At 68.2% G+C, this 56,415-nt stretch carries 51 protein-coding genes (2 of these 51 cut by a window edge); 25 read left to right on the plus strand and 26 right to left on the minus strand.

The features are described 5' to 3' along the window. The 3 genes in view from hisS to hisG are tightly spaced (each overlapping or abutting the next) and all read left to right on the plus strand, a layout consistent with a single transcriptional unit that may run on beyond the window. Nucleotides 1-333, plus strand: partial view of a histidine--tRNA ligase gene (gene hisS, locus JSE7799_RS04945; RefSeq protein ID WP_055662627.1) — the end only. Its footprint begins 1,152 nt before the window's first position; 333 of the gene's 1,485 nt are visible here — the last part of the coding sequence; the start codon falls outside the window, past its left edge; its stop codon occupies nucleotides 331-333. Further along, the gene (locus JSE7799_RS04950) at nucleotides 330-1,421 is read left to right on the plus strand and encodes an ATP phosphoribosyltransferase regulatory subunit (RefSeq protein WP_055662628.1); all 1,092 of its coding nucleotides are present in this window, start codon (nucleotides 330-332) and stop codon (nucleotides 1,419-1,421) included. The genes hisS and JSE7799_RS04950 overlap by 4 nt, the downstream gene beginning before the upstream one ends. Then, nucleotides 1,418-2,110, plus strand: coding sequence for an ATP phosphoribosyltransferase (hisG, locus tag JSE7799_RS04955; protein WP_055662629.1), 693 nt, complete (start codon nucleotides 1,418-1,420; stop codon nucleotides 2,108-2,110). Before JSE7799_RS04950 ends, hisG begins: the two co-directional genes overlap by 4 nt. Before the next feature lie 3 nt (nucleotides 2,111-2,113). Here the strand turns inward: hisG and JSE7799_RS04960 are convergent, their stop codons facing one another. From JSE7799_RS04960 to xdhA, 10 genes are all read right to left on the minus strand, one after another. Continuing rightward, nucleotides 2,114-2,767: a DUF938 domain-containing protein gene (locus JSE7799_RS04960; protein ID WP_055662630.1), complete on the minus strand. Its 654-nt coding sequence runs from the start codon at nucleotides 2,765-2,767 to the stop codon at nucleotides 2,114-2,116. Then, entirely contained in the window at nucleotides 2,764-3,828 is a 1,065-nt protein-coding gene (locus tag JSE7799_RS04965; protein ID WP_055662631.1) for an NAD(P)/FAD-dependent oxidoreductase, read from the minus strand. The genes JSE7799_RS04960 and JSE7799_RS04965 overlap by 4 nt, the downstream gene beginning before the upstream one ends. An 82-nt stretch (nucleotides 3,829-3,910) precedes the next feature. Further along, nucleotides 3,911-4,846 carry an aldo/keto reductase gene (locus JSE7799_RS04970; protein ID WP_055662632.1) on the minus strand — a complete coding sequence of 312 codons (936 nt, stop codon included), beginning with the start codon at nucleotides 4,844-4,846 and terminating at the stop codon, nucleotides 3,911-3,913. A gap of 391 nt (nucleotides 4,847-5,237) precedes the next feature. Continuing rightward, on the minus strand, nucleotides 5,238-6,326 hold the full coding sequence (locus tag JSE7799_RS04975) for a BMP family ABC transporter substrate-binding protein (protein WP_055662633.1): 1,089 nt from the start codon (nucleotides 6,324-6,326) through the stop codon (nucleotides 5,238-5,240). 28 nt (nucleotides 6,327-6,354) lie between these two features. Then, nucleotides 6,355-7,284, minus strand: coding sequence for an ABC transporter permease (locus JSE7799_RS04980; protein WP_055662634.1), 930 nt, complete (start codon nucleotides 7,282-7,284; stop codon nucleotides 6,355-6,357). 171 nt (nucleotides 7,285-7,455) lie between these two features. Beyond that, nucleotides 7,456-8,538 (minus strand): ABC transporter permease, encoded by a 1,083-nt coding sequence (locus JSE7799_RS04985; RefSeq protein ID WP_055662635.1) that lies wholly within the window; start codon nucleotides 8,536-8,538, stop codon nucleotides 7,456-7,458. A 138-nt stretch (nucleotides 8,539-8,676) separates the two neighbouring features. Next, the gene (locus JSE7799_RS04990; protein WP_055662636.1) at nucleotides 8,677-10,191 is read right to left on the minus strand and encodes an ABC transporter ATP-binding protein; all 1,515 of its coding nucleotides are present in this window, start codon (nucleotides 10,189-10,191) and stop codon (nucleotides 8,677-8,679) included. Further along, nucleotides 10,188-11,072 carry a xanthine dehydrogenase accessory protein XdhC gene (gene xdhC / locus JSE7799_RS04995; protein WP_055662637.1) on the minus strand — a complete coding sequence of 295 codons (885 nt, stop codon included), beginning with the start codon at nucleotides 11,070-11,072 and terminating at the stop codon, nucleotides 10,188-10,190. The genes JSE7799_RS04990 and xdhC overlap by 4 nt, the downstream gene beginning before the upstream one ends. Continuing rightward, entirely contained in the window at nucleotides 11,069-13,396 is a 2,328-nt protein-coding gene (xdhB, locus tag JSE7799_RS05000; protein WP_055662638.1) for a xanthine dehydrogenase molybdopterin binding subunit, read from the minus strand. The genes xdhC and xdhB overlap by 4 nt, the downstream gene beginning before the upstream one ends. Then, nucleotides 13,393-14,748 carry a xanthine dehydrogenase small subunit gene (xdhA, locus tag JSE7799_RS05005; protein WP_055662639.1) on the minus strand — a complete coding sequence of 452 codons (1,356 nt, stop codon included), beginning with the start codon at nucleotides 14,746-14,748 and terminating at the stop codon, nucleotides 13,393-13,395. Before xdhA ends, xdhB begins: the two co-directional genes overlap by 4 nt. Before the next feature lie 166 nt (nucleotides 14,749-14,914). On the opposite strand from xdhA, the gene JSE7799_RS05010 reads away from it, so the two are divergent. Then, nucleotides 14,915-15,325: a PRC-barrel domain-containing protein gene (locus JSE7799_RS05010; protein WP_055662640.1), complete on the plus strand. Its 411-nt coding sequence runs from the start codon at nucleotides 14,915-14,917 to the stop codon at nucleotides 15,323-15,325. A gap of 49 nt (nucleotides 15,326-15,374) precedes the next feature. Here the strand turns inward: JSE7799_RS05010 and JSE7799_RS05015 are convergent, their stop codons facing one another. After that, nucleotides 15,375-15,851 carry a hypothetical protein gene (locus tag JSE7799_RS05015; protein ID WP_055662641.1) on the minus strand — a complete coding sequence of 159 codons (477 nt, stop codon included), beginning with the start codon at nucleotides 15,849-15,851 and terminating at the stop codon, nucleotides 15,375-15,377. Nucleotides 15,852-15,967: 116 nt separating this feature from the next. Here JSE7799_RS05015 and dnaE point away from each other — a divergent pair, with 116 nt between their 5' ends. After that, complete coding sequence (dnaE, locus tag JSE7799_RS05020; RefSeq protein ID WP_055662642.1) at nucleotides 15,968-19,486, plus strand: DNA polymerase III subunit alpha; 3,519 nt, start codon at nucleotides 15,968-15,970, stop codon at nucleotides 19,484-19,486. A gap of 9 nt (nucleotides 19,487-19,495) precedes the next feature. Here dnaE and JSE7799_RS05025 read toward each other — a convergent pair whose 3' ends face one another. Both JSE7799_RS05025 and JSE7799_RS05030 read right to left on the minus strand, forming a co-directional pair. Then, entirely contained in the window at nucleotides 19,496-20,200 is a 705-nt protein-coding gene (locus tag JSE7799_RS05025; protein WP_055662643.1) for a response regulator transcription factor, read from the minus strand. Further along, nucleotides 20,197-22,104, minus strand: coding sequence for a PAS-domain containing protein (locus tag JSE7799_RS05030; protein WP_055662644.1), 1,908 nt, complete (start codon nucleotides 22,102-22,104; stop codon nucleotides 20,197-20,199). The genes JSE7799_RS05025 and JSE7799_RS05030 overlap by 4 nt, the downstream gene beginning before the upstream one ends. A gap of 163 nt (nucleotides 22,105-22,267) precedes the next feature. Between JSE7799_RS05030 and JSE7799_RS05035 the strand changes: the two genes are divergently transcribed. The 12 genes from JSE7799_RS05035 to JSE7799_RS05090 all read left to right on the plus strand — a co-directional run bounded on the left by JSE7799_RS05035 (nucleotide 22,268) and on the right by JSE7799_RS05090 (nucleotide 35,150). Continuing rightward, entirely contained in the window at nucleotides 22,268-24,220 is a 1,953-nt protein-coding gene (locus JSE7799_RS05035; protein WP_055662645.1) for an AMP-binding protein, read from the plus strand. 106 nt (nucleotides 24,221-24,326) lie between these two features. Beyond that, entirely contained in the window at nucleotides 24,327-25,145 is an 819-nt protein-coding gene (locus JSE7799_RS05040; protein WP_055662646.1) for an ABC transporter ATP-binding protein, read from the plus strand. 101 nt (nucleotides 25,146-25,246) lie between these two features. After that, nucleotides 25,247-25,708, plus strand: coding sequence for a hypothetical protein (locus JSE7799_RS05045; protein WP_055662647.1), 462 nt, complete (start codon nucleotides 25,247-25,249; stop codon nucleotides 25,706-25,708). A gap of 187 nt (nucleotides 25,709-25,895) precedes the next feature. Continuing rightward, nucleotides 25,896-26,906: a branched-chain amino acid ABC transporter permease gene (locus JSE7799_RS05050; protein ID WP_055662648.1), complete on the plus strand. Its 1,011-nt coding sequence runs from the start codon at nucleotides 25,896-25,898 to the stop codon at nucleotides 26,904-26,906. Nucleotides 26,907-27,047: 141 nt separating this feature from the next. Further along, nucleotides 27,048-28,124: a branched-chain amino acid ABC transporter permease gene (locus JSE7799_RS05055; protein WP_055662649.1), complete on the plus strand. Its 1,077-nt coding sequence runs from the start codon at nucleotides 27,048-27,050 to the stop codon at nucleotides 28,122-28,124. Between the two features lie 67 nt (nucleotides 28,125-28,191). Then, nucleotides 28,192-29,472, plus strand: coding sequence for an ABC transporter substrate-binding protein (locus tag JSE7799_RS05060; RefSeq protein ID WP_055662650.1), 1,281 nt, complete (start codon nucleotides 28,192-28,194; stop codon nucleotides 29,470-29,472). A gap of 45 nt (nucleotides 29,473-29,517) precedes the next feature. Then, entirely contained in the window at nucleotides 29,518-30,741 is a 1,224-nt protein-coding gene (locus JSE7799_RS05065) for a patatin-like phospholipase family protein (protein ID WP_055662651.1), read from the plus strand. Between the two features lie 10 nt (nucleotides 30,742-30,751). Continuing rightward, nucleotides 30,752-31,615 (plus strand): ABC transporter ATP-binding protein, encoded by an 864-nt coding sequence (locus JSE7799_RS05070; RefSeq protein ID WP_055662652.1) that lies wholly within the window; start codon nucleotides 30,752-30,754, stop codon nucleotides 31,613-31,615. A 19-nt stretch (nucleotides 31,616-31,634) separates the two neighbouring features. Next, nucleotides 31,635-32,186: an RNA 2',3'-cyclic phosphodiesterase gene (gene thpR / locus JSE7799_RS05075; RefSeq protein WP_055662653.1), complete on the plus strand. Its 552-nt coding sequence runs from the start codon at nucleotides 31,635-31,637 to the stop codon at nucleotides 32,184-32,186. A 108-nt stretch (nucleotides 32,187-32,294) separates the two neighbouring features. After that, nucleotides 32,295-32,936 carry an HhH-GDP family DNA glycosylase gene (locus tag JSE7799_RS05080; protein WP_055662654.1) on the plus strand — a complete coding sequence of 214 codons (642 nt, stop codon included), beginning with the start codon at nucleotides 32,295-32,297 and terminating at the stop codon, nucleotides 32,934-32,936. A 7-nt stretch (nucleotides 32,937-32,943) separates the two neighbouring features. Beyond that, entirely contained in the window at nucleotides 32,944-33,957 is a 1,014-nt protein-coding gene (locus JSE7799_RS05085; protein ID WP_055662655.1) for a phosphatase domain-containing protein, read from the plus strand. After that, nucleotides 33,954-35,150 (plus strand): phenylacetate--CoA ligase family protein, encoded by a 1,197-nt coding sequence (locus JSE7799_RS05090; RefSeq protein WP_055662656.1) that lies wholly within the window; start codon nucleotides 33,954-33,956, stop codon nucleotides 35,148-35,150. The genes JSE7799_RS05085 and JSE7799_RS05090 overlap by 4 nt, the downstream gene beginning before the upstream one ends. A 274-nt stretch (nucleotides 35,151-35,424) precedes the next feature. Here JSE7799_RS05090 and pheT read toward each other — a convergent pair whose 3' ends face one another. The 5 genes from pheT to JSE7799_RS05115 form a co-directional block, all read right to left on the minus strand. Continuing rightward, entirely contained in the window at nucleotides 35,425-37,818 is a 2,394-nt protein-coding gene (gene pheT, locus JSE7799_RS05095; protein ID WP_055662657.1) for a phenylalanine--tRNA ligase subunit beta, read from the minus strand. 118 nt (nucleotides 37,819-37,936) lie between these two features. Beyond that, complete coding sequence (locus tag JSE7799_RS05100) at nucleotides 37,937-38,419, minus strand: GNAT family N-acetyltransferase (RefSeq protein WP_055662658.1); 483 nt, start codon at nucleotides 38,417-38,419, stop codon at nucleotides 37,937-37,939. Next, nucleotides 38,416-38,886, minus strand: coding sequence for an MOSC domain-containing protein (locus JSE7799_RS05105; RefSeq protein WP_370736643.1), 471 nt, complete (start codon nucleotides 38,884-38,886; stop codon nucleotides 38,416-38,418). The genes JSE7799_RS05100 and JSE7799_RS05105 overlap by 4 nt, the downstream gene beginning before the upstream one ends. Next, nucleotides 38,883-39,368, minus strand: a complete 486-nt coding sequence (msrC, locus tag JSE7799_RS05110; protein WP_055662660.1) for a free L-methionine (R)-S-oxide reductase MsrC — start codon at nucleotides 39,366-39,368, stop codon at nucleotides 38,883-38,885. The genes JSE7799_RS05105 and msrC overlap by 4 nt, the downstream gene beginning before the upstream one ends. Next, nucleotides 39,368-40,546: a thiolase family protein gene (locus JSE7799_RS05115; protein ID WP_055662661.1), complete on the minus strand. Its 1,179-nt coding sequence runs from the start codon at nucleotides 40,544-40,546 to the stop codon at nucleotides 39,368-39,370. The genes msrC and JSE7799_RS05115 overlap by 1 nt, the downstream gene beginning before the upstream one ends. Nucleotides 40,547-40,639: 93 nt before the next feature. On the opposite strand from JSE7799_RS05115, the gene JSE7799_RS05120 reads away from it, so the two are divergent. From JSE7799_RS05120 to JSE7799_RS05130, 3 genes are all read left to right on the plus strand, one after another. After that, nucleotides 40,640-40,975 carry an STAS domain-containing protein gene (locus JSE7799_RS05120; RefSeq protein WP_055662662.1) on the plus strand — a complete coding sequence of 112 codons (336 nt, stop codon included), beginning with the start codon at nucleotides 40,640-40,642 and terminating at the stop codon, nucleotides 40,973-40,975. After that, nucleotides 40,972-41,430, plus strand: a complete 459-nt coding sequence (locus tag JSE7799_RS05125; RefSeq protein ID WP_055662663.1) for an ATP-binding protein — start codon at nucleotides 40,972-40,974, stop codon at nucleotides 41,428-41,430. The genes JSE7799_RS05120 and JSE7799_RS05125 overlap by 4 nt, the downstream gene beginning before the upstream one ends. A gap of 169 nt (nucleotides 41,431-41,599) precedes the next feature. Then, nucleotides 41,600-43,177, plus strand: coding sequence for a gamma-glutamyltransferase family protein (locus JSE7799_RS05130; RefSeq protein WP_055662664.1), 1,578 nt, complete (start codon nucleotides 41,600-41,602; stop codon nucleotides 43,175-43,177). A gap of 36 nt (nucleotides 43,178-43,213) precedes the next feature. Here JSE7799_RS05130 and JSE7799_RS05135 read toward each other — a convergent pair whose 3' ends face one another. The 3 genes from JSE7799_RS05135 to JSE7799_RS05145 all read right to left on the minus strand — a co-directional run bounded on the left by JSE7799_RS05135 (nucleotide 43,214) and on the right by JSE7799_RS05145 (nucleotide 47,310). Next, the gene (locus JSE7799_RS05135; RefSeq protein ID WP_055662665.1) at nucleotides 43,214-44,389 is read right to left on the minus strand and encodes an acetyl-CoA C-acyltransferase family protein; all 1,176 of its coding nucleotides are present in this window, start codon (nucleotides 44,387-44,389) and stop codon (nucleotides 43,214-43,216) included. Nucleotides 44,390-44,507: 118 nt separating this feature from the next. Further along, nucleotides 44,508-46,100, minus strand: a complete 1,593-nt coding sequence (serA, locus tag JSE7799_RS05140; RefSeq protein ID WP_055662666.1) for a phosphoglycerate dehydrogenase — start codon at nucleotides 46,098-46,100, stop codon at nucleotides 44,508-44,510. A gap of 73 nt (nucleotides 46,101-46,173) precedes the next feature. After that, entirely contained in the window at nucleotides 46,174-47,310 is a 1,137-nt protein-coding gene (locus tag JSE7799_RS05145; RefSeq protein ID WP_055662667.1) for a phosphoserine transaminase, read from the minus strand. 150 nt (nucleotides 47,311-47,460) lie between these two features. Here JSE7799_RS05145 and serB point away from each other — a divergent pair, with 150 nt between their 5' ends. Beyond that, complete coding sequence (gene serB / locus JSE7799_RS05150; protein WP_055662668.1) at nucleotides 47,461-48,339, plus strand: phosphoserine phosphatase SerB; 879 nt, start codon at nucleotides 47,461-47,463, stop codon at nucleotides 48,337-48,339. A 187-nt stretch (nucleotides 48,340-48,526) separates the two neighbouring features. Here serB and rlmN read toward each other — a convergent pair whose 3' ends face one another. Beyond that, complete coding sequence (gene rlmN / locus JSE7799_RS05155; RefSeq protein WP_055662669.1) at nucleotides 48,527-49,708, minus strand: dual-specificity RNA methyltransferase RlmN; 1,182 nt, start codon at nucleotides 49,706-49,708, stop codon at nucleotides 48,527-48,529. Nucleotides 49,709-49,773: 65 nt separating this feature from the next. Continuing rightward, nucleotides 49,774-50,307, minus strand: coding sequence for an invasion associated locus B family protein (locus tag JSE7799_RS05160; protein ID WP_055662670.1), 534 nt, complete (start codon nucleotides 50,305-50,307; stop codon nucleotides 49,774-49,776). Nucleotides 50,308-50,468: 161 nt separating this feature from the next. Here JSE7799_RS05160 and JSE7799_RS05165 point away from each other — a divergent pair, with 161 nt between their 5' ends. Continuing rightward, nucleotides 50,469-51,476, plus strand: coding sequence for an asparaginase (locus tag JSE7799_RS05165; RefSeq protein ID WP_055662671.1), 1,008 nt, complete (start codon nucleotides 50,469-50,471; stop codon nucleotides 51,474-51,476). A gap of 17 nt (nucleotides 51,477-51,493) precedes the next feature. On the opposite strand, the gene hspQ is transcribed toward JSE7799_RS05165, so the two are convergent. Continuing rightward, entirely contained in the window at nucleotides 51,494-51,820 is a 327-nt protein-coding gene (gene hspQ / locus JSE7799_RS05170; RefSeq protein ID WP_055662672.1) for a heat shock protein HspQ, read from the minus strand. Nucleotides 51,821-52,083: 263 nt separating this feature from the next. Here hspQ and JSE7799_RS05175 point away from each other — a divergent pair, with 263 nt between their 5' ends. Further along, entirely contained in the window at nucleotides 52,084-52,665 is a 582-nt protein-coding gene (locus tag JSE7799_RS05175) for a transglycosylase SLT domain-containing protein (RefSeq protein WP_055662690.1), read from the plus strand. Here JSE7799_RS05175 and JSE7799_RS05180 read toward each other — a convergent pair. Continuing rightward, the gene (locus JSE7799_RS05180) at nucleotides 52,650-52,922 is read right to left on the minus strand and encodes a hypothetical protein (protein ID WP_055662673.1); all 273 of its coding nucleotides are present in this window, start codon (nucleotides 52,920-52,922) and stop codon (nucleotides 52,650-52,652) included. The genes JSE7799_RS05175 and JSE7799_RS05180 overlap by 16 nt on opposite strands. A 108-nt stretch (nucleotides 52,923-53,030) precedes the next feature. Here JSE7799_RS05180 and fliK point away from each other — a divergent pair, with 108 nt between their 5' ends. Beyond that, nucleotides 53,031-54,530, plus strand: a complete 1,500-nt coding sequence (fliK, locus tag JSE7799_RS20905; RefSeq protein WP_186201843.1) for a flagellar hook-length control protein FliK — start codon at nucleotides 53,031-53,033, stop codon at nucleotides 54,528-54,530. Nucleotides 54,531-54,540: 10 nt separating this feature from the next. Beyond that, entirely contained in the window at nucleotides 54,541-55,206 is a 666-nt protein-coding gene (locus tag JSE7799_RS05190) for a flagellar hook capping FlgD N-terminal domain-containing protein (RefSeq protein ID WP_055662675.1), read from the plus strand. A gap of 301 nt (nucleotides 55,207-55,507) precedes the next feature. On the opposite strand, the gene ubiB is transcribed toward JSE7799_RS05190, so the two are convergent. After that, nucleotides 55,508-56,415 carry the 3' portion of a 2-polyprenylphenol 6-hydroxylase gene (gene ubiB / locus JSE7799_RS05195; RefSeq protein ID WP_055662676.1) on the minus strand. The gene runs 622 nt beyond the window's last position, so the window shows 908 of its 1,530 coding nt (coding positions 623-1,530); its start codon lies beyond the right edge, outside the window; it ends in the stop codon at nucleotides 55,508-55,510.

Raw genomic sequence — 56,415 nt, forward strand, 5'->3', positions numbered from 1 at the left:
CCCGTCATCGTCACCGTGATGGACCGCGACCGGATGGCCGATTACCAATCCATCTGCGCCACGCTTCGCCAGGCAGGAATCCGGGCGGAGGTCTATTTGGGCAACCCCAAGAACTTCGGCAATCAACTCAAATACGCCGACAAGCGCGGCAGCCCCGCCGCGATCATCCAGGGCACCGACGAGGCGGCGCGCGGCGTGGTACAGGTCAAGGACCTGATCCTCGGCGCGAAGATCGCCCAGGAGGCCAGCCTGGAGGAATGGAAAGAGAACCCGTCGCAGACGGAAGTGCCGCGAGACGAACTCGTTCCCTTCCTTCAGAACCTTCTGAAATGATCGAAACCGCCGACCGACGCCGCGCCGCCGAACTGCTCGGGCGGTTCGAGGCGGCCGGCGCGCAGCCGGTCGAGACGGCGATCCTGCAACCGGCGGGCACGCTGCTCGACCTCTATGGCGAGGATATCCGCGCCCGCGCCTTCGTCACCACCGACCCGCTTGCGGGCGAGGCGATGCTGCGCCCGGACTTCACCGTCCCCGTCGTGCAGGCCCATATGGCGAACGGCGCCGCCCCCGCGCGCTACTGCTATGCCGGCGAGGTCTTCCGGCGGCAGGAAACCGACGAGGGCCGCCCGCGCGAATATCTTCAGGTCGGGTTCGAGATCTTCGACGGCGGCGATCCGGCGGCGGCGGATGCGGAGGTGTTCGATCTGCTGCGCGCGGCGTTGGCCGAATGGTCGCCCGTCGCGGCGACCGGCGATCTCGGCCTGCTCATCGCGGCTGTCGAGGGGCTGACCACGTCGGAGCGCCGCCGCACCGCGCTGCGCCGTCATATCTGGCGCCCCGTCCGGTTCCGGCGCCTGATGGAGCGCTTCGCGGGCCGTGCGGAGGTCCGTGCGGAGCGCGCCGCCCTGATCGCGCAACTCGACGATGCGGCGGCGGAGACCCTGATCGCCGGGGCCGGTCCGTTGGTCGGTCTGCGCGGCGAGGGCGAGATCGCGGCGCGCCTGACCGCCCTGCGGGAGGATCGCGAGGTGCCGCCCATCTCCGCGGCCGAGGCGGAGGTGATCGATACGCTCCTGTCTCTCGACACCATGTTGGCCGATGCGCTCGCCCCGATCCGCGACCTCGCTGCCGACCTGCCCGCTCTCGGTCCCGCGGCCGACCGGCTGGAGGCGCGAGCCGAGGCGCTGTCGCGGCGCGGGCATGATCCCGCCACCCTGCCCTTCGCACCCGCCCATGGACGCACCGCGATGGAATATTACGACGGCTTCGTCTTTACGCTGTCCGCGCCCGGACGCCCGGACTTGCCTGCCCTGGCAACCGGCGGGCGCTACGATGCGCTGACGGCGGCGCTTGGCGGGGGCCGCGCCGTGCCGGCCGTGGGTGGCGTCATCCGGCCCGGACTGCTGGGAGAACCCGGATGATCCGCCTCGGCGTTCCCTCCAAGGGCCGGTTGATGGAGCGGACCTTCGACTGGTTCGGCGTCCGTGGCCTGACCCTGTCGCGCACGGGGTCGGACCGCGAATATGCGGGCCGGGTCGAAGGCGCCGATATCGCGCTCGTGCTGCTGTCGGCCGGAGAGATCCCGCGCGAATTGTCGGCGGGACGGATTCATCTCGGCGTCACCGGCAGCGATCTCGTGCGCGAAAAGCTGGTCCGCTGGGACATGCAGGTCGAGACCGTGGCACCGATGGGCTTTGGCCAAGCGGACCTGATCCTCGCCGTTCCCAAGGCGTGGATCGACGTGGACGACCTCGACGACCTCGACGCCGCCGCCGCGCAGTTTCGCGCCATCCACGGCCACCGTCTGCGGATCGCGACGAAATACCACCGCCTTGTGCGGGAATTCCTGCGCGCCAACGGGGTGGCCGATTACCGCCTCGTGGACAGTCAGGGCGCGACCGAGGGCACTGTGCTCAACGAGACGGCGGAGATGATCGCCGACATCACCTCCACCGGCGAGACGCTGCGCGCCAACCACCTGAAGATCCTGTCGGACGGTCTGATCCATTCGAGCCAGGCAACCCTGTTCCGGTCCCTGCGCGCGGATTGGACGGCGGAGGACCGGGCGGAGTTCGATCGCATCGCGCCCCACCTGACCGCGGCGCCCTGATCGTCAGAGCCCGCTGATGCGCGGGACGCGGCCGAAGATCATCAGGTTGTTGGCCGGCATCTCGACCCGTTCGACTGCAAGATTGAGCACCATCATGACCGTCTCCACGGCATCGGCATCCTTGTAGCCGATCGCCGGATCCTGAGCCCGCAGGCTCGCGTCGAAAGTGCGATCCGCCTCGCCCGCCGGGATGCCATCACGCAGGAACGGGCCGTAGATCGCGAGAATCCCCCCGGGCGCCAGCGCACGCGACGCCTCGTCGAGGAGGACCGAAAGCTCCGCATCCGAAATGAGGTGCAGCAGGTTCACGGCCAGAACCATGTCCGACGCCCCCGCTACCGCCCAGCCGCGGGTGCAGGCATTGATGTCGCCGGCGTCGGATACATTCGGCAAACCCCGGCAATGCAGGTCGATCGATACCCGCCGAACCGGGTCGGGATCGGTCGGATGGAACCGCAGGTCGGGCCGGTGAGCGGCCAGCGCCGCCACGTGCTGTCCGCTTCCCGACGCCAGTTCGAGGACATCGCCGGCGCGCGGCAATCGCGGCAGAAGCGCATCCAGGATCGGCTGCGTGTTGCGCGCCGCAGCCGGCGCGTGAAGACGGCCCTCCGCATCCGGCGGCGTGGCCATGTCCGGCGTAACGATACGGCGGATCATGCAAAGCGGCCCGGGTCCAGCGCCTTGACCATTGCCGCATCAAGCTCCGGCGTCCGGCCCGCCACGAGATCGGCCAGCAGACCGGCGGCCGCCGGGGCCGTCTGGAACCCATAGCCCCCTTGGCCCGCGAACCACCACAGGTCGGGCAGGTCGGCCCGGCCGATGGCGAGGCAGCGGTCTGGCGTGAAGGTCCGCAGCCCCGCCCAGGTGGAAAGCGGTCGCGTGACCGGCTCGGTCACATGGGCCTGATAGCGGTCAAGCCCCTCGGCCAGCGTCATGTCGTCGGCGAAGGCATCCATTGGCAATGAGGGCGCCTCCTCCGCCGGGGAGACGATGAGGGCTCCGGCATCGGGCTTGGCATACCATCCTTCGCCCGCGCCCATCACCATGGGCCAAGACCGCACATCATGCCCGCCCGGAGCGGCGATACGGGCCATCGACCGGCGCAGGGGCGTCAGACCGAGCGGCGCGGCACCAGCCAACGCGGCCACCCCATCCGCCCACGGGCCTGCCGCGATGATCACCGCCCGCGCCGTGATTTCCGCGTCACCCGCTTGCGCGCGCCAGCCGCCCGTGACCCGCTCCAGCGCAGTGAGGCGGCGGCCCGTCTCGGTCGCACCGGCGCTGCGGATCGCGCGAAGCCCAGCCTGGAGAAGCGCATCGGTATCGATGTCGCGCGCGCCCTCGTGATAGGCCGCGCGAGTCACGTCCTCCGACAGGATCGGCAACATGGCCCGGGCCTCGGCGGGATCGATCCGCGACAGGGACATCTTTTTCAAATCCGCCTCGAAGACGCCGGCCTCGCTGTCGCGCGCGACGATGAGGAATCCGCGCGGCGAAAGCCAACCGCCCGCCTCGTGCGCGGCGCGCGACGCCCGGTTGAGCGCGACGACAGGCTGCAGACCGTAGCTCTCCTCGAACAAGGCGGCGGACCGGCCCGAGGCATGGTACCCGAACGCCTCCTCCGCCTCCCACAGCGTCACCCGCCCGAGCGCACAGAGTGCCGCACCCGCTGCAATTCCGGCCACACCGCCGCCAATAATCAGAAAATCCGTGTCCACTTGCGGACATTCACACGATGACCCGATGCCAGACAAGCAAAGGGATGCGAAACGTATCGAGAAAGGCGGACTTGCCGTCCCGTCAGCCGACCTCCTCCAGCCGATCGGTCGCGGGTGGCGGCGCGGGAGCCAGCGCCGAAAGCCGAGCGTAGAGCTCGGGGTCGAGCGTAAGCCCCATGGCCGCGAGGGACGGGGCGAGCTGCTCTGCGTTCCGCGCGCTCACGATCGGGGCGGTCACCGCCGGATGCGCGGCGGCCCAGGCCACGGCGAGCGTGGCGGGATGCTGGCTGACCTCGGCCGCGATTTCGGACAGGCCGCGCGCGGCGGCGTGCATCCATTCGGGCCCGTAACGTCGGGCATAACGCGTGTCCTCCGTCAGCCGCCCCGTTTCGCCGGACCCGTACTTGCCCGACAGAAGCCCCCCGCCCAGCGGCGAATAGGGCGCAACGGCCAAGCCTTCGGCCCGCGCCATCGGCAGGATCTCCACCTCCGCCTGCCGCTTCACGAGGTTGTACATCGGCTGGAGCGCATCGATCCGGGTGCCGAAGGACGCGGTCACCGATTGCGCCTTCATCACCTGCCAGGCGGCGAAATTGCTGACGCCAATGTGCCGGATGGCGCCCTCCGCCTGAAGGCTGGCCAGCGTCTCGAAGCTCTCCTCCAGCGGCGTGTCGTCGTCCCACCGATGCAGGTAGAACAGGTCGATCACGTCGAGCCCCATACGCGACCGGCTCTCATCGAGGCTCGACAGGATATTCGCGGAAGCGCCGCCGCCCGCGAAATTCGCCTTGGTGGCAACGATCACGGCATCGCGCTCGCCCGCCAGAAACCGGCCGAGCAGCGTTTCCGACGCTCCGTCCGTATAGACATGGGCGGTATCGAAGAAGTTGATCCCCGCCGCCCGCGATGCATCGTACATCGCGCGTGAAGCGGCTTCATCGGCCCGGCCGCCGAACTGCATTGCGCCGAAGCAAAGCGCCGAAAGTGCGGCGCCGTCGAGAGAGGTTATCTGGGTCATGGGGACGATCCTGCACCATGCGCGCCGCCGATAACAGGGCCTCTTCCATCCGGCTGCCAAGCGGCCGTGGATCTTGAGGCTCCCGATGAAGCCCTGTTCGAAAACGAATGCGAGCCCGCGGCCTAGTCGCCCCACATGATTACTACTGCACAGGCGATCCGACGGAATCCGGCGTGTCATGCCTGCGAGGCGACGGCTCAACGTCTTCTGGCTGGCGACGCTGGTGCGCCTGTCGGTGTCGGCTTGAGCGAGATCGGCAAAACCCAAGAGCCAGCTCAACACCCACGTGCTCGATAAATGCGGCGGCTCCGTCAAATCCGACAGGACAGCCCCGCCGCCGATGAAAAAAGGGCGCCCCGCAGGACGCCCCCGGTGTCGAAACGCGGTCGGATCAGTTCGGAATATCGCCCGAGATGCCCTCGACGTAGAAGTTCATGCTCAGCAGGTCTTCGTCCCGCGCGACCTCACCCTCGTTCAGCCAAACGCTGCCGTCCTGCTTGTTGATGGGTCCGGTGAAAGGGTGGTATTCCGACGCCTTCATCGCAGCGATCAGCGCTTCGGCCTCGGTCTTGACGTCCTCGGGCACGGCGTCGGTGATCGGCCCTATGACGACTTCGCCCTCGGCCATGCCGCCCCAGGAGCCCTGCTGCTCCCATGTGCCGTCGATGACGGCCTGCACCCGGTCGATGTAATAGGGCGACCACTCGTCGATGATCGACGCCACGCGCGGGGTCGGGGCGAATTCCGACATGTCCGAAGCCTGCCCGAAGGTGAAGACGCGGCCGCCATTCTCGTTGGCCTCCTGCGCCGCGGCCTGCGGGGCGGTGGAATCGGTGTGCTGCAGGATCACGTCGACGCCTTGGTCGATCATGGCGCGCGCGGCATCCGCCTCCTTGGCGGGGTCGAACCAGGTATAGGCCCAGGTCACGACCATCTCGACATCCGGGTTCACCTTCTTGGCGTGCAGGTAGGCGGAGTTGATGCCCTGGATCACCTCGGGGATCGGGAAGGAGCCGATATAGCCGATCTTGTTCGTCTCGGTCAGATGGCCCGCAATCGTGCCCAGCACCGCGCGGCCCTCGTAGAAGCGTGCGTCGTAGGTGGACACGTTCGGATGCTCGCGCTTGTAGCCGGTCGCATGCTCGAACTTCACGTCGGGAAATTTGGCGGCGACGGCGTTCGTCGCGTCCATGAACCCGAAGGAGGTGGTGAAGATGATGTCCGCCCCGCCCAGAGCCATCTGCGTGATCGCACGCTCGGCATCGGCACCCTCGGGCACGCTCTCCTGATAGACGGTCTCGACCTGATCGCCGAAATACTCCTCGACGGCGAGACGTCCTTCGTTGTGCTGATAGGTCCAGCCGCCGTCGCCAATCGGCCCGACATAGATGAAGCCGGCCTTGACCGGATCGTCCTGCGCCATGGCCCCGGAGGCCAGGCCGAGCGTCAGGGCTCCGGCCAGAAATGTCGTGAATCTCATGTGGTTCTCCCCAGTGGTGACCCGCCTCTCAGGCGGAGGCGTGGAACGGTTTGCCGAGATCGGCAGGCGCATTGGCCCGCCCCCCGGCGCGCCCCGATATGAGCACGAGCACGACGATCGTGACAAGGTAGGGGGCGGCACTCAGCAACTCCACCGGCAAACGGGCTCCGGCCGTCTGAAGGTTGAGCTGCAGCACCGTGATGCCGCCGAACAGATACGCCCCGATCAGAACCCGCTCCGCCCGCCAGGATGCGAAGACGACGATGGCCAGCGCGATCCAGCCCGCGCCCGCCGTCATGCCCTCGGTCCATTGCGGCACGCGGACAAGGCTCAGATACGCGCCGCCGAGACCTGCGCAGGCTCCGCCGAACAGGACGGCCAGCATCCGAACGCGCCGCACGTGGTAGCCCAGCGCATGCGCCGCGTCGTGGCTTTCGCCCACCGCACGCAGGATCAGGCCGGCGCGGCTGTAGCGCAGAAAGGCCCACACGCCCGCAACCAGCGCGAGCGACAGGTAGACGATCGGATCGTGCCCGAAGATGATCCGCCCCACCACCGGCAGGTCCGACAGCGGCCCCAGATCGACACGCCGCAGCGTCTGCGCCTTGATGCCGACATATCCCTGCCCCAACAGGCTCGACAGACCCAGCCCGAACAGCGTCAGCGCCAGCCCCGTCGCCACCTGGTTCGACAGCAGATACTGCGTCAGAAACCCGAAGAGCGCCGCCATCGCCGCCCCGCCGATTGCCGCCACGAGAAAACCCGCCCAGGGCGATCCCGTCTCGACCCCGGCGACGAACCCGCAGATCGCCCCGGTGATCATCATCCCCTCGACCCCGAGGTTCAGCACCCCGGCCCGCTCGACGACCATCTCGCCGATAGCGGCCAGCAGGATGGGCGTTGCCGCAACCATCAGGGACGCGATCAGCAGGGTGAGGGAGATCGAGGAGAGGTCCATCAGACAGGCTTTCGGGCAGAATTGGCAATTGTGTCGCGCAAATCGCGGTGCGAGCAGGCAGGCGACCCACGGCGGCAGAGGACAATGTTTACGCCCAAGGCGACACCCGGAACTTCGGCGACCGGTTGCGGGAGCGTCTCACCGCGCGACGTCCGTTCTCCGCAAATGACCTCACGCCACGGCCCCGCGTCCGATCTGGATCCGGAAATTCGTCAGCACGTCCACCGCCAGAAGGAAGAACAGCAGCATTCCCTGAAACGCCGAGATCGCCGCGACCGGCAGGCCGAGATTGGACGCCGCGTTGTCGCCGCCCACGTAGGTCAGCGCCATCAGAAGCCCCGCGGCAACGATGCCCAGCGGGTTCAGCCGCCCGAGGAACGCCACGATGATCGCCGTGAACCCGTAGCCCGACCCGAAATCGATGGAAATCTGCCCCGCCGGTCCCGTCACCTCGAACAGCCCCGCCATGCCCGCCAGAACGCCGGCGATCCCGAGGCAGAACACGACCATTCGCCCGGGAACCATCCCCGCGAAGCGCGCCGCACGCGGGGCGGAGCCAGCCAGCCGGATGTGGAACCCCATCAGGTGCCGCGTCAGCATCACATGACCGAGGATCACCGCGATCAGCGCGGCCACCACCCCCCAATGCACCCCGGTATTCGCGAACAATTCCGGGTTGGCGGACGATGCCCAGCGCGACAGGTTGCGCGAGCCGGGAAAGCCCACGGATTCCGGATTGCGCAGCCAACTCACGGCGGCCGAGGCAAGAAGGTTCTCCGCCACATAGACCAGCATCAGGCTGACGAGGATTTCGTTCGTCCCGAACCGCACCTTCAGGAACGCCGGAATCATCGCCCAGAGGAACCCGCCCAGCGCACCCGCCGCAACCATCAGCGGAAATATGAGCCGCGTCTCCGCAGGGTAGAGCGCGAGCCCCGCCGCCGCGCCGCAGATCGCGCCGATGATGTATTGCCCCTCGGCCCCGATGTTCCACACGCCCGCTCGGAATCCCATCGCAAGACCCACCGCGATCAGGATCAGCGGCGCGGCCTTCACAAGAAGCTGGCCCCGGAAATACCACGCGAACTCGCCGAAGATCGGTTCCCAAAAGATCGTGCGCAGCGCGACCAGAGGATCGGATCCCAGCGCCGCGAACATCGCCGCACCCACCGCCATCGTCAGCGCCACGGCAAGCAGGGGCGAAAGCGCGGCCCAGAAGCGCGACGGCGCGGGCCTGCGAACCAGCCGGATCACGGGTGCCCCCGCGGCGCATCCGTCTCTGCTTTCGAAACACGGCGGGGAGCGCGAGGGGCTGACCCCTCGCTCCGACCCTCGAAGGCGCGCGCGGGATGCGCGTTGCATGCACGATACCCGGACATTCCTCCGCTCCCGTCACGCATCCGCCGCCTCCAGATCATGCGCCCCGCCGAGCATCAGCCCGATCCGCTCCATCGTCAGATCGGCGGTCGGAACGGATGCGCTCAGCCGCCCCTCGTTCAACGCGGCGAACCGGTCGGAGATCTCCATGAGTTCCTCAAGATCCTGCGAGATCACCACGATGCCGGCACCTTGGCTCGCGAGGTCCATCAGCGCCTGCCGGATCGCCGCCGCCGCCGCCGCATCGACGCCCCAGGTCGGCTGGTTGACGACGAGGACGCGCGGCCCTTGGAGAACCTCCCGGCCGATCACGAATTTCTGCAGGTTCCCGCCCGAAAGGCTCCGGGCGGCCGCCTGCGGGCCCGGCGTTCGCACGTCGAAGGCGTCGATCACCTCCTGCGCGAAATCCCGCGTCCGCCGCCAATCGAGAAAGCCGTTGCGCGTGAGGCGCTTGCGCACCGTGCCCGTCAGCGCCGCATTCTCCGTCAGGCTCATGTCCGGTGCCGCCGCATGGCCCAGACGCTCCTCCGGCGCGCACAGAAGCCCCGCCCGCCGCCGCGCCGTCGGCCGGGCGCGAGAGATGTCGGTGCCCTCGAGCCGGATGGTGCCGGCGGGCGCGAGGCGTTCGCCCGACAGCGCGGTGAGCAGTTCGTCCTGTCCGTTGCCGGCCACGCCGCCGATACCCAGTACCTCGCCCGCGCGAACCGAGATCGATACGTCCCGAAGCGCCGCACCGAATTTCGACACCGGTGGCAGGTTCAGCTTCGCGACGTCGAGCACCACATCCCCGACCGAGGCGTTCCGCGACTTCGGCGCGGTCAGGGTCTCTCCCACCATCCGCTCCGCCAACTCGCCGGCGGAAACCTCGCGCGGGTCGCATTCCCCCACGACCCGGCCGCCGCGCAGGATCGTTGCCGCATCGCAAAGCGCGCGGATCTCCTCGAGCTTGTGCGAGATGTACAGGATCGACGTCCCCTCCCGCGCCAGCTTGCGCAGCGTGGCGAAAAGAACCTCCACCTCCTGCGGGGTCAGCACGCTCGTCGGTTCGTCCATGATCAGAAGCTTGGGGTCCTGGAGCAGGCAACGGACGATCTCCACCCGCTGGCGTTCGCCCGCCGATAGGCCGCCGACCCGGCGCTCGGGGTCCAGCGGCAGGCCGTAGGCGTGAGACACCTCCCAGATGCGCCGGCCGAGATCGCGCGGGCCCGGCGGGTTCTCCATGCCGAGGCCCACATTCTCGGCCACGCTCAAGGCTTCGAACAGGCTGAAATGCTGGAACACCATCGCGACGCCCGACGCCCGGGCCGCACGGGGATCGGCCGGCGCATAATCCGATCCATTCAGCCGCATCGTCCCCGCATCGGGTTTGACCAATCCGTAGACCGTCTTGACCAGCGTCGACTTGCCGGCCCCGTTCTCGCCCAGAAGCGCGTGAATGCCGCCGCGCGCGATCGAGAACGACACGTCGTCGTTGGCGACCACGCCGGGATAGGCTTTCGTCAGCCCGTTCAGTTCCAGCAGTTCGCTCAAGCCGCCCCGTCTTTCTTTGCCGCCGCAGGCGTCCGTCGCGACAGTAGCGCCGCCGCCACGCCGATCGCAATGGCTTGTGGATGCTTGCCCAGCCCCGGATCCCCGATCGGGCAGCGGATCCGGTCGATCGCCGCGCCATCATGGCCCAGCGCGGCGAGCCGCGACCGGAACCGCGCCCATTTCGTCGCCGACCCGATCAGCCCGCAAAAGGCGAAACCGCGGTTCAGCGCCGCGTGGCAAAGCGCCAGGTCGATCTCGTGGCTGTACGTGAGAATCAGATGTTCCGCATGTGTGGGAGCACGGGCCATCGCACGCGGCGGTTCCGCGGCGATGAGTTTCGTCACGCCGTCGGGCAAGTCCGGAAACCTTTTCTCCGACACATCGACCCAAGTCACCTCGATCTCCGGCAGGGGCGCGAGCGTCGCGACCAGCGCCGCGCCCACATGGCCCGCGCCCCACACCCAGACCGCGCGCGCCGGCGCGGCGGCCTCCTCCCGAAGCCAGCCATCGCGAAAGGCGAAGCCCCGGAGCGCGGGCGCATCCCGCGCCCCCTCGACCCGCCGGAGCCAAGGCGTCTCGGGCACCGCCGCGATGCGCTCGACCACCAGCGTCACCGCCCCGCCGCAGCACTGGCCCAAGGCAGGCCCGAGCGGCACCCGCTCCACGCGGGTGTGGCCGCCGCGCAGCACGTCGCGCGCCACCTCCAGCGCCCGCCATTCCAGCGCGCCGCCGCCGATCGTTCCCGTGAACCCGTCCTCCCAGACCAGCATGGCCGTCCCGGCCCCGCGCGGCACAGACCCGCGCGCCTCCGCCACGAGGACCCGTGCGACCGGCCCATGCTCCGCCAACGCCCGGTCGAAACCCGCGAGGTCGAGCGTCATGCCATCCGCCGCACCGCGCCCAGAACCCGCTCCGCCGTGGCGGGCGCGTCGAGTGCAGGGTAGCGTCCGCCGCAGGATGCCACCGCATCCGAGAGCGCCATGAACGCGCTGATCCCGTGCATGAAGGGCGGCTCCCCCACGGCCTTGGAGCGGTAGATCGTCTCCTGCCGGTTTTCCCGGTGCCACAGCGCGACGTCGAACATCTCCGGCACGTCGGAGGCGCAGGGAATCTTGTAGGTCGACGGCGCGTGGGTCCGCAGCCGCCCCCGGTCGTCCCAGACGAGCTCCTCCGTCGTCAGCCAGCCCGCGCCCTGAACGAACCCGCCCTCGATCTGGCCCAGATCCAGCGCCGGGTTCAGCGACGCCCCCGCATCGTGCAGGATATCGGTGCGCAGGATCCGGTTCTCTCCGGTCAGGACATCGATCACGACCTCGCTGCAGGAGGCGCCATAGGCGAAGTAATAGAACGGCCGCCCCTGCCCCGCCTCGCGGTCCCAATCGATTTCGGGCGTGGCGTAGAACCCGGTGGCCGAGAGCGACACGCGCGCGGCATAGGCCATCGCGGCGGCCCGCTCGAACGGATAGGTGGCACCGCCCACGCGAACCTCGTCCCCGGCGAACACGACACTGGCCGGATCGGCCTGATGCGCCGCCGCCAAGGCATCGGCCATGCGGTCCCGGATCGTGTCGCAGGCCGCCTTGACCGCCATCCCGTTCAGATCCGCGCCCGACGAGGCCGCGGTGGCCGACGTGTTGGGCACCTTCCCGGTATCGGTCGCCGTGATCTTCACCCGCGCCAGATCGACGCCGAACCGGTCGGCCGCGACCTGCGCCACCTTGGAATGAAGTCCCTGCCCCATCTCCGTGCCGCCGTGGTTCAGGTGGATCGAGCCGTCCGAATAGACATGCACGAGCGCGCCGGCCTGGTTGAGATGGGTCAGCGTGAAGGAAATTCCGAACTTCACGGGCGTCAGCGCGATCCCGCGCTTGAGCACCGGATTCGCCGCGTTCCACTCGGCCACACGCGCGCGCCGCCCCGCATAATCGCAGTCGGCCGCCAAGGTCTCCACCAGTTCATTGAGGCAGAAATCCGAAACTTCCTGCCCGAAATGCGTGCGTCCGTTCTTCTCCGCTTTCGCAGCACCTCGGAGAGCGCGAGGGGCAGGTGCTTTACCTTCGGCGGCATCCTCGTAGAAATTCCGCCGCCGCACCTCCAGCGGGTCACGGCCCACCGCATGGGCGACGTGATCGAGCACCCGCTCCACCCCGAGCATGCCCTGCGGCCCGCCGAACCCACGAAAGGCGGTGGCCGATTGCATGTTCGTCCGCAGCCGCCACGACGAGATCTCCATCGCCGGGATGTCATAGGCGTTATCGGCATGCAGCATCGCCCGGTCCGCGACCGGCAGCGACAGATCCTGGCTCCAGCCGCAGCGCGTCCAGTGACGGAAGCGGATCGCGTGGAGACGCCCCTCCGCGTCGTGGCCAACCTCATAGGCGATGCGGAAATCGTGGCGCTTGCCGGTAACGACGAAATCGTCATCGCGGTCGTAGCGCATCCGGCAGGCGCGCCCCGTCGCGCGCGCGGCAACCGCGCAGGCGACGGCAAGATGATTGCCCTGGCTCTCCTTGCCGCCGAAACCGCCGCCCATCCGCCGCACCTCGCTCCGCACGGCATGCATCGGCACGCCCAGCGCGTCGGCGACCTTGTGCTGGATCTCGGTCGGGTGCTGCGTCGAGGTGAGGACGTGCATCTCTCCCGCCTCGGACGGGATCGCCAGCGCGGCCTGACCCTCGAGGTAGAAATGCTCCTGCCCGCCGATCTCGATCTCGCCGGTCAGGCGATGCGGCGCGGCGTCGAGCGCGGCATCGACATCGCCGTCGGACCAGATCCGCGGCCCCCCGTCGAACCAGCTCTCGGCGGCCAAGGCGTCGTCGATGGTCAGGATTGGCGTCTCCTCCGTCACGCGCGCCTCATGCAGCCGTGCGGCCCGACGCGCGGCGAGGTGACTGTCGGCAACGACCAGATAAAGCGGCTGGCCCGCGTAGTGGATCGCGCCGGTGCACAGAAGCGGCTCGTCGTGCAGGGACGGCGAGCAATCGGGCACCGGATCGAGATCCTCGGCCGTCAGCACGGCGACCACACCCGGCGCCGCGCGCACCGCATCCAGGTCGAGCCCGTCGAGCGTGCCCCGCGCGATCTCGGACACCCCGAAGGCGAGGTGCAGGCAGCCCGCCGGTGCGGGCACATCGTCGGTATAGCGCGCGGTCCCCGTGACGTGGAGCCGGGCACTTTCGTGCGGAAGGGGCTTGGCGACGTTCATGCGCGCACCTCCAGGATCGTGGGCGCATCCGTGGCCAGCCGTCGCAGCATCCCGCGCGCCGCCTCCAGACGGTACTCCGCCGAGGCGCGCATGTCCGAGAGGGGGGCGAAATCCTCTGCCAGCGCCTCGGCGGCGGCGGCCATCGCGGCGGCATCGCGCGGCCGCCCCTCCAGCGCGGCTTCCGCATGGCTTGCACGCTTGGGGATTCCGGCCATGCCCCCGAACGCGATCCGCACACCGGCGAGGACCCCGTTCACGACGGGCAGGTTGAACGCGCCGCAAACCGCGGAGATATCCTGATCGAAGCGCTTCGACAGCTTGTGGCAGGTCAGGGCATCCTCCTGCCGCGGGATGTCGATCCCTTCCACAAATTCGCCCGGCCGGCGATCCTGCTTGCCGTAGTCGAGGAAGAACGCCTCGATCGGCATCGACCGCCGCGCATTCCCTTGCCGCAGATGCAGCACCGCCCCCAGCGCGATGAGCGGCGGCGGGCTGTCGCCGATGGGCGAGCCGTTGGCCACGTTGCCGCCGATAGTTGCCGCGTTGCGGACCTGAACCGACCCGTAGCGGCGCAGAAGCTCCGCAAGGGACGGGTGATGCGGCGCGATGGCGTGGCGGAGCGTTTCCATATCCGTCATCGCGCCGATCTCGATGGCGGTCTCGGTGACGCGCACGCCCCGGAGGTCGTCGCACCCCGCGAGGAAGGCGAGCTTGCCCATCGGGCGGAACTGCTTGGTGACCCAGAGGCCGATATCGGTCGCCCCGGCCACGACGGTGGCATCGGGGTTCTCGACGAACCACTCCGCAAGCTCGTCCGCATCCTGCGGGTGGAAATGTTCGGACCCGCTTACCGCCGCGGGGGCCGCCACGTCGCGCATGTGCGCGGGCACCGGCGCACCCTCGGCCGCCCGCCCGGCGCGCAGGATCGGCGCATAGCCGGTGCAGCGGCAGAGATTGCCCGCGATCTGGTCCGCATGATCGGTATCGCCGCGCGCATGGGCGGCGGCCATCGTGGTGATGAAGCCCGGCGTGCAGAAGCCGCACTGACTGCCGTGATGGGCGACCATCGCATCCTGCACCGGATGCATCGTGCCGTCGGGTCCGGCCAGCCCCTCGACCGTACGGACCGCCCGCCCCGCAAGCTGCGGAAGGAACAGGATGCAGGCGTTGAACGCGCGCGGCGCGCCGTCCTCGCCGGTGACGATCACGGAACAGGCGCCGCAATCACCCTCGTTGCACCCTTCCTTGGTGCCGGTCAGCCCGCCCGCGCGCAGCCAGTCGAGAAGCGTCCGGGTCGGATCGTCGGTCGATGCGGTGACATCCTCGCCATTGAGGCGAAAGGGGATCTCCATTGGTGTTGACCCGCCGCGATACATGTCTGCCCGGAAGCCCCCTCCGATGCGGCGTAGGAGGGGCGGACCCTGTCTTGGGCGCATTGGACGGGATGCGGGCCCGGATCGCAAGGGCGCGGGAACGTCGCGCATCGCCGCGTCGTTCTATCCCGAAAGGAGACACACCATGCGTCCGTTGCACATCCTGTCGATTCTCACCCTGCCAATCATACCGATGCCGGCCTCGGCCCAATCGCTTCCGGACCGGCAGGATGTCCTGTCATCGGCCACGGATGTGGCGTCCGAGATCGCGGATGCGGCGGAGGACCGGCTGCTGATCGCCGACATCCTGGGCCGCGAGATGATCGGCGCGGACGGGAATTCCATCGGCACGGTCGAGAACTTCGTCGTCCTGCCCGGCGGCAACCTCGTCGCGGCCGTGATCGCGCGGAAGGACGGCAGCCGGATCGCCCTGCCGTGGAAGGCCGTTCAGGCGGGTCTGGCGGTAGAAGGGAGCGACATAACCCTGCCCATGAGCGGTGAAGAGATCGACGGGTCCGAACCCTTGCGCAAGCTGACCGACTCGCTCGATCTGTAAAGGCGCGACGGCGTCCGGCAGTCGAGTTTCGTCATCCGGCACCGGGCCGTCAGTGCAAGGTCGCGTGCCGGTCGCGGTCGAGCGCGACGGCCGTGCGCAGCACCGCCAGCCCCGCCTGCTCCGCCGCATGCATCGCCGGAAGCAGCCGGTCGCCCGGAACCAGCAGCGACAGGATCAGCATCGCATCCTCGCGCGCGCCCTCGGCGGCCAGCGCGAGGACATGGGCCATGACCGCCTCGTCGGCCCCTACGCATGTGCAGGTCAGGTCGTGCCGCATCAGCGGTCGACGCGGATTGGCCGCCAGAACTTCGGCAAAGTCCGCCCATTGCAGAATCGCCCCTTCCGCGGCGGAACCGAGGCCCTGACGGAACAGGTCGCCCGCGCGGGCGCGGCCCGCCGGTCCCTCGAACCAGTCGCGAAAGAGAAGGACGGCAAGCGCCTGCACCCGGCCCAGCGAATGCAGATGCGCGACCGGTGCGGCACCGGGATTTGCGGGCGCCTTGGGCGGCGAAAAGGAGAAGGTCATGGCGGTCTCCGACAGGGATCGCCGAATTTCTGACTAAAGTTATCGGATATGGCAAGGGGCATTTTGCCCCCACGCAATCCCTTCCGGCGCGGGGACGGGACGGGTAGAGTCCGTCCATGGCCGATCCCCGATTCATTCACCTGCGCGTGCACACCGAATATTCGCTGCTCGAAGGCGCGGTTCGGCTCAAGTCGCTGCCCGATCTGACGTCGCGCGCGCAGATGCCCGCCGTCGCCGTCACCGACACCAACAACATGTTCGCGGCCCTCGAGGCGGCTTCCCTTTTGGCGGGGCGCGGAATCCAGCCGATCATGGGCTGCCAGATCGACGTCATGTGCGATCCCGCTCCGCCGGGCGAACGCCCCCGGGATCCCGCGCCCATCGTTCTGCTGGCGCAGGACGAGACGGGCTACGAGAACCTGATGGCGCTGAATTCCTGCCTCTATCTGGTGCGGCCCGACATGGCCGCGCAGGTCACGCTGGAGGAGCTGGCCGAGCATTCCGACGGTCTGATCTGCCTGACCGGCGGCCCGGACGGTGCGGTCGGGCGGCTGGTCGCCGAGGGACAGGAGGCGAAGGCGGAGGCCGTTCTTGGGCGCCTTCACGCGATCTACGGCGACCGGCTCTATGTGGAGTTGCAACGCCACCGCGCGCCCGAACCGACCGAGAGATTCCACGTCGAGCAGGCCTATGCCCGCGGTCTGCCGCTGGTGGCGACGAACGACGTCTACTTCCCCGAGCCGTCGATGCACGAGGCGCATGACGCGTTCCTGTGCATCGCCGAAGGCGCCTATGTCGATCAGCAGGCACCGCGCCGCCGCGTGACGCCGCGCCACCACTTCGCCACGCAATCGGAGATGGCAGCCCTCTTCGCCGACCTCCCCGAGGCGCTGGAGAATACGATCGAGGTCGCGCGCCGCTGCGCGTTCAAGGCCTATGGGCGCGACCCGATCCTGCCGCGTTTCGCCGATGACGAGGTGGCGGAGCTTCGCCGTCAGGCACAGGAGGGTCTGCGCGAACGGCTCGCCGTCATTCCCCACGCCGCTCCGGTGGCGGATTACGAGGCCCGGCTGGAATACGAGCTGGGCATCATCGAGGGGATGGGGTTTCCCGGCTACTTCCTCATCGTTGCCGATTTCATCAAATGGGCCAAGGATCACGACATTCCCGTCGGCCCCGGCCGCGGGTCGGGCGCGGGGTCGCTGGTGGCCTACGCGCTGACGATCACCGACCTCGACCCGCTGCGCTATGCGCTCCTGTTCGAGCGGTTCCTGAACCCCGAACGCGTCTCGATGCCGGACTTCGACATCGACTTCTGCATGGACCGCCGCGAGGAGGTCATCACCTACGTCCAGAAGAAATACGGTCGCGACAAGGTGGGGCAGATCATCACCTTCGGCGCGATGCTGTCCAAGGCCGCCGTGCGCGACGTGGGCCGGGTTCTGGGCATGCCCTACGGGCAATGCGACCAGCTGTCGAAGATGATCCCGGTCGAGGGGGTCAAACCGGTCTCGATCACCAAGGCGCTGGCCGATGAGCCGCGCCTGCGCGAGGCCGCCCGCGAGAGCGAGCAGGACCGGCGCGACGGACGCACGAACCCGGTCAAGCGGCTGCTCGATTATGCCGAAAAGCTGGAGGGGCTGCTGCGCAACGCCTCGACCCACGCCGCCGGTGTCGTGATCGGGGACAGGCCGCTGGACCGGCTGGTGCCGCTCTACAAGGACCCGCGGTCGGACATGCCCGCGACCCAGTTCAACATGAAGTGGGTCGAGAAGGCGGGGCTGGTGAAGTTCGACTTCCTCGGCCTCAAGACTCTGACGCAGGTGCAGAATGCCGTCGAGCTGATCCGTGGGCAGGGCCGCGACCTGCACGTGGCCGCCGATGGACGCGTGATCTACGAGCCGGCCGAGGGCGCGGAGAACGACGTCAACCTGATCCCCCTCGACGATCCGGGGGCCTACGAGGTCTATGCCAACGCGCGCACCGTCGCCGTCTTCCAGGTGGAATCGACGGGCATGATGGACGCGCTGCGGCGGATGAAGCCGACCTGCATCGAGGACATCGTGGCGCTGGTCGCGCTCTACCGGCCCGGCCCGATGGAGAACATTCCGAAATATTGCGAGGTCAAGAACGGCCTGTCGTCGCGCGACAAGCTGCATCCCTCCATCGACCACATCCTCGACGAGACGCAGGGCATCATCGTCTACCAGGAACAGGTGATGCAGATCGCGCAGGAGATGGCGGGCTACAGCCTCGGCGGCGCCGACCTGCTGCGCCGCGCCATGGGCAAGAAGATCCAGGCCGAGATGGACGCCCAGCGGCCGCTGTTCCTGTCGGGCGCGGCCAAGAACGGCGTCGGCAAGGAGAAGGCGATCGAGGTCTGGAACCTCCTCGACAAGTTCGCCAATTACGGCTTCAACAAGTCGCACGCCGCCGCCTACGCCGTCGTCTCCTACCAGACGGCTTGGCTCAAGGCGAACCACCCGGTCGAGTTCATGGCCGGGATCATGAATTCCGACATCCATCTGACCGACAAGCTCGCGATCTATGCCGAGGAGGTCCGCAAGTCGCGCGATCGCGGCGGGCTGGGCCTCGAGATCGTGCCGCCCTGCGTGAACCGCTCCGAGGCGTGCTTCACCGTCAAGGACGGCGCGCTGGTCTATGCGCTCGGGGCGCTCAAGAACGTGGGCGTCGAGGCGATGCGGATGGTCGTCGCGGGGCGGGGCGACGCGCCGTTCGCGACGCTGTTCGACTTCGCCCGACGGGTGGACCTCAAGCGGGTGGGCAAGCGGTCGCTGGAGATGCTGGCCCGCGCCGGCGCCTTCGACGAGATCGACGGCAACCGCGCCCGCGTCCTCGAGGCGCTGGACGGGCTGGTCAGCTATTCGGCCGCGATCCACGAGCAGCGGGCGTCAAATCAGGTGTCGCTCTTCGGCGAGGCGGGCGAGGACCTGCCCGAGCCGCGCCTTCCCTTCCGCGACGACTGGCTCCCGGCGGAGCGTCTGGGCGAGGAATTCAAGGCGATCGGCTTCTACCTGTCGGGCCACCCGCTCGACGATTACATGATCGCGCTGCGCCGCCAGGACGTGAAGACCCTGGCCGAGGTTCAGCAGGCTTCGGCGCGCGGCCCGCTTCTGGCCAAGCTCGCCGGGATCGTCTCCGCCCGCCAGGAGCGCAAATCGGCACGCGGCAACCGCTTCGCCTTCCTGCAGGCGAGCGATCCGTCGGGCGCCTACGAGGCGATGGTCTTCTCCGACACGCTCGACGCATCGCGCCACCATCTCGAACCCGGCTGCCGGGTGATCCTGCAGGTCGAGGCCACGCAGGAATCCGACCAGCTCAAGCTCCTCGCCCGCGCGGTCACGCCAATGGACGAGGCGGTGGATTCCGCGCCCCAGATCGGTCTGCGCGTGTTCCTCGAGGATGCCGGCGCGGTGACGCCGCTGCACGGTCTGCTCGAACGCCTGTCGGGCGAGAGCGGCGCGCGCGGACGCGGGCCGATGCATCTGTGCCTGCTGGGCGACGACCTGCCCGGCGAGGTGGAGTTGCGCCTGCCTGGTGCCTACCCGGTGAACCCGCAGGTCAAGGGCGCGCTGCGCTCCCTTCCGGGCGTGGCGATGGTCGAGGAGGTCTGAGGACGCGCGTCAGTCCCAGTCCACGTGCCCCAGAAAGATATAGCCCGCGCCGTAGATCGTCTTGATCAGCGCGGGGTTCTTCGGATCCTCGCCCAGCTTGGCGCGCAGCCGCGAGATGCGGACATCCATCGCGCGGTCGAAACTGTCGGATGCCGCGCCGCCGAGAACTTCCTGCATCTCGGCGCGCGACAGAAGCCGTCGCGGCCGTTCGAGGAACAGGCGCAGGATTTCCGCCTCGGCCTGACTGATCTGCGCCTCGCCCGCGGGACCCGACAGGACGAACCGGTCGAAATCCGCGATGAAGCCGCCGAACCGCGCAACCCGCCGGCCGGAGGGCGCGGGAGACGTGCGCAGGCGGGCGCGGATGCGCGCGATGATCTCGGCGGGTTCGAACGGCTTGACCACGTAATCGTCCGCGCCGAGGTCGAGCCCCGTGATCCGGTCTTGAAGCTGCCCCCGCCCGGAGACGATGATGATTGCCGCGCCCCCTTCCAGCGCCAGCCGGGAGACGACCGCCAGCCCGTCGCGATCCGGCAGACCCAGATCCACGAGGCAGACATCGGGGGTTCTATCTGCGGGCGTCGTCCGCAGGGCCGCCTCGAACGCGTCGGCGCGGGCATAGGTCGTGGCCTCCATGCCGGCCCCCTCCACCGCGTCCTTCAGGATCGCGCGGATGGCCGGATCGTCGTCGAGAATGGCCACGCGCACCGTCATGCGATCACCGCGGCAAGCTTTTCGACCGAAAACGGCTTGCGCAGGACGGGCCAGTCCGCGGCCGCCTCGCGGTAGAGCGGCGCGTCCACCGAGAGCGACGTCATCAGCGCCGCCCGCAGCCCCCGCGCCCCGGCCGCACGGGCAAGGTCGAGGCCGGTCTCCTCGGACTTGAGCATGATGTCCGACAGCACGAGGTCGATCCCGTCGATGTCGAGCAGGTCGCGCGCCTCGGCCACGGTCGCGGCCTCCAGAACGGAATGCCCGGCGGTGACGAGCCGGACGCGCACCGCTTCGCGGATATGGGCCGCATCCTCCACCAGCAGGACGAGCATCGGCGCCGGCCCCGGCGGCGCCGGGCGCAGCGGCAGGCGCAACGCCACGCGGCCGCCGCCGCCCTCGGCCCGCCCCAGCCGGACGCGCCCGCCGGCCAGCTTGACCACGTCATAGACCATCGACAGGCCCAGACCCGTCCCGTCCTCGCCCTTCTCCGTGAAAAACGGCTCCAGCCCGTGCGCCAGCGCCTGATCGGAGAAGCCGTGCCCCGTATCGGTCGCCTCGATCTCAAGCCATGTATCGCGCAGCGCCCGGGCGGTCAGGCGAATGCGGCCCGGCACCTCGCCGATCGCGTCGCGGGCGTTCAGCACGAGGTTGAGCAACGCGTCGCGCAGCGCCTCGGGGTCCAGCAGGACCGGCGCCTCCAACCCCTCCACGTCCCAGACCAGCTCCTGCCCCTTGGGCAGCGAGGCCCCGCCGAGAACCGCCGTCTCGGCGAGGAACGCGCGCAGATCCGTCGCGCGCGGCTGCAGGTCGCGGGGCCCCGACAGGCCCGCGATCCGGTCGATCAGCACCCCGCCCCGCGTCGCGGCCACGCCGATCGCGTCCACCGCCTCACGCGCGGGCGGCGGCAGGTCCATCGTGCCCAGCTTGTCGCGCAGCCCCAGAATCACCGTCAGCAGATTGGCGAAATCGTGCGCCATGCCGGAGGTCAGCTGCGCGGCCACCTGCCGGCCGGCCGATTGCGACAGGGCGGCGCGGGCCTGCGCCTCCTCGGTGATATCGACCGACAGGGCATAGACGCCGATCACCGCGCCGTCCTCGTCGCGGTCGGGGGTGAAGCTGACCCGGATGCGGCGTCCCGAGGGGTCGTGGGTGATCTCGAACACCTCCGGCTCGCCGTCGAGCGCGCGCGTCAGATGCGGCGCGATGGCGGCGTAGGTCTGCGGCCCGAGCGCGTCCTCCATGGTCAGGCCGAAGATGTCCGACGCCGCGCCGGGCATCACCGCGGCGAGGCGGCGGTTGGAGAAGGTATAGCGTCGGTCGCGATCCAGCCGGGCGATATGCGCCGGCAGCATCTCGGTCGTCAGCTGGATGCGCGCGGCCATGTCGGTCGCCTCGCGGCGGGCCTGCTCCAGCGCGGCATTGGTCGCGGCGAGCTGCCGGTTGGCATGGGCGAGTTCTTCGTTGCGCGCGATGAGTTGCTCGCTCAGCGTCTCGGAGCGGGCCCGCAGAAGCCGTTCCTGCGCGCGCGTCGCCGTGATGTCGGTATAGACGGTGACCCAGCCGCCTTCGGGCAGGGGCGAGCCCTCGACCGCAATGACCTGTCCGTTCGGACGCTCTCGCTCGAGGTAATGCGGCTCGAACGTCCGCGCCTGGGTGAGACGGGCCTCGATCTCGGCGTCGATATCGGCCACGAAACCGTATTCCCCCCGCTCCAGCAGGAACCGCAGCGTATCCGAAAAGCGCGCACCCGGACGGGTCAGCGCATCGGGCAGGTCGAACATCGTCGCGAGCATCCGGTTGGAGACGGCCAGCCGCAGATCGGAATCGTAGATCGACAGGCCCTGACCGATGAGGTTCAGGCCGGCCTGCGTCAGCCGCGCGGTGTTGACCCTGCGATCACTCATCTGACGCCCATCCGTCCTCCCTGCCCGTGACGGTATCACGCGGGCGGGCCCCGGCAACCGGTAACAATTCGTTAGGATCCGGCAAAACCCCTGAAGCAATCGGCGATCATGGTGCCCCTGCGCGGCGCATCGGGGAGGGTGTGTCGCCAAGGGAGGATCGACAATGCCCGAGCTTCGTACGGTACCGGAATACCTGGACCGCAACGCCGAGACATTCGGCGACGCGGCCGCCTACCGCGAGAAGGAGTTCGGGATCTGGCAGGAATGGACCTGGAGCCGGGCCCGCACCGAGATCGAGGAGATGGCGCTGGGCCTGATCGCCCGGGGCCTCGAGATCGGCGAACACGTCGCGGTGATCGGCCGCAACCGTCCGCAGCTCTACATGTCCATGGTCGCCGTCCAATGCGCCGGCGGCATTCCCGTCCCGCTCTATCAGGACGCCGTCGGCGAGGAGATCGCCTATGTCCTGGGCCATTGCGCCGCCAAGTTCGTGATCGCCGGCGATCAGGAGCAGGTGGACAAGGTCATCGAGGTCCGCGACCGGATCGAGGGCCTGCGTCACATCGTCTATCTCGACGCCCGCGGCATGCGGAAATACGACCATTCGGACATGTCCTCGATGGAGGCCCTGCGGGAGACCGGCCGCGCCGAACCCCGCGCCGAGATGGAGCGCCGCCGCGCGCAGCAGACCGGCGCCACGACCTGCGTCATGCTATATACCTCGGGCACGACCGGAAAGCCCAAGGGCGTGGTGCTGAGCCACGACAACATCGTCGCCACCTCGGTCAACTCCGCCGCCTTCGACGATTTGCGCCAGAGCGACGAGGTGCTGGCTTATCTGCCGATGGCCTGGGTCGGCGATTTCATCTTCTCGGTCGGTCAGGCGATGGTCACGGGCTTCACCGTGAACTGCCCCGAGAGCGCCGACACCGTCATGCACGACCTGCGCGAGATCGGGCCGACCTACTACTTCGCCCCGCCGCGGGTCTTCGAGACGCAGCTGACGAACGTGATGATCCGGATGGAGGATGCCGGGCGCCTCAAGAAGCGGATGTTCGACCACTTCATGGCCCATGCCAAACATGTCGGGCCCCGGCTCCTCGACGGCAAGGAGGTGGGGACCTGGGATCGGTTCAAGTACCGTCTGGGCGAGGTCTTGGTCTACGGTCCGCTCAAGAACACGCTGGGCCTCAGCCGCATCCGCGTCGGCTATACCGCGGGCGAGGCGATCGGGCCGGAACTGTTCGACTTCTACCGCTCCATCGGGATCAACCTGAAACAGCTCTACGGCCAGACCGAGGCGTCGGTCTTCATCACCCAGCAAAAGGACGACGAGGTCCGGGCCGACACGGTGGGCACGCCGACGCCGGGGGTGGAGTTGCGGATCGCCGAGAACGGCGAGGTGTTCTACCGCTCGCCCGGCACGTTCCAGGAATATTTCGGCAACCCCGAAAGCACGGCCTCCACCAAGGACCCGGAGGGCTGGGTCGCCACCGGCGATGCCGGCTTCATCGAGGAATCCACCGGTCACCTGCGGATCATCGACCGCGCGAAGGATGTGGGCAAGATGGCCGACGGTGCGCTGTTCGCGCCCAAATTCGTGGAGAACAAGCTGAAGTTCTTCCCCGAAATCTACGAGGCGGTCGTCTTCGGCAACGGCAAGGAGCGCTGCGTGGCGTTCCTCAACATCGACCTGACGGCCGTGGGCAACTGGGCGGAGCGCAACAACATCGCCTATGCGAGCTATCAGGAGCTGGCCCAGCACCCCCGCGTGATCGAGATCATGCGCGGCCACGTAAACAAGGTGAACGCATCGGTGGCCGAGGACGAGATGCTCTCGGGCTGCCAGGTCCACCGCTTCCTCGTCCTGCACAAACAGCTCGACGCCGACGACGACGAGATGACCCGCACCCAGAAGGTGAAGCGCCGGCTGATCGAGGAGAAATACGCCGACCTGATCGCGGGTCTCTATGGCGGCGCGGACGAGGTCTATACCGAGACCGAAGTCACCTACGAAGACGGGCGCAAGGGCAAGATCCGCGCCACCGTAAAGTTGGTGGATGCGGAGGTCGTGCCGGTGAATGCGAAGCCGAAGGTGCTGGAGGCGGCGGAATGACCGGGCGCTCCGAACCGAAGTCCGTCGCCGACGCGACGGCGCCTGTCGCGATCCTCGCGCCCGCCGGCACCATTGCGAATTTTGCCAATGAAGGGCCTGACATCTCATGAACGCCCATACCGACAGCTTCACCACGGATGACGGCCGCACGATCGGCGGCACCGTTCTCGATCTGCGCAACATCACGCTGCGCTTCGGCGGAGTCGAGGCGATCAAGAACATCTCGTTCGACATCCGCGAAGGCGAGATCCGCGCGATCATCGGGCCGAACGGCGCGGGCAAGTCGTCGATGCTGAACGTCATCTCGGGCTTCTATGTCCCGCAGGAGGGCGAGGTCTGGTTTCGCGGCGAGAAGCGCCCGCAGATGCGTCCCTATCAGGTGGCGCAGCAGGGCGTGGCGCGGACGTTCCAGAACATCGCGCTGTTCGAGGGGATGAGCGTGCTCGACAACGTGATGTGCGGGCGGCTGGGCTACATGTCGTCGAACATCCTGACCCAGGGCCTCTGGTGGGGCCGCGCCGCGCGGGAGGAGACCGAGAACCGCGAGAGCGTCGAGCGCGTCATCGACTTCCTCGAGATCCAGGCGATCCGGAAGACGCCGGTGGGCCGCCTGCCCTACGGCCTCAAGAAGCGGGTGGAACTGGCCCGCGCGCTGGCCGCCGAGCCGAAGCTTCTCCTCCTCGACGAGCCGATGGCCGGCATGAACGTCGAGGAAAAGGAGGACATGAGCCGCTTCATCCTCGACGTGAACGACGAGTTCGGCACCACCATCGCCCTGATCGAGCATGACATGGGCGTGGTGATGGACCTGTCGGACCGGGTCGTGGTGATGGATTACGGCCGCAAGATCGGCGACGGCACGCCCGACGAGGTGCGATCGAACCAGGAGGTGATCGACGCCTATCTGGGGGTGGCGCATGACTGAGGTCGCGTCCCGCCCGGCGCTCGCTGCGGCCGATCCGCGCGTGGTGCGGAACATCGTCCGCCAGATGCGGTTGAGCTTCTCGACAAAGAGGAGACCTGCACATGACCGATCATCACGACTGGCTGAAGAAAACGCTTGCGGACATTCTGGGCGAGGATGCGGGCCTGCCGGATTACACGATCCAGCGTCTGGGTGGCTTCCGGCCCGAGGATATCGAGGAGCTGCGCATCAACGAGCGCGAGGCTGTGTGGGACGCGATGAAGCGGGTGGCGCATCAGTCGCGGGACATGCGCGGCGCGACGAAGAACGAGCCGGGCGAGACGCATCCGCCCTTCGTGGATGGCGATATCGACTGGGGTCTGCGTGCGGCCAAGTCGGCGCTGGAGGCGATCCCCGCCGGCAAGCGGTCGGAGAAGGCCAACGAATTGCTGACCGCCTGCACCTGTCCGGCGGCGACCGGCCCCAATCCGGGCATCGACGGCGGGACGAGCGCCTACCGCGATCCGCAGCCCGCGCTGGAGCGGCCCGATCCGGGTTCGCCGCAGAAGCCGCTGCCCTACTGACAACCCGCGCGGGCCATCCCGCAGGGACGATCTGGAACGCCGTCCGGGGCCGCCGGGCGGCGTTTTGCGTGCCCGGCCCACGCGAAGCGCAACCGCAAACGGCAGCCGGCCCGGCACGTGGGGGACCGGCATCGCCGCACCCCGACCGTCGCGCCGGACACCGCGATACATTGGGGGAAGAGTGACAATGCCCGAGACGTTCCTGTTCGCGACCGAGGTGGCGCTCAACGGCCTGATGGCGGGGGTGATGTATTCGCTCGTGGCCCTCGGCTTCGTGCTGATCTTCAAGGCCTCGGGCATCTTCAACTACGCCCAAGGGGTCATGGCGCTGTTCGCGGCGATGACACTCGTGGGCATCCAGCAGGGTCAGGTGCCGTTCGCGCATGCGATCAACGCGACCTTCGGGACCGATATCCACAATTTCGGCTGGCAGGCTCCGGCCCTGCTGGCGATCCTGCTGACCGTCGGGGTGATGATCGCGCTGGCCTGGGCGGTGAACCGCTACATCTTCCGCCACCTCGTCAACCAGGAGCCGATCATCCTCTTCATGGCGACGATCGGTCTGGCCTATTTTCTCGAAGGGATCGCCGACCTGATGTGGGGGTCGGAGATCAAGCGTCTCGACGTGGGCCTGCCGCAGGGGATCAACACCTGGATCGACGAGACGACCTTCACGATCTTCGGCTACGGCTTCTTCATCGACAATCTCGACATCGTCGCCGCGATCATCGCCGCGCTCCTCGTGGCCGGGCTGGTGGCCTTCTCGCAATACACCAAGCAGGGCCGTGCGCTGCGCGCCGTGGCCGACGACCATCAGGCGGCGCTGTCGGTCGGCATCTCGCTCAACTTCATCTGGGTGCTGGTCTGGTCCATCGCAGGCTTCGTCGCACTCGTCGCGGGCATCATGTGGGGCGCGAAGTCGGGGGTGCAGTTTTCGCTCTCGCTCATCGCGCTCAAGGCGCTGCCGGTGCTGATGCTGGGCGGCTTCACCTCGATCCCGGGCGCGATCGTCGGCGGCCTCATCATCGGCGTGGGCGAGAAGCTGTTCGAGTTCTGCTTCGGCATCGGCCAGTGCTTCGGCGGCTTCATCAACCTCGGCGGCGCGACGGAGAACTGGTTCGCCTACGTGCTTGCGCTCGCCTTCCTGGTGTTCCGTCCGCAGGGTCTTTTCGGGGAGAAGATCATTGAGCGGGTCTGAATTCGTGCGCCGGACGACGCAGGAAAAGCTGGTGATCCAATACGTCGCGGGCCTTCCGAAGGATAACGCAGTTTCACCGGCGCGCGGCGCGACGACCGGAAACCGGCCGAAGACGATCGGCCCGAGAAGGGGAAATGTCTGATGCTCTACCGTGAAGCCGGCGACTTCAAGACGTCCTACGCCGCGGATGCGCAGACCTTTCCCCTGGCCTTCGACCGGTGGGGCTACTGGGTCCTGCTGGCCCTCGCCGCGCTCGTCGTGCCGTTCGTCGTCAACGACTACTGGGCCAACGCACTGCTGATCCCGTTCCTGATCTATGCCATCGCCGCGCTCGGCCTGAACATCCTGACGGGCTATTGCGGGCAGGTTTCGCTCGGCACGGGCGGGTTCATGGCCGTGGGGGCCTATTCCTCCTACAAGCTGATGACGGCCTTTCCGTGGATGGACATGGTGTCGGTGACGCTGCTGTCAGGTCTCGTCACGGCCGGTGTGGGCCTGCTGTTCGGCCTGCCCAGCTTGCGGATCAAGGGGTTCTACCTCGCGGTCGCCACGCTCGCCGCCCAGTTCTTCCTCGTCTGGCTCTTCAACCGGGTGCCGTGGTTCTACAATTACTCGGCTTCCGGCCAGATCAGCGCGCCCGAGCGGGAGTTGTTCGGGCTCGTGCTGACCGGGCCGAACGCGGCGTCGGCGGTGCAGTACCTGTTCTGTCTGGCCATCGTGATCGCGCTGGCATGGTTCGCGCGCAACCTGACGCGCGGCACGGTCGGCCGGAAATGGATGGCGATCCGCGACATGGACATCGCGGCCGAGATCATCGGCGTGAACCCGCTGCGCGCGAAGCTTTCGGCCTTCGCCATCTCGTCGTTCTTCGTGGGCATCTCCGGCGCGCTGTTCTTCACGATCTATCTCGGGGCGGTGGAGGTCAACTCGGCCTTCGGGATCCAGAAATCGTTCCTGATCCTGTTCATGGTCATCATCGGCGGGCTCGGCTCGATCTTCGGGTCCTTCGCGGGGGCCGCGTTCCTCGTGCTGCTGCCGGTGGTGCTCAAGCTGGTGGGCGTCGATCTGCTGGGCTGGCCCACGACGATCGTGGCGCACCTGCAGCTGGTCGTGGTCGGCGGCCTGATCATCTTCTTCCTCGTGGTCGAGCCGCACGGCCTGGCGCAGCTTTGGCGCCTGACGAAGGAGAAGCTGAGATTGTGGCCCTTCCCGCACTGACGGGCGGGCCAGAAAACGACCGGGGTCTCCCCCGGCAAAATCGGACGATCCAGGGAGGACACAACCGATGAAGACACTCACAACCCTGACCGCGGCGGCGACGATGGCCGCCGCACCCGCGCTCGCCGATCTGGTGATTCCGGATCTGAGCTATCGCACCGGCCCCTACGCCGCCGGCGGCATCCCGTTCTCGGACGGCTACCAGGATTACTTCACGCTCCTGAACGAGCGCGACGGCGGCATCGGCGGCGTTCCGATCCGGCTGATCGAATGCGAGACGGCCTACGACACCGAAAAGGGCGTCGAATGCTACGAGGCCACCAAGGACGAAGGCGCGCTGGTCTATCAGCCGCTGAGCACCGGCATCACCTACCAGCTGATCCCGAAGACCGCCGCCGACGGCATCCCGATGCACACGATGGGCTATGGCCGGACATCCGCCGCCAACGGGGAAGTGTTCAACAACATCTTCAACTATCCCGCGAATTACTGGGACGGGGCCTCCGTGGCGATCAACTACCTCCTCGATGAGAACGACGGATCGCTCGAGGGCAAGGATATCGCGCTGGTCTATCACAACTCCGCCTACGGCAAGGAGCCGATCCGCACTCTCGAGGCCTTGGCCGCCAAGCACGGCTTCATCCTCAGCCAGCTTGCCGTCGACCATCCGGGGCAGGAGCAGCGCTCCACCTGGGTCCAGATCCGTCAGCAGCGTCCCGATTATGTCATCATGTGGGGCTGGGGCGTGATGAACCAGGTCGCCATTCAGGAGGCGGCCAACATCCGCTTCCCGATGGAGAACTTCATCGGCAACTGGTGGGCCGGCGCCGAACATGACGTGAGCCCCGCCGGCATGGCCGCCGACGGCTACCTGTCGCTCAACATGAACACGGTTGATCCCGAATTGCCGGTCTTCGACGAGATCCGGGAGCACGTGATCGGAAGCGGAGAGGCGGCCGGCGACGGCTCCCATGTGGGCTCGGTGCTCTATACCCGGGGCATGTACGCCGCGATGCTGGCCGCCGAGGCGATCCGCAAGGCGCAGGAGATACACGGCGAAGCCGACATCACCGCGGCGATGATGCGCGACGGGATGGAGGCGCTGACGATGACCGAGGAGCGGATGCTGGAACTCGGCGCTCCGGGCATCGGGCCGGTCTTCTCCGTCTCCTGCGAGAACCACGGCGGCTCCGGCCAGGCTCTCGTGCAGCGTTGGAACGCCGCCGAGGGCGTGTTCGAGCCGATCACCGGCTTCATCTCGCCCGACGAGGAGGTGATCGTGCCGCTCGTCGAGGAGGACTCGCTGGCCTATGCCGCGGAGAACGGCATCGAGCCGGGCTGCGCCTGATCCGGAGACGGCCGGCCGCGGGCGATCGCGGCCGGCCATTTGCCCATGAACCCGCTTCGCATCCTCCTTCCGTGTCTGCTTCTGACGCTGAGCGCCTGCGCGGTGACGCGGCCGGCATCCGTCGCCTGCCCGACCTTTCCCGGCGCGGACGCGGCGGTGATGTCGACGCAGGGGCCCGCCGTGCCGCCGCCCGCGGATGACGGGATGATGGCGCGCACACGATCGGAAATCGCGGGCGCCCTGCGGGCCGAACTGGCCGATGCGCCGCGCGGGCCGGTCACCTTCCACGTCGTTACCCTGTCCTCCGGCGGACAATATGGGGCCTTCGGGGCGGGGTTTCTCACGGGCTGGTCGGACAACGCCGTCACGCCGCGGCCGGTCTTCAACCTCGTCACCGGCGTCAGCGCGGGCGCGATTTTGGCGCCCGTGGCCTTTGCCGGCCGCCGCTTCGACCGGCTTCTTGCCGATTATGCCGGTCTCGGCGCCGACGACCTGCTGCGCCGCCGGGTCCTGCCCGGCCTGCTGCGCGCTCCGTCCCTGGCCTCGCCCGCGCCGCTGGAGGCGTTCCTTGCCAATGCGCTGTCACCGGATCTGGTGAGCGCGGTCGCCGCCGGCGAAACCGAGGGGCGCAGGCTCCTGATCGGTGCGACCAATATCGACACGGGCGAGGCCGAGATTCTGGATCTCGGCCGGGCCGCGGGCACGCCGAACGCCGCGCTCTGCCTGCGCGAGGCGATGCTGGCCTCGGCCGCGATTCCCGCCCTGCTGCCGCCGCGCAACATCAACCATGCGCTCTATGCCGATGGTGGCCTGCGCGAGCATGTCTTTCTGCGCGCCCTCGACCAGGCCGTTCGCGATGTCGCCACCGCCTCGGGCCGGGAGATCCGTGTCGAAGCCTACTTGGTCGTCAACGGCGCGCTTCTGGCCCCCGAAGGCCCCGCGACCGACAGCATGCCAGGCTACGCGCTGCGCTCGGTGGAGATCCTCGCCGACGAGGTGCTGCGCGATTCCATCCTGGAGGCGGTGTCTTTCGCCGAGACCCGCCCCGACTGGCGCCTGCGGGGGATCAGGGCGGACCTGCCGGCGCGAACCTGCTGGATCGACACCGACGGCGACAGCACCCCCGACACCGCCCCGGCGGCCGAAATCGGGGGCTTCTCGCCCTGCCTGACCCAAGCCCTCTTCGAACACGGTCGCGCGGTCGGCGCGGCCACTCCCATCCCCTGGCTTGGCGCGGAAGACTTGCGCGCCCTTGCCCGCGAACTCTAGGAGACGCGACATGCTCGATCAGACCGACGCCCCCGATCCGACCCTCGACCCCGCAAAAGAGCCGCCGGTGGAAGAGGCGCTGCTGGCCGTCAACAACATCGAGGTGATCTACAATCACGTCATCCTCGTGCTCAAGGGCGTCAGCCTGAACGTCCCCAAGGGCGGCATCACCGCGCTTCTGGGCGGCAACGGGGCGGGCAAGACCACGACGCTCAAGGCGATCTCGAACCTCTTGCGGTCCGAACGCGGCGACGTGACCAAGGGCTCGATCCTCTATCGCGGCGAACCGATCCAGGATCTCCAGCCCGCCGACCTCGTCGCCAAGGGCGTCATCCAGGTGATGGAGGGGCGGCATTGCTTCGAGCACCTGACGGTGGAGGAGAACCTGCTGACCGGGGCCTATACCCGCCGCGACGGCTCCCGCTCGGTCGCCGACGATCTGGAGATGGTCTACGACTACTTCCCCCGCCTCCGGGAGCGGCGGCGCAGCCAGGCGGGCTATACCTCCGGCGGAGAGCAGCAGATGTGCGCCATCGGCCGCGCGCTGATGTCCCGCCCCGAGACGATCCTGCTCGACGAGCCCTCGATGGGGCTCGCCCCGCAGCTGGTGGAGCAGATCTTCGGGATCGTGAAGCGGCTGAACGAGGAACAGGGCGTGACCTTCCTTCTGGCGGAGCAGAACACCAACGTCGCCCTGCGCTACGCGCATTACGGCTACATCCTGGAATCGGGGCGGGTGGTGATGGATGGTGCGGCCGCCGATCTGCGCGAGAACCCGGACGTGAAGGAATTCTATCTCGGCGTCTCCGACGAGGGCCGGAAATCCTTCCGCGACGTGCGCTCCTACCGGCGGCGCAAGCGGTGGCTGTCGTGACGGCGGGTCGCTTCGGCGCATGAGGGCCTTCGTCGGCATCCCGGTCCCGGAGACGTGGATCACGCCGCTCGTGCGTGCGCAAAAGGCGCTGCCCGGCGGGCGGGACGTGGATCCGGACGATCTGCACGTGACGCTTGCCTTCCTAGACGATCAGTCCGAGGACCGGCTGGAAGCGATGCACGAGGCGCTCGAGACCCGCGCGCTCGCCGCGGCGCCGTTGCGGCCGGCGGGCATCGCGACGCTGGGCGACACGCCGCGTGCGGTGGTCCTCGACCTCGCGCCCGATCGCGCGCTGACGGCGCTGCGCGACGCGGTGCGCGGGGCGGCGCGTGCAGCGGGGATCGACCTGCCGCGCGACCGGTTCCGCCCGCATGTCACGCTGACCCGCTTCGGCGGGCGGGCGAAGCCGGATATGGGCCGCCTGCCCCGCGCGCTGGAGGGGATCGGGGCGCCGGATCTGGCCGCCGAGGTCGCGCGGCTGGTGGTGCTGTGGTCCTCCACGCTCACGCCGGACGGTCCGGTCTACGAAGTTCTCGCGAACTACCAACTGCGCGGGGCCGCCGATGCGTGACCGCCCCGACCCGACACCGGCCCGGTCGCTTTCCGCCCCGCCCGAGGTTCCGCCGCGTGCCGGAACCGTGCCGCCTTGGCGGCATTGGCTCTCCGCAAGGAGGTGAACATGAGCAGGCAGGACATCGTACGCGCCCTGATCGAACATCAGGGACAGCTCTATTCCGAGGAAATCGGCGCCAGCATCGCCCGCGACACGCCGCAGGAGTTGTTCCACTGGCTGATCGGTACGCTGATGCTGTCGGCGCGGATCGATTCCGGCCTTGCGGTGGCCTCGGCGGCAAAGCTGCGCGAGGCAGGGCTTCACAAGATCGACACCATCCTCGACGCCGATGACGACCGCCTCGTCGAGGTGCTGACCGAAGGCGGCTATACCCGCTACAGGGAGGTCACGACGGGCTACCTGAAGGATACCGCCGCCTGGGCGAAGGAGGAGTTCGACGGCGATCTGCGCGTCCTGCGCGACCGGGCCGAAGATGCGGATGCCCTCCTTGAGGCGCTGCAGGGAGCCAAGGGTCTGGGACAGACCGGCGCCGCGATCTTCGCGCGCGAGACGCAGCTTGTCTGGGACATGCTCTACCCGCGCGCCGACGGGCCCGCGCTGGACGCGGCCCGCGACCTCGGCCTGCCGACCGAAGCGGAGGCCCTGCGCGACCTTGCCGGCGGCCGCGAGACGTTTACCCGGCTGATTGCCGCCCTGACACGCGCCGCGCTCGACGGGCCGGCCGACGAAGTGAAGGCCGCCGCATGAGGTGCCCATGCTGAAGCCCCTCGCCCTGCGCGCCGCCCGACCGATGAGGCACCTCTTCGAGCGCGTCGGATCGCGCCCCGGTGCGGAGCCGGTTCTGGAGGCCTATTGCGGCTATGCCACCGCCGACGGTGCGGTGCTGCGCGGGCGCGTCCTGACGCATCTGCGCGCCGCCGAGCCCGATCCCGGTCAGTCGAAATGGACCAATCTGCGCCAGATGACGTCGCTGTTCCTCACCGACGAAGTCGCGGGCGTGGAGGTGGAGAGCGCCGGCATCCGGGCCGTCAGCGACGCCGAAGGCTACATCACGCTGCACGTCCCGCTCGCCACGCTGCGAACCGATGCGGAGGTCGATACCGGCGGCGCATGGGCAGGCCTGCCCGTCCGCATCGCGGGGCGGCCGGACACCGAAATCGCCTTTCCCGTCCGCCTGCCCGCCGATGGCGCCACGCATCTCGTCATCTCCGATATCGACGACACGATGATCGAGACCGGTGCGCACAACCTCTGGCGCAACATGTGGACCACCTTCACCGGCTCGGCGCATACGCGCGGCGTCCATGAGGACGCGGTTCGCCTGATGCGCGCGCTGACCGACGGCGTGCGCAATCCGGTCTTCTACGTCTCGTCCTCGCCGTGGAACCTGCACAAGTTCCTCGACATGCTGTTCGCCCGCAACGGCGTTCCGCGCGGGCCGATGTTCCTGCGCGATCTGGGCCTGACGCGGAACGGGATCGGGGCGAGCCACCTCAGCCACAAGGGCGCGGCGATCGATGCGATCCTCGCCGCCAATCCGGATCTGCCCGCGTGGCTGATGGGAGATTCCGGACAGCACGACGCACAGGTCTATCTCGACGCCGTCCGTCGCCATCCGGGCCGCATCGCTGGGGTGGCGCTGCGCGAACCCGCGCCCGGCGCGGGAACCGACGACGCGGCCGCCATGCGCGAGATCGAGGCGACCGGCGTGCCGTGCTTTCACGGTGCGTCCTTCGACGGCACACTCAGACATTGGGGACAGGAATGAGCCATTACGACGAACTCGAGACCCGGACACCGGACGAGCGCGCCACCGCACAGCTGGAACAGCTTCGCAGGCAGCTCGCGCAGGTCTCGCTCCCGCCGGGCGGTCTCGCGCCCGAAGACGTCACGGACCTGTCGGACCTCACGCGCCTGCCCGTCCTGCGCAAGGCCGAGATCGCCGCCGCGCAGGCGGTGAACCGCCCCTTCGGCGGCATCCGCGCCTCGAACGTGGCACATATCTTCCAATCCCCCGGTCCGATCTACGAACCCGGCGCGGTGACGCATGATTGGTGGCGGCTGGGCCGTTTTCTCCACGCGCTCGGGGTGGGCACGACGGACATCGTGCAGAACTGCTTCGGCTACCACCTCACGCCGGCCGGCCACATCTTCGAGAACGGCGCACGGGCCGTGGGCGCGGTGACGATCCCGGCCGGCACCGGCCAGACCGACCTGCAGGTCCGCGCGGCCGCGGATCTCGGGGCGACGGTCTATGCGGGCACGCCGGATTACCTGAAGGTGATCCTCGACCGGGCGGCCGAGACGGGCGAGGAACTTTCCTTCGCCAAGGCGGCCGTATCGGGCGGGGCATTGTTTCCCTCGCTGCGGGCGGACTACGCCGATCGCGGGATCGAAACCCGGCAATGCTACGCCACGGCCGATCTGGGCCTCGTCGCCTATGAGAGCGAGGCCAAGGAAGGCATGATCGTCGACGAGGGCGTCATCGTCGAGATCGTCCGCCCCGGCACCGGCGATCCCGTCGCACCGGGCGAGGTGGGCGAGGTCGTCGTCACGTCGCTCAACCCGGACTATCCGCTGATCCGGTTTGCGACGGGCGACCTCTCGGCCGTTCTCGAGGGCCCCTCCCCCTGCGGGCGCACGAACATGCGCATCAAGGGGTGGATGGGCCGGGCCGACCAGACGGCCAAGATCAAGGGCATGTTCGTGCGCCCCGAACAGGTCGCCGAACTGGTCGCGCGCCACCCCGAGATCCGCGCCGCCCGCGTCACCGTCACCCGCGACGGCGAGATGGACGCGATGGCGGTGCAGGTGGAGGCCGATAGCGGCAACGCGGCGGCCTGGGCCGACAGCGCCGCGCAGGTGCTCAAGCTCAAGGGCCGGGTGGAGCGGGTCGACGCCTTGCCCAATGACGGCATCGTCATCGACGACCGGCGCGATTACGGCGGCACGGATGGCTAATTCCTGACGGGCCCTTTCGCCGGGGCGGCGTCCCGCGCCGCCCCGGGCGGAGCCGTCCCTCACTGGGCCGACAGCGCCGCGGATCGTGGCCGTACCGGCATCCTACGACACGATGTTTCCCGGTGGTGCCGCCGCTATCCCGCGTCACCACGACTGAGGGAGGCAGGCCCGTCGTGAAACCGCCAAAGGTGTCGGCAGGCTATTCCCCGGCGCGCCTGATGACGCTTTGCGCCGGGGAGGCCGCCACGACCGATCCGTATCGGTCACGGCACGATCAGCCGCGAAGCGTGCCGCCCGAAGCCTTTTCGACCTTCTCGACAATCTTGGCGGATACGGCGTCGATCTCCTTGTCGGTGAGTGTCGCCTGATGCGGCTGCAGGCGCACGGCCAGCGCCAGAGACTTGCGCCCCGCGCCCAGCGTCCCGCCTACGAACTCGTCGAAGATCCGCACATCGTCGATCAGCGTCTTGTCGGCCCCGGCCGCCGCGTTGACGAGGGTCGCCGCTTCGACATCGGCATCGACGACGAAGGCGAAGTCCCGCTCCACGGCCTGCAGGTCCGGCATCTCGACGGCGCCACGCGACGTGCCGGCCGCCTTCGGGAAGGGAACCTCCGCCGGCCAGATCGTGAACCCCACGGCCGGCCCCTTCACGTCCATCGCCTTGAGCACGCGGGGATGGATCTCGCCGAAGGCCGCCAGCGCCTTCTTCGGGCCGAGGCACACGCGCCCCGACCGCCCTGGATGCCACCATTCGGCGGCCCCGCGCAGCACCTGCGCCTTGGCCGGCGCGCCGATGGCCTCAAGGAGCGCCTCTACATCCGCCTTGGCGTCGAACGTATCGACCGCGCGCCGCGCGCCATGCACGTCCCTTGGCGAACTATGTCCGATCAGCAGTCCCGACACCTCGAAGATTTGATCGCCCGGCTCACCACCGGTAAAGACGTGACCCGCCTCGAAGAGGGCCAGATCCGCGATCCCCCGCGCCTGATTGCGCGACGCCGCGGCCAGCAGACCGGGCAGGAGCGCGGGCCGCATGTGGCTCATATCCGACGAAATCGGGTTTTCCAGCCGCGTGGCCTCGGTGCCGCCGCCGAACAAAGCCGCAGAAGCCCGGTCGATGAAGGAATAGGTGACGCATTCGTCATAGCCCAAGGCCGCCGCCGTCCGGCGCGCCGTCCGCTCCCGCCGCTGCATCGCCGTCAGAACGGGACGCAGCACCTGCGCCGGCCGCCGCATCGGCCGCCCCTCCAGCTTGGTCAGCGACGCGACCCGCGCCACTTCCTCCACCAGATCCGCCTCGCCCTGCACGTCCGGCCGCCAGGAGGGCACCTGCGCCATATCGCCGTCCAGCCGGAAGCCCAGCGCCTTCAGCGTCGCCCGCTGCGTATCGGCGGGGATGGACATGCCCACGAGGCTCTCCACCCGGTCCGTGTCGAGGCGGTAGGCGCGCGACGTGTCCGGCACGGCGCCCGCCACGACCATCTTTGAGACCTCTCCGCCCGCATGGTCGAGGATCATCCGGCAGGCATGGTCCAACCCCTCGGGGGTGAAGGCCGGGTCGATCCCCCGCTCGAAGCGGTAGCGCGCATCGGAGTTGATCTTGAGGCGGCGGCCGGTCACGGCGATCTGCACCGGGTCCCAGTAGGCCGACTCGACGAGCACGTTCACCGTATCCGCGGTCACGCCGGTATGGGCGCCGCCCATGATGCCGGCGATGCTCTCCGAGCCCGCATCGTCCGAGATCACGATGGCGCCCTCGGGCAGCGTGTAATCCTTTTCGTCCAGCGCGTTCAGCGTCTCGCCCCCCGCGGCCCGGTGCACGCGCAGCGCCCCCGTCACCACGTCGGCGTCGAAGACATGGAGCGGCCGGTTCAGGTCGTGCGTGAACCAGTTGGTGACATCCACGAGGAAGCTGATCGGCCGCAAGCCGATGGCGCGGAGCTGATCCTGCAGCCAGTCCGGCGAGGGTCCGTTCCGCACGCCCCGGATCATCCGCATCGCGAAGATCGGGCAGCCGTCCCGCGTGTCCGCGTCGATCGTCACGCCGACGGGGCTGTCGTAGGTGCCCTCGATCACCAGCGTCTCGATGGGTTGCATCGTGCCCAGCCCGCGCGCCGCCAGATCCCGGGCGATTCCCCGCACGCCCAGCGCATCAGGCCGGTTCGGCGTGATCGCGATCTCGACCACCGGATCGACCTTGGCGGGGTCGTTCGCGGCCAGCCATTCGGTGAAGCCCTGCCCGACCTCGCCGGACGGCAGCTCGATGATGCCGTCATGCTCCTCCGACAGCTCCAGCTCCCGCTCGGAGGCCATCATGCCGAAGCTCTCGATCCCGCGGATCTTGCCGACGCCGATCGTGGTGTCGATGCCCGGCACGTAGACGCCCGGCTTGGCGACGACCACGGTGATGCCCGCGCGCGCGTTCGGCGCACCGCAGATGATCTGCTTCACGCCCTCATCGGTCTCGACCTGGCAGACCTGCAGGCGGTCGGCATCGGGATGCTTCTCGGCCGAGATGACATGCCCGATGGTGAAGTCGCGCAGCCGTGCCGCCCGGTCCTCGACCCCCTCGACCTCAAGCCCGAGATCGGTCAGCGCCTCGGCGATCTCCTCCACCGAAGCGGTGGTGTCGAGGTGGCGCTTGAGCCAGGAAAGGGTGAACTTCATCGGGCGGTCTCCGGAACGGTTTGCGCCCGACTAGCCTATCGGGAATGGGGATTGAAGTAGGCTGCGCATGCCCACCCGCCGCTCCGGCGGAGGAGAAGGACCGCGCGGCCCGCCGGGCCTAGCGCAGATCGAAGCCGATCCGCCGCGACGCGACCGGAAATCCCACGATTTCGTCGGCCACCGACCCCTCGTCCACGCCCCCGTGACGCAGATAGAACCGGTGCGCCGCCGCGTTCTCCTCGAGTACCGTGAGACAGGCCCGCGCGAAGCCCCCCTCCCGCAGCACGACCTTCATCGCCTCAAGCAGCTTCCCCCCGGTCCCGCCCGCGCGCAGGTCGGGCCGCACATGCAGGTTGTCGATCAGCGGCGGCTCCCGCCCGGTCAGGGCGCAAACGAAGCCGGTCATCTCCTTCCCTGTGAACGCCACGAGGGTCAGTTCCGGCGGCGCGAAAGTGCGCGCTGCCCACTTCGCCGCCAGATCCCCGGCCAGCCCGTCGCGCAGGTATTCCGGGGGCAGGATGCCGGCATAGCTGTCCTGCCAGGAGGCGAGGTGCAGCGCCGTGATGGCGTCGCGGTCCTCCGGCGTCGCCAGCCGGATCATGCCGCCACCGGCAGGACCGCGTCGCCCACCGCCACCGCCCCCGGCGTGACGACCTGCGCATACCAGCCGCCGTGATGGCGCACGGCCTGATAGCCGCCCGGCCCCAACTCCTCCTCCATGCGCGAACAGGGCGGGCACGGGCCGGTCAGGTGCAGCACCGCTGTCCCGATCCGAACGTCCCGCCCCCGCAGCGAGGCGAGGTTGATGCCCGACACGACGAGGTTCCGCCGCAGCCGCTCCGGCGCGGCCTGTGTGCCACAGAGGGCGGTGATGACCGGCAGATGCTCCGCCTGGATCAGCGTCACGGCCCGCTTGCCCGCATGCCCGTGATCGCCGGCGAGCCCGTCCTCCGTCACGTCCACGCCATCCACCGCACGGATATCCGCGCGCCGGGCCGAACGCAGGCCGATCCAGTCGACGCGCCCGTCGCGGACCTGCCGCGCCATCATCGCCCTGAGGTCGCTCACCGTGCGAAGACCGCGTCGAGCAGGACCTGCAACTCCCGCGCATCCTCTTCGGTGAACGCGTGGGGGCGGTCGCTGTCGATATCGAGCACCGCGATCAGATCGCCCGCCCGGTCGCGCACCGGCAGCACGATCTCCGACCGTGTGGAGGACGCGCAGGCGATATGACCGGGAAAGGCATCCACGTCCGCGACGATCTGCACCTCGCCCGTGCGCGCGCAGGCCCCGCAGACGCCCCGGTCGAACGGGATCGTCAGGCAGCCATGCCCGCCCTGATACGGTCCGATCTTCAACAGGCGCGGCGCGACGACCCGGTAGAACCCGGTCCAGTCGAAGCGGTCATCCGCATGGTGGATCTCGCAGGCCAGCGTTGCCATCAGCGCGACCGCATCGTCCTCCCCTTCGGCAAGGCTCGCGACACTGCGGTGAAGGGCCGGGTAATCGACGGTGACGTCGCCCGCCTTCGAATCCGTCCGCTGCTCCATCACGGCCGCTCGATCGCGATGGCCGTACCCTCGCCGCCGCCGATGCAGATCGCCGCGACGCCGCGCTTGAGATCGCGCGCCTCGAGCGCATGGAGCAGCGTCACCACGATCCGCGCGCCCGAGGCACCGATCGGATGGCCCAGCGCACAGGCCCCGCCATTCACGTTCACCACCTCGGGAGACAGGCCCATTTCGTGCATGAAGGCCATCGGCACCACGGCGAAGGCCTCGTTGACCTCCCACAGATCGACATCCTTGACCGACCAGCCGAGCGTATCCAGCAGCTTCTTCGCCGCGGGCACCGGTGCGGTCGTGAACAGGCCCGGCGCCTGCGCGTGGGAGGCATGGCCCATGATCCGCGCCCGAACCGGCAGCCCCTCCGCCTCCGCCACAGATCCCGATGCGAGGATCAGCGCCGCGGCGCCATCGGAGATCGACGAGGAATTCGCCGCCGTCACCGTGCCGTCCTTGCGGAAGGCGGGCTTGAGATGGGGGATCTTCTCGGGCCGCGCCGCGCCGGGCTGTTCGTCCTGCGCGATCACCGTCTCGCCCTTGCGCGTGGCGACCGCGAAGGCCGCGACCTCCGTGCCGAACCCGCCCGAGGCGATGGCCTCCTGCGCCCGGCTCAGGCTGCGCAGCGCGTATTCGTCCTGCGCGTCGCGGGTGAACTGATACGCCTCGGCGCAATCCTCGGCAAAGGTGCCCATGAGGCGCCCCTTGTCATACGCATCCTCGAGTCCGTCGAGGAACATGTGGTCAACCGCCTGCCCGTGACCCAGACGCGCACCGCCCCGCATGCCCGGCAACAGGTAGGGCGCGTTGGTCATGCTCTCCATGCCGCCGGCCACCATCACGCCGGTCCGGCCCAGCGCGATCTGGTCATGCGCCATCATCGCGGCCTTCATGCCGGATCCGCACATCTTGTTGAGCGTGGTCGCGGGCACCTCCTCGCCCAGGCCCGCGTGAAAACCCGCCTGCCGCGCCGGCGCCTGCCCCTGCCCCGCCGGCAGGACGCAGCCCATCAGAACCTCTTCGATCCGGCCGGGCGCAACCCCCGCATCGGTCATGGCCGCGGCAATGGCCGCACCGCCCAGTTCCGACGCCGTGGCGGCCGACAACGCGCCCTGGAACCCGCCCATCGGGGTCCGCTTCGCGCCTGTGATTACGACTCGTTCCATCTTCGCCCCCGTAAAGCTTCTGGTAATAACCTGCGCCTAGCTTGCCATTCGCGCGGCCGGGGCACCAGAGGCCGGTAATCGGGAGGACGAGGGATGAACATTTCGTGCGACACGCGCGGCGGCTTGATGATCCTCGTCGTCAACGAGCCGCGCATCGACGCGGCCGGCGCCGTCGATTTCAAGGACCGTTTCCGCACCCTCGTCGCCGGCTTCGACGGGCGCGTCATCATCGACATGGCACAGGTCGAGTTTCTCGATTCGAGCGGGCTCGGCGCGCTTGTCGCGGTGATGAAGATGCTCGGCGGCAATCGGCGGCTTGAACTGGCGCGCTGCGGCGAGGTGGTGCGCAAGGTGCTGACCCTCACGCGCATGGACCGCGTCTTCGTGCTCCACGATTCCCTCGAAGATGCCGACCGGGCCGCGGCATGACGGACGTGGCCATCCTTCGGGGCGGACACCAAATCGGTGACCTGTTCCACCGGATCCTGCCGGGCACAGAGGCGGATGTGCGCCGCACGATTGACGATCTGCGCGCGCATACGGAGTGGATGGACCTCGCGGCGGGGATCGTGACCAACGCGCTGATCGTGCTGAGCGAGGTGCTCAACAACATCGTCGAGCATGCGCTGGCCAACCTCCCCTCGGCCCTGATCCAGCTGGATATCTTCCGCATCGATACCGGGCTTCTGATCGTCACGACCGATCCCGGCCGCCCCCTGCCGCCGACGCTTCTATCCTCACCGAAGCTTCCGGACACGAACGGCGCAGTCGACGACCTCCCGGAAGGCGGCTTCGGCTGGTTCATGATCCATACGCTGGCGGGTGACATGATGTACGAACGCGAGGATGGCGCAAACCGGCTGAGCTTCTCCTTCGCCGCCTGACGCGGGTTGCAGGGTGACGCGGCGCCCCGCGGCGACCGCGACGGCGGGTATCGACGATGCCGCGGTTCGGCCCGACCGGGCTCACGGGACGCGACGCGTCGGCACATCATTGGCATCCCGACCTCCAGGTCCTAGCGTGCCGCGACATCCACCGCGAAAGACCCTTCCGATGCGCGATTTCCACCTTCCCGGCCGCTCTCCCGTCCTTGCAACCGAAGGGATGTGCGCGACGTCCCATCCGCTTGCCGCCCGCGTCGCGGTCGAGACCCTGGCCCGTGGCGGCAACGCTGTCGACGCCGCGATCGCGGGCGCCGTGCTTCTGGGCGTCTGCGAGCCGCAGATGACCGGACTTGGCGGCGATTGCTTCGTCCTGATCAAGCCGGCCGGATCGGAGGATGTCACCGCGCTCAACGGATCGGGCCGCGCGCCCGCAGGGGCGGATGCGGCGCGTCTGCGCGGCAGCGACGCGAAGGCCGTGCCCCTCGACACGCATGACGCGGTCACCATACCCGGCGCGGTCGACGCGTTCTGCACCCTGTCGGAGCGGTACGGCAAGCTGGGCCTGGCCGACACGCTCGGCCCGGTGATCCCCTATTTCGAGGGAGGCGTTCCGGTCGCGCCCCGCGTGGCCTTCGACTGGGCGGAGGCGGCGGACCGGCTGCGAGGCACGGCACGCGACGTCTACCTGCCCCAAGGCGCTGCGCCGCTGGTCGGCAGCCGCTTTGCCCTGCCGGGACAGGCCGACGTGCTGCGCCGGATCGCCCGCGACGGGCGAGCGGGTTTCTACGAGGGCGACGTGGCCGAAGACATGGCGGCCAGTCTGCGCGCTTTGGGCGGCGTCCATGAGGTCTCCGATTTCTCGGCCTGCGCCTGCGACTGGGGCGACCCCGTCGCGGGCACCTATCGCGGCATCGACTTGCTGGAGCATCGGCCGAACGGACAGGGCGCCACCGCGATCCTGATGGCGAACATCCTGTCGCATTTCGACATCGCGGCCATGGATCCGGTGGGCGCAGCGCGCGCGCATGTCGAGGCCGAGGCGGCGAAGCTCGCCTACGACGCCCGGAACCGGTTCCTCGCCGACATGGACCACGTCACGCGGCTGGAACATATGCTGGCCCCCGAGACGGCGTCGCGGCTCGCCGCCCTGATCGATCCGGCCCGCGCCATGCCCGCTGCCGCGCCGCTGACGGAGGCCGTCCATCGCGACACGGTCTACATCACGGTGGTCGACCGCGACCGGATGGCGGTTTCGCTGATCTACTCGATCTTCCATTCCTTCGGCGCCGGGCTGGCGTCCAACCGCTTTGGCATCCTGTTTCAGAACCGTGGCGCAGGCTTCACCCTCGAGGAAGGCCATCCCAACGAGATGGCGCCGGGCAAGCGGCCGATGCACACGATCATTCCCGCCATGCTGCGCGAGGGCGGGCGCGTGACGATGCCGTTCGGCGTGATGGGCGGCGCCTATCAGCCCAACGGCCATGTCCGGTTCCTGTCGAACCTCACCGATTTCGGCATGGATCCGCAGACCGCCATCGACGCGCCCCGGGCTTTCTCCGATGCCGGGACGCTCAAGGTGGAGCGGGGCTATTCCGACGCCGTGCGCGCCGAACTGGCCGAGATGGGCCACGACATCCGGATCCCCGACGGACCGATCGGTGGGGCACAGGCGATCCGGATCGACGCGAGCGGCTATCTGGAGGGCGCGAGCGATGCGCGGAAGGACGGCTGCGCTCTGGGCTACTGACGCGGGCCGCGGCGGCCGTCCCCGAGGGTGGCCGCCTCAGATCCGCTCGATGGCGAGCGCGATGCCCTGACCGCCGCCGATGCACATCGTGGCGAGCGCGCGGCGCCCGCCCGTCCGCTCCAGCTCATGGAGTGCCTTGACGAGAAGGATCGCGCCCGTCGCACCGACCGGATGGCCCAATGCGATGGCCCCGCCATTGGGATTCACCCGCGCCGGGTCGAGGCCCAGATCGCGCGTCACGGCGAGGGCTTGGGCGGCAAAGGCTTCGTTCGATTCGATCACGTCGAAATCCTCCACCGACAGGCCGGTCCGCTCCAGGAGCAGACGGACGGCCGGGACCGGCCCCAGCCCCATCACCTCGGGACGGACGCCGGCATGTGCGTAGCCGATGATCCGGGCGCGCGGCGCAAGCCCCGCCGCCTCGGCCGTCTCCGCACGCGCGAGAACCAGCGCCGCCGCACCGTCGTTGATCCCCGAGGCGTTGCCCGCCGTGACGGAGCCGTCCTTCTGGAATACCGGCCGCAGGTTGGCCAGCGCCTCCGCCGTCGTGGCCTTGGGATGCTCGTCGGTATCGAACGCCACTTCCTCGCGCTTGCGGCGCACGGAGACCGGCACGATCTGGTCGGTGAAGTGCCCCGCGGAAATGGCCGCGGCCGCCCGCTCCTGCGACATCAGCGCAAAGGCGTCCTGATCCTCGCGCGCGATGGTGTGCTCGGCGGCGACATTCTCGGCCGTGACGCCCATATGGCCCGTCCCGAACGGGCAGGTCAGCGCGCCGAGCATCATGTCGAGCGCCCGGACATCGCCCATCTTCGCGCCCCAGCGCGCATCGGGCAGGATGTGGGGCGACCGCGACATGCATTCCGCCCCGCCGACCAGCGCGATGCCGGCATCGCCCATCATCAGCGCCTGCGCGCCCGAGATCACCGCCTGAAGGCCCGAGCCGCAAAGCCGGTTGACGTTCATCGCGGGCGCCGTTTCCGGCACACCGGCCTGCATGGCGGCAACGCGCGAGAGGTACATGTCGCGCGGTTCGGTGTTGATCACGTGACCGAAGACCGTCGTCTCGACCTGCGCCGGTTCGATGCCGGCCCGCGTGATCGCCGCACGGGCGACGGTGCTGGCCAGGTCGATCGGCGGCGTTCCGGCGAGACTGCCGCCGAAGGTGCCGATGGCGGTACGGGCGGCGGAGAGAATGACGATGTCTGGCATTTTGGCCTCCGGGGTCTGGGGGGGCGGATCGGACGAAGCCGGGGGGCCAGCCCCCGGACCCCCGAGGTATTTGTGAAGCAGAGACGCGGGCGCCGAAAGAGAGACGCCGCGTCCCGCTTCAGACGTTGAAGCGCAGCGGCGCGACGTTCTTGAACAGGCCCGTGGTCCGGAGCTTGTCGAGGACGGTCACGGCCGGCTGCTCGTCGAGATAGAGCAGCGCGATCGCATCCCGCCCCCGGTCCGAGCGGCCCAGCGTGAAGTTTGCGATGTTCACCCCGTTCTCGCCCAGCGTCTGGCCCAACGTGCCGATGATCCCCGGCTCGTCGTGGTTGGTGGTATAGAGCATGTGGGCCCCCACCTCTGCGTCGATGTTGATGCCCTTGATCTGGATGAAGCGCGGCTTGCCGTCGGAAAAGACCGTGCCCGCGACGGAGCGTTCGCGCTGCGCCGTCTTGACGACCAGCTTGATATAGCCGTCGAAGACGCCGGACTTGTCCTGCCGAGTGGTGGAGATCTCCACGCCCCGCTCGCGCGCGACGACGGGCGCCGAGACCATGTTCACGTCCGGATTTGTGGCCTTCATCACCCCCGCGATGGCCGAACAGTTCAGGGCCTCGAGGTTCATCGCGGCGACGGAGCCGTTATAGACGATCTCGATCGACTTGAGCGGCTCGTCGGTCATCTGGCCCACGAAGGCGCCCAGATGCTCGGCCACCTTGACCCAGGGGCCCATCAGCTTGGCCTCCTCGGCGGTGACCGACGGCATGTTGAGGGCGTTGGTCACGGCGCCGGTCAGCAGGTAATCCGACATCTGCTCGGCCACCTGCAGGGCGACGTTTTCCTGCGCTTCTGTGGTGGCGGCGCCCAGATGAGGGGTGACGACGACGTTGGGCAGGCCGAATAGCGGCGAGGCCGTCGCCGGCTCCTCGGCGAAGACGTCGAAGGCGGCGCCGGCGACATGGCCGGATTTCAGCGCCTCGGCCAGCGCGGCCTCGTCCACGAGACCGCCGCGCGCGCAGTTCACGATGCGCACGCCCTTCTTCGTCCGGGCGAGGTTCTCGGCCGACAGGATGTTGCGCGTCTGGTCGGTCAGCGGCACGTGCAGCGTGATGACATCGGCGCGCGCCAGAAGCGCATCGAGCTCGACCTTCTCGACGCCCAGCTTGGTGGCGCGCTCCTCGCTGAGGAACGGGTCGTAGGCTGCGACCTTCATCCCCAGACCCACGGCCTTCTGGCAGACGATGCCGCCGATATTGCCCGCGCCGATCACGCCCAGAGTCTTGCCGGTCAACTCGACGCCCATGAAGCGGGACTTCTCCCACTTGCCGGCATGGGTCGAGGCGTTGGCCTCCGGGATCTGGCGCGCGACGGCGAACATCAGGGCGATGGCGTGCTCGGCGGTGGTGATCATGTTGCCGTAGGGCGTGTTCATCACGATCACGCCGCGACGCGACGCCGCTTCCTTGTCGACGTTGTCGGTGCCTATGCCGGCGCGGCCCACGACCTTGAGGTTGGGCGCCGCCTCCAGCAGCTTTTCGGTGACCTTGGTGGCCGAACGGATGGCGAGCCCGTCATATTCGCCGATGACGGACAGGAGCTTGTCCTTGTCCTTGCCGAGAGTGGGGTCGAACGTGACGTCGATGCCGCGATCGCGGAAGATCTGGACGGCGGTTTCCGACAGCTTGTCGGAGACGAGAACCTTGGGGGCCATCTGAGGCTCCTTTTGTACGTATTGGGGGAACCCGCGCGGGGTATTCACATTCCGGAGCAGGTGCGGACGCGTCTCAGGCGGCCTGCGTCGCGGCACGCTCGGCGTGGTAGGCCCATTCGATCCAGGGCATCAGCGCGGCCACGTCGTCGGGCTCCACCGTCGAGCCGCACCAGATGCGCAGGCCCTCGGGCGCGTCGCGGTAGGAGGCGACGTCGAACGCGACATCCTCCGCCTCCAGCCGCTTGGCCACGCGCTTGGCGAGACCCGCGGGCGCATCGGTGAACTTCAGGCAGACCGAGGTGGTCGAGCGGGTGGCGGGATCGTCGGCGAGGTTGTCGATCCAGTCGCGCGTCTCGCAGAAGTCCCAGACGTGGCGCGCGGAGCGGTCGGCCCGGTCGATCAGGCCGGCAAGGCCCAGACCCTCGGCCCAGTCGAGCGCCTTGAGGTAATCCTCGACGCAGAGCATGGACGGCGTGTTGATCGTCGCGCCCTCGAAGATCCCCTCAATCAGCTTGCCGCCCTTGGTCAGGCGGAAGATCTTCGGCAGCGGCCATGCGGGTGTGTAGCTTTCGAGCCGCGCGACCGCACGGGGGCTCAGGATCAGGACGCCATGCGCGCCCTCGCCGCCCAGGACCTTCTGCCAGGAGAAGCTCGTCACATCGAGCTTGTCCCAGGGCAGGTCCATTGCGAAGCAGGCCGAGGTCGCGTCGCACAGCGTCAGCCCCTCGCGGTCGTCGGCGATCCAGTCGGCATTCGGCACGCGCACGCCCGAGGTCGTGCCGTTCCAGGTGAAGCAGATGTCGTGCGACGGATCGACGTGCAGGTCGGGCAGCGCGCCGTAATCGGCGGTCCGGATCTCGGCGTCGAGTTTGAGCTGCTTGACGGCGTCGGTGACCCAGCCGGAGCCGAAGCTTTCCCAGGCGAGCATGGTGACCGGGCGCGCGCCCAGCATCGTCCACATCGCCATCTCGTAGGCGCCGGTATCGGAGGCGGGCACGATGCCGACGCGGTAATCGTCGGGCAGGCCGAGGAGCGCGTGGGTGCGGTCGATCGCGGCCTTAAGCTTGGCCTTGCCGGCGCTTGCGCGGTGGCTGCGGCCGAGAGGCGCATCGGAGAGTTCGAAGAGATCGAAGCCCGGATGCTTGGCGCAGGGGCCGGACGAAAAGCGCGGATTGGCCGGCCGCGCGGCCGGGATCGAAATATCGGTCATGGTATCCTTGCAGATAATCGCCCCTCGTTGGGGAGGGGTGTCCCACGGATGGCGTTACGGCCTGCGCGGGGGTCGCACAAGCGCAATTATGACGCTAAGGGCAGCGAAAGCGGCGATGCCTGCCCGCGCCGTCCACTATGGGAAACAATCATGCCCGTCTGCGTCCTCACCGCCGCGCCCGAACGCCCCGTGATCGAAGCCCCTCTGGTCGAGGCGATGCGCAATGCGTGGGGCGGCGGCGAGGCCCGGTGGCTCGACCGCGGGGTGGCGGCGGAATTCGACGTCGCGACCGTCCCCGACACGCTGGAGGATGCCCGGGCAGAGATGGACGCGCACGGCATCGACCTGAACGTCGTGGCGTCGGAGGGACGGCGCAAGCGGCTGCTGCTGGCGGATATGGATTCGACGATGATCCGGCAGGAATGCATCGACGAGTTGGCCGCCGAGGCGGGCGTGGGCGAGCGGGTCGCGGCGATCACCGCGCGCGCGATGAACGGCGAGGTTGATTTCGAAGGTGCCCTGCGCGAGCGGGTGGCGCTTCTGGCGGGGCTTGAGGCGGCCGTGATCGAGAAGGTCCTGCGCGAGCGGATCACGATGATGCCTGGCGGCGACGTTCTGGTGGCGACGATGCGGGCGAACGGGGCGATGGCGGCGCTGGTCTCGGGCGGCTTCACGGCGTTTACCGAGGTCGTGGCGGTGCGGCTCGGCTTTGATCGGCACCGAGCGAACGTGCTCCTGATCGAGGGCGGGCGCCTGACGGGGCATCCGGGTGAGCCGATCCTCGGGCGCGAGGCGAAGGTCGCCGCGCTGGAGGAGCTTTGCGCGGAGCTGGGCATCGCGGAGGAGGATGCGCTGGCCGTCGGCGACGGGGCGAACGATCTGGGCATGATCGCACGGGCGGGGCTGGGCGTCGCGCTGCATGCGAAGCCCGCAGTGCAGGCCGAGGCGCGGTGCCGGATCAATCACGGCGATTTGACGGCGCTCCTGCATCTTCAGGGCTACCGGCGGGACGCGTTCGCGCAGCCGTGACCGTCACGCGGGCGCCATCCGGGTGCGCTACAGGTCTGGCCCCCCCTGCCGGAGCGTTGGAATGGCCGAAATCGACCCGCTGACATTCTTACTCGACTTGCTTCTTCCCAAGCGCCGGAAGACATGACGCGACGGGGAATTACCCATGGGTAATTCCTGCAACCGGCTGAAACGGCGACATATTTTTTCAGAGACCCGCTTCGGCCGAGATCTGCGCGCGGGATTTTCGGGCGCGCTCCGTCGCCGATTTGAGCTGTCCGCAGGCGGCCATGATATCCTCGCCCCGCGGCGTGCGGATCGGCGAGGCATAACCCGCCTGCATCAGGATCGTCGCGAAGGCGCGGATGCGGTTGTTTGACGACCGCTTGTAGGGCGCGCCGGGCCATTCGTTGAACGGGATCAGGTTCACCTTGGCCGGGATCCCCTCGAGCAGCGCGACCAACCGGTGGGCATCGGCGTCGGTATCGTTCACGCCGTCGAGCATCACGTATTCGAATGTGATCCGCTCGCTGTTGGTGGCCTTGGGATATTCGCGCAGCGCGTCGAGAAGCGTGGCGATGTCCCAGCGTTTGTTGATCGGGACCAGAACGTCGCGCACGTCGTCGGTCGTGGCGTGGAAGGACACGGCCAGCAGGCAGCCGATCTCCTCAGCGGTGCGCGCGATCTCGGGCACCACGCCGGAGGTGGACAGCGTGATGCGGCGGCGGCCGAGCGCGATGCCCTCGCCGTCCATGACGATCCGCATCGCGTCGCGGACGTTCTCGAAATTGTAGAGCGGCTCGCCCATGCCCATCAGGACCACGTTGGACAAAAGCCGCCCCGTCGGATCGTTCGCGGCGCCCTTTTCGGGCCATTCGCCCAGATCGTCGCGCGCCAGCATCACCTGCCCGACGATCTCCGACGCCGTCAGGTTGCGGACCAGCTTCTGCGTGCCGGTATGGCAGAAGGAGCAGGTCAGGGTGCAGCCCACCTGGCTCGAGACGCAGAGCGTGCCGCGGCCTTCCTCAGGGATGTAGACCGTCTCGACCTCGTGACCGCCGGCGATGCGGAGGAGGTATTTGCGCGTGCCGTCTGCGGAAACCTGGCGGGTGACGACCTCCGGCAGGGCGATCGTGAAGTGCCGGGAGAGCGTGGCGCGGAACTCCTTCGACAGGTTCGTCATCGCGTCAAAATCGCGAACGCCCCAATGGTAGACCCATTGCCAGACCTGATTGACGCGCATCTTCGCCTGTTTCTCGGGCGTGCCGACGGCGATCAGCGCCTCGCGCAGCGCGTCGCGGGTCAGGCCGACGATGTTGCGACGGTCACCCTCGTTTTCCGCCTCTCGGCGGGGCACGGTCAGCATGTCGGGCGTGACGGGCGCGCGCATGGCTCTCTCCTGAAGCGGCAACAAGCGCCCCATATGGGGGCGCCCGTCGCGGAGTGCAAACCGCCTCAGCCGGTGCAGCGGGTTTCTGCGTCCTCGACGGCGGCGGTGAAGCCCAGAAGGCTGAACGTGTCCTCGGTCGTGGTGCCCCGCCCGGAGACGCCGGTCACGACGGCCTCGGCGCCCCGCTTCATGGCGGCGATGATGCGCGCGTCATCGTCGGGCGAGGCCGCCCAGGCCAGCTCTCCGTCGGTGAACAATTCGAACTTGTCGGACCCGATCTCGATCGTGACGCTGGAGCCGCTGGCATAGGGATAGCCGCCCGTCGCCGAGACCTCGCCGCGCTTGTCGGAGCCGGGCCAGTAGCTGACGAACAGGCGAATATCGCCGCGTTGCGCCGAGACCTCCCGTCCGTCGCGCAGGTTGCGGATGGACTTGGGCGCGGTCACGATCCAGCACTGGGTCGGGTTGTCCTCGATGAAGACGGACCAGTCGGTTTCGGTATTGACCCGGTTCGCACTCTCCTGCGCCGCGGCGGGAGAAACAGGTGCGAGCGCCATTGTCGCGGCCAGGATGAGCGGTCCGAACGCCTTGGGAATCATGTCTGCCTCTGTCGCTTCCGTGGACCGCCGCGCCGCCCGGTTGGTCCGGGCTGGTCTGCGTGGCGTGTCAGGTTGTGAAAAACTGCCTGTAGATGATAGCGCAGCGATGGGCAGGTCCGAAAGACCGCGTGGCGATTTTTCGCGCATAGGGAGTGCATGAGATGGGCAATGGGGACACGGGCGTCTCGGACGGTGCGGTCGATCTGGTCGCCGAGATCCGTGGCGATGCGGTGGAGTCGGTACATCGTGGCCATGTGGCGATCTGCGACGGGGCGGGCCAGGTTGTCGAGGCATGGGGCAATCCGTCGGTCCTGATCTATCCCCGCTCGTCGTGCAAGATGGTGCAGGCGCTGCCGCTTCTGGAATCCGGCGCGGGCGCGCGGCTGACGCAGGCGCAGCTCGCGCTAGCCTGCGCCTCGCATCAGGGCGCGGCGGAACATACGCAGGCGGTTGGGCGCTGGCTCGACGCGCTGGGGATGGGCGAGACGGATCTGCGCTGTGGGGCGCATATGCCCTATTCCGACGCGGCGAAGGCGGATTTGATCCGGGCGGGCGAAGGCCCTTGTCAGCTTCACAACAATTGCTCGGGCAAGCACGCGGGGTTCCTGATGCTGGCGCGGCATCTGAATGCGGGGCGGGAATATGTCGACCCCGACCACGCCGTTCAGCTGGCCGTGCGCCGCGCCTTCGAGGAGGTGACGGAGATGGAGAGCCCCGGCTTCGGCATTGACGGCTGCTCGGCTCCAAACTTCCGCACGCGACTGGATGCTCTGGCCGGGGCCATGGGCCGATTTGCCGCAGCGCGCACGGGCGGCGGCGTGCGGGCGGATGCGATGGTCCGGCTGCGCGAGGCGATGGCGGCGGAGCCGTTGCTGGTCGCCGGTGAGGGCCGGGCCTGTACCGATCTGATGGAGGCGATGGGCGGACAGGTTGCCGTCAAGACCGGCGCCGAAGCGGTCTATGTCGCTATCGTTCCGGAACTGGAGCGCGGCGTGGCGGTCAAGATCGTCGATGGCGGCGTCCGCGCGGCCGAAGCGGTGATTGCCAAGCTACTGGTGCGGCTCGGGGTTCTGGACGCAGGCGCGCCGGTGGCGCAGCGGCTGACCGAGGGGCCGTTCCGGAACTGTCGCGGCATCGTCACCGGACGCCGCGAGGTAATGCTGACCTGACGGGAGCGGGAGCAGGATCAGTTCAGGTCGAAGTGCAGCGGATAGACCCGCCCGTCGAATGCGCCGAACATGTCGCCCAGATCGGGATGCGTCACGGGCTCACCGGAGCGGTCGGGCACCAGATTCTGCTCCGAAACGTAGGCGACGTAGTAGCTCTCGTCGTTTTCGGCGAGCAGGTGATAGAACGGCTGATCCTTGCGCGGACGCGCGTCGCGCGGGATCGAATCGTACCATTCGTCGGTACTGGAAAACACGGCGTCGACATCGAAGATGACGCCGCGAAACGGGTGCTTCTTGTGACGCACGACTTCGCCGAGCGCGTATTTTGCGGAATTTTTCAGCATGTTTTGCCCCCTGCCAAAGGGCATACCTACCCCGCCTCCGAACCGGGTGTAAATCCGGCGGGCGCCAAATGAGAGGAAACATATTGTGAATTCAGCCTCGACAGTATGGCGGATCACGGCTTCGATCTTGCCGCTGGACCCGGCCGGTTTCCTCCGGGTGCAAAAGGCCGCCATTTGATCGGGGGACAGGCGCAGGAGTGATTGGCAGGCTGCCCCCGGATGGGTTAAGGTGGAAAAAAATCGGCAAGAACCGGGCAGTGAACATGAAACGATATCTGCAGATGGGTTGTCTGCTGCTTCTGGTCGCATGCGGCGGGGGCGGCGGAGACGGACAGGCGCCGCGCAACCTCAACGACGCCTGCTCCATTCTCGATCAGCGGCCGGGCTACCTGCGCGCGTTCCGTGCGGCGGAACGCAAGTGGGGTGTGCCGGTCCATGTCCAGATGGCGACGATCTATCAGGAATCGAAGTTTATCTCCGACGCCCGCACGCCGCTGCGCTACTCGCTCGGCGTAATTCCGATCGGTCGGCAAAGCAGTGCGTTCGGCTATTCCCAAGCGCTCGACGGCACCTGGAAGGAGTACCAGGAGCAGGCGGGCCGCCGTCGCTCCCGGCGCGACAATATCCGCGATGCCACGGATTTCATGGGCTGGTACATGTCCGGAACGTATCGCAGCCTCGGTATCCCGCTATGGGACGCGCGCAACCAGTACCTTGCCTATCATGACGGGCGGACCGGGTTTCGCCGCGGAACCTATAACGGCAAGCCGTGGCTCGTGCGGATCGCGGGCGAGATCGAGGCGCGAGCCGAGACCTACCGCGTGCAGCTTCAGCGCTGCTCCTGACGGATGAGCGCCTGGTAAATCGATTCGGCCAGCCCGGTCTGCCCGCTCCGGGCGACGGCCTCGGCCTGGGTCTGGCGCAGGAAACTGTCGAACTGGCTGTCGCCGCCGCCATCGGGCGATGAAATCCCGGTATCGGAGACGCGCAGCAACTCCGCGAACATGAACGCCTCGAGCTGAATGGCCTGTTCGCGCAGGGGATCCTCTTGGCGGGGCGCGGCCTGCACCGCGTTCGAGAACGTCGTAGGAGCTTCGATCATTGGTGGGTCCCTCGTTCGGTCGAGGGAGGAAGACCATACCGGAGTAAAGGAATCTGTAATGCCTGCTCTCTAGGAACAGGTAACGAGATGATTCCATCCGGAGGCTTCATGGCGCCCGACTTTCCGTTCGCCCTCTCCCCGACACCGGGCGGAGCCCGCAGCCCCGGATTGATGATGGGGCAAGACATCACCGGTGCCGCAAGGTTCGCCGCCCTTCTGGTGGCCCCGGCGGCGGCGGCTGCGCCAAAGCCTGTCGGCACCCCCAAAGTCGAGATCGTCGAGGATCCGCTTCCCGAAGGGCCGATTTCGAAGGCGCCGGAAGATGCCATTGCGGATCTGTTCATGGCCTTGGAGGGTGATACGCTTGCCAAGGTGTCTCCGACTGCGGGTGACGATCCGGAGCGAATGGCGGCCGAGGCGGGCGATTTTTCCGGATTGGAATCTGTGCCCGCCGCGCATTCTGCATCCGCCGCACCTTCCGCATCCGCCGCACCTTCCGCATCCGCGAAGCCTGCCACACCTGAGGTCGATTCCGTCTTTTCCGCAGCAGATCTGAACCTGAAGGCTGCGACAGGCGCAGGATCCGTCGATGCTGGTGAAGAGCCGAACCTCGCTGCGGGAGAGGACACACGGTTCGCCGTCACCGGGGAACAGGTGCGTAGCGCGAACGGCTCCGAACTTCGCTTGCCAGCGGTTGCTGCGGCAGGCGTGAACAAGCCGGCGATAGGCACAAAGAAGCAAAGCGAAGCCGGTCAGGGCTCCGGCGAAGCCCTTGGGATCGGGGACGGTCTTGCCCGACCGGCGGCAATCGTTTCGGGTCCGCAGGCCGGTCCGGAGCAGATCTTTGTGCCAGCGGCGGCACTTGCGGTCAGTTCACGCCATCCGGGCACGCTGCCGAGTTCTGAGGCCGGATCATCGGCTTTGCCGGCAGAGATGAGCAATGACGATGCGGACAAGGTCCAGACGCTCCTGCAAAAGGATCTGCCGCATCCGGTTCAGCCGCACGGAGTTGCCGTCGCGCCGGAAACATCCGCGTCTGCCGCGGAGATGGGTCGGATGACGATGGGACCAGTCGAGGCTCCTCCCTCCCAACCCGCGCCCGCATTGCAGCCCGCGCCGGTCCCCCTCCCCGATCTGCGCGCCGCGACCGCCGCGCAGGTCGAGGCCCTGATCCGGTCTTCGGAGGCCGCCGTGGCAACCACTCGCGCTGCCGACGGCGCGCTCTCGACGGAGATGGAGTTGTCGCCCGGAGATCTCGGCAAGCTGAAGCTGACGCTTCAGACCGGGGAGCGCGGACTCACGCTTTCGGTCATGGTCGAACGACCAGAGTCACTGGAAATCGTGCGGCGGCACCTTGAGGGTCTCAATCGTGCCCTGATCGCAGATGGGGTGAAACTCGAAGGGTTTGACATCCAGACGGGCGGGCGCGAAGCGCGTGGCGGCGAAGGTTGGTCGGGGGCCGATCGCGATTCCGCGTCTCAGCAGCGCCCCCCCTCGGGCCACACCCCGGAGAAGTCGGCCGATGCCAGCTCCGGAAATCCCGAGACAAGTACAAACGCCCCCCGCCCCACGCCCTTACAAAACGGTCATCTCGACCTGAGCCTCTAAGGAACCCAGAATGGACGCCTTAAATCCGACTTTCGGCACAACCTCCACCAGCGCAGCTTCCCGGGCTGCCGCCGATGGCGCAGTTGTCTCCTCCGATTTCGACACCTTTCTCAAGCTTCTGACAGCGCAGATCCGCAATCAGGATCCGCTCGAGCCAGCTGACTCGACCGAATACACGGCGCAGCTGGCGACCTTCTCCAACGTCGAGCAGGCGGTTCAGACCAACAATCTGCTGGAGCGCATGATCAGCCGTCTGGACGCGCAGCAGGTTACGGCGGCCTCCGATCTCGTGGGGATGGAGGTGCGCAACAACGGTCCCGTGGCCCATCTTGGTGGCAGCACCGTTTTCCACCCACAGCTGCATCCGGGCGCCGACCGTGCGGAGCTTGTGGTGACCGGCCGCGACGGCAAGGAGATTGCGCGCCATCCGTTCAATCCGCGCGCCGGAACGGTCGCGTGGCCTCCTGCGGGACAGGGCGCGACGGTTCCCAACGGGGCCTACACGATTGTCGCCGAAAGCTGGTCCGGGGAGCGGGCGCTGGAACCCACGCCGGTCGATCATTATGCCGTCGTCGAAGAGGTGGTCCTTGGGCAGTCGGGTACGGAACTCCTGCTCAGCGGGGATATGCGCCTGCCGATGGAGAAGCTGCAATCGGTACGCCGACCCGCGGGGTAAAGGTGTCGGCAGGGTTCATGGTCTATTCGTTGCGGACGCGCGGTGGGCCCTGCTCGCGGGCGGCATTGAACGGTGAAGGCGAACCGCGTCGCCGTTGCAACGCCCGCTGGGCCAGGTTGGAAGGAAAACGCGCGGTGGAAACCGATACGCTGTGATATCGGCCCGTCGATTCGCTGTTTCGGACCGGACCTCGTGCTGCCGGATTCCACCGGGCAGGAGGCGCCGGAAAGACATCGTCGCACCAAATGCGGTGAACGGCCCGGTCATGTCCATCTGCAACAGGCTGCGGGGGCAGCGCCTGTCAGACAGCGGATGCAATGACCGCAACGGCGGCGGCGGAAATCAGCCCCGCGACGAACCAGATGATATTGCTCTTCCTGTCGCGCGACACGCGGATGCGCACGTTCCGGTCGGGCCGGCGCAGGGCATCCTCGACGGCCTCGGGCAGGTGCGGACCGAAGCGCGCAAGTACGCGTGCCGTGCGGGCGAGATCGCGGGCGAAGGCGCGAGGGCCGAGATTGTTGCGGATGTAGCGTTCCACCTCCGGCCGGGCGGCGGTCCAGAGGTTCATGTGCGGATTCAACGTGCGGGCGACGCCCTCGACGACCACCATCGTCCGTTGCAGCAGGATCAGTTCCGTCCGCGTCTCCATTCCGAACCGCTCCGTCACCTCGAAGAGATAGGCGAGCAATCTCCCCATCGAGATGCGGGAGGCGTCCATCCCGAAGATCGGCTCGCCCACGGAGCGCAGGGCCTGCGCGAAGAGATCGATGTCGCGGTCGCGCGGCACGTAGCCCGCCTCGAAATGAACCTCGGCGACGCGGCGGTAATCCTTGCGGATGAAGCCCATGAGAATCTCGGCATAGACCCGGCGGGTATATTCATCGAGCCGTCCCATGATCCCGAAATCGAGGGCGACGATGTCCCCGTTCGGCGCGACCTTCAGGTTGCCCTGGTGCATGTCGGCGTGAAAATAGCCGTCGCGCAAAGCGTGGCGCAGGAACATGGCGATTACCCGCTCGGCCAGCTTGGCCCGGTCGTGGCCAGCGGCGTCGATGGCGGCGAGATCGGCCATCTGCACGCCCTCTTCCCAATCGAGCGTCATCACCGCGCGCCCCGACAGCGCCCAATCCACGCGCGGTACGCGGAAGCCCTCGTCGCGCGCCGTGTTGGCCGCGAATTCGCCCGCCGCCGCCGCTTCGGAGCGAA

It is taken from the genome of Jannaschia seosinensis (assembly GCF_001408515.1).
Taxonomy (GTDB): Bacteria; Pseudomonadota; Alphaproteobacteria; order Rhodobacterales; family Rhodobacteraceae; genus Jannaschia; species Jannaschia seosinensis.

Excerpts from the sequence above, each read along its gene's own strand:
- JSE7799_RS04950 (WP_055662628.1), top strand. The coding sequence starts at position 330 with ATGATCGAAACCGCCGACCGACGCCGCGCCGCCGAACTGCTCGGGCGG.
- hisG (WP_055662629.1), top strand. The coding sequence starts at position 1,418 with ATGATCCGCCTCGGCGTTCCCTCCAAGGGCCGGTTGATGGAGCGGACC.
- JSE7799_RS04960 (WP_055662630.1), bottom strand. The coding sequence starts at position 2,767 with ATGATCCGCCGTATCGTTACGCCGGACATGGCCACGCCGCCGGATGCG.
- JSE7799_RS04970 (WP_055662632.1), bottom strand. The coding sequence starts at position 4,846 with ATGACCCAGATAACCTCTCTCGACGGCGCCGCACTTTCGGCGCTTTGC.
- JSE7799_RS04975 (WP_055662633.1), bottom strand. The coding sequence starts at position 6,326 with ATGAGATTCACGACATTTCTGGCCGGAGCCCTGACGCTCGGCCTGGCC.
- JSE7799_RS04980 (WP_055662634.1), bottom strand. The coding sequence starts at position 7,284 with ATGGACCTCTCCTCGATCTCCCTCACCCTGCTGATCGCGTCCCTGATG.
- xdhC (WP_055662637.1), bottom strand. The coding sequence starts at position 11,072 with ATGACGCTCGACCTCGCGGGTTTCGACCGGGCGTTGGCGGAGCATGGG.
- xdhB (WP_055662638.1), bottom strand. The coding sequence starts at position 13,396 with ATGAACGTCGCCAAGCCCCTTCCGCACGAAAGTGCCCGGCTCCACGTC.
- xdhA (WP_055662639.1), bottom strand. The coding sequence starts at position 14,748 with ATGGAGATCCCCTTTCGCCTCAATGGCGAGGATGTCACCGCATCGACC.
- JSE7799_RS05010 (WP_055662640.1), top strand. The coding sequence starts at position 14,915 with ATGCGTCCGTTGCACATCCTGTCGATTCTCACCCTGCCAATCATACCG.
- JSE7799_RS05015 (WP_055662641.1), bottom strand. The coding sequence starts at position 15,851 with ATGACCTTCTCCTTTTCGCCGCCCAAGGCGCCCGCAAATCCCGGTGCC.
- dnaE (WP_055662642.1), top strand. The coding sequence starts at position 15,968 with ATGGCCGATCCCCGATTCATTCACCTGCGCGTGCACACCGAATATTCG.
- JSE7799_RS05025 (WP_055662643.1), bottom strand. The coding sequence starts at position 20,200 with ATGACGGTGCGCGTGGCCATTCTCGACGACGATCCGGCCATCCGCGCG.
- JSE7799_RS05030 (WP_055662644.1), bottom strand. The coding sequence starts at position 22,104 with ATGAGTGATCGCAGGGTCAACACCGCGCGGCTGACGCAGGCCGGCCTG.
- JSE7799_RS05035 (WP_055662645.1), top strand. The coding sequence starts at position 22,268 with ATGCCCGAGCTTCGTACGGTACCGGAATACCTGGACCGCAACGCCGAG.
- JSE7799_RS05040 (WP_055662646.1), top strand. The coding sequence starts at position 24,327 with ATGAACGCCCATACCGACAGCTTCACCACGGATGACGGCCGCACGATC.
- JSE7799_RS05045 (WP_055662647.1), top strand. The coding sequence starts at position 25,247 with ATGACCGATCATCACGACTGGCTGAAGAAAACGCTTGCGGACATTCTG.
- JSE7799_RS05050 (WP_055662648.1), top strand. The coding sequence starts at position 25,896 with ATGCCCGAGACGTTCCTGTTCGCGACCGAGGTGGCGCTCAACGGCCTG.
- JSE7799_RS05055 (WP_055662649.1), top strand. The coding sequence starts at position 27,048 with ATGCTCTACCGTGAAGCCGGCGACTTCAAGACGTCCTACGCCGCGGAT.
- JSE7799_RS05060 (WP_055662650.1), top strand. The coding sequence starts at position 28,192 with ATGAAGACACTCACAACCCTGACCGCGGCGGCGACGATGGCCGCCGCA.
- JSE7799_RS05065 (WP_055662651.1), top strand. The coding sequence starts at position 29,518 with ATGAACCCGCTTCGCATCCTCCTTCCGTGTCTGCTTCTGACGCTGAGC.
- JSE7799_RS05070 (WP_055662652.1), top strand. The coding sequence starts at position 30,752 with ATGCTCGATCAGACCGACGCCCCCGATCCGACCCTCGACCCCGCAAAA.
- thpR (WP_055662653.1), top strand. The coding sequence starts at position 31,635 with ATGAGGGCCTTCGTCGGCATCCCGGTCCCGGAGACGTGGATCACGCCG.
- JSE7799_RS05080 (WP_055662654.1), top strand. The coding sequence starts at position 32,295 with ATGAGCAGGCAGGACATCGTACGCGCCCTGATCGAACATCAGGGACAG.
- JSE7799_RS05085 (WP_055662655.1), top strand. The coding sequence starts at position 32,944 with ATGCTGAAGCCCCTCGCCCTGCGCGCCGCCCGACCGATGAGGCACCTC.
- JSE7799_RS05090 (WP_055662656.1), top strand. The coding sequence starts at position 33,954 with ATGAGCCATTACGACGAACTCGAGACCCGGACACCGGACGAGCGCGCC.
- pheT (WP_055662657.1), bottom strand. The coding sequence starts at position 37,818 with ATGAAGTTCACCCTTTCCTGGCTCAAGCGCCACCTCGACACCACCGCT.
- JSE7799_RS05100 (WP_055662658.1), bottom strand. The coding sequence starts at position 38,419 with ATGATCCGGCTGGCGACGCCGGAGGACCGCGACGCCATCACGGCGCTG.
- msrC (WP_055662660.1), bottom strand. The coding sequence starts at position 39,368 with ATGGAGCAGCGGACGGATTCGAAGGCGGGCGACGTCACCGTCGATTAC.
- JSE7799_RS05115 (WP_055662661.1), bottom strand. The coding sequence starts at position 40,546 with ATGGAACGAGTCGTAATCACAGGCGCGAAGCGGACCCCGATGGGCGGG.
- JSE7799_RS05120 (WP_055662662.1), top strand. The coding sequence starts at position 40,640 with ATGAACATTTCGTGCGACACGCGCGGCGGCTTGATGATCCTCGTCGTC.
- JSE7799_RS05125 (WP_055662663.1), top strand. The coding sequence starts at position 40,972 with ATGACGGACGTGGCCATCCTTCGGGGCGGACACCAAATCGGTGACCTG.
- JSE7799_RS05130 (WP_055662664.1), top strand. The coding sequence starts at position 41,600 with ATGCGCGATTTCCACCTTCCCGGCCGCTCTCCCGTCCTTGCAACCGAA.
- JSE7799_RS05135 (WP_055662665.1), bottom strand. The coding sequence starts at position 44,389 with ATGCCAGACATCGTCATTCTCTCCGCCGCCCGTACCGCCATCGGCACC.
- serA (WP_055662666.1), bottom strand. The coding sequence starts at position 46,100 with ATGGCCCCCAAGGTTCTCGTCTCCGACAAGCTGTCGGAAACCGCCGTC.
- JSE7799_RS05145 (WP_055662667.1), bottom strand. The coding sequence starts at position 47,310 with ATGACCGATATTTCGATCCCGGCCGCGCGGCCGGCCAATCCGCGCTTT.
- serB (WP_055662668.1), top strand. The coding sequence starts at position 47,461 with ATGCCCGTCTGCGTCCTCACCGCCGCGCCCGAACGCCCCGTGATCGAA.
- rlmN (WP_055662669.1), bottom strand. The coding sequence starts at position 49,708 with ATGCGCGCGCCCGTCACGCCCGACATGCTGACCGTGCCCCGCCGAGAG.
- JSE7799_RS05160 (WP_055662670.1), bottom strand. The coding sequence starts at position 50,307 with ATGATTCCCAAGGCGTTCGGACCGCTCATCCTGGCCGCGACAATGGCG.
- JSE7799_RS05165 (WP_055662671.1), top strand. The coding sequence starts at position 50,469 with ATGGGCAATGGGGACACGGGCGTCTCGGACGGTGCGGTCGATCTGGTC.
- hspQ (WP_055662672.1), bottom strand. The coding sequence starts at position 51,820 with ATGCTGAAAAATTCCGCAAAATACGCGCTCGGCGAAGTCGTGCGTCAC.
- JSE7799_RS05175 (WP_055662690.1), top strand. The coding sequence starts at position 52,084 with ATGAAACGATATCTGCAGATGGGTTGTCTGCTGCTTCTGGTCGCATGC.
- JSE7799_RS05180 (WP_055662673.1), bottom strand. The coding sequence starts at position 52,922 with ATGATCGAAGCTCCTACGACGTTCTCGAACGCGGTGCAGGCCGCGCCC.
- fliK (WP_186201843.1), top strand. The coding sequence starts at position 53,031 with ATGGCGCCCGACTTTCCGTTCGCCCTCTCCCCGACACCGGGCGGAGCC.
- JSE7799_RS05190 (WP_055662675.1), top strand. The coding sequence starts at position 54,541 with ATGGACGCCTTAAATCCGACTTTCGGCACAACCTCCACCAGCGCAGCT.